This window comes from Pseudonocardia sp. DxW (assembly GCF_058448985.1).
On the sequence record NZ_JBZFLK010000035.1, the window covers coordinates 1 to 45,124 of the forward strand.

Sequence of the window (45,124 nt, forward strand, 5' to 3'; positions counted from 1 at the left end):
CCGGACTGCCCCCAGCTTCACTGCGCCGCTGCGACGACACGGCGGCGAAGGTCTCTCACCTCCACTCGGTTCAACAGCGCCTCGTGGCGCTCCAGGTCGGTGACCCACAGCTGGTTCGGTGCCTCGGCCTGGAAGTGGCGCTCCACCAGGTCAGGGTGTCTTGTGGCGGCCGGGTCGGCCCGGGTGCTGCGGGTCTTCTTCGTCCGCCGCACGCCCTCGATGCCGGCCGTACGCATGAGCCGGGCGACCTGATCCCGGCCCACATCCAGGCCGGCTCGGCCGGCTGCCTTCCAGAGCTTGCGGGCTCCGTAGACGCGGTAGTTGTTCTCCCACAACGTGATCAGCTGTGGTGTGAGCTCCGCGTCCCGGCACGCCCGCGCCGAGCGCGGGCGTGTCTTGGCGGCGTAGTAGGTGCTCGGGGCCACCTGCAGGACCCGGCAGATGGGCTCGCCCCCGAGCGGCTTGCCCTCGACCACGTCGTGGCGGTGGGCATCGATGAACGCCACTACCTGCGATGCCGGCGGTCGAGCTCCGCCCCGAAGAAACTCGCGGCCCGCTTCAGAATCTCGTTGGCCCGGCGCAGCTCGCGGATCTCCTGCTCGAGCTCACGAACCCGAGCGGCCTCGTCGGTGGTGACGCCGGGGGCGTGGCCGTCGTCGATATCGGCCTGGTGCACCCACGAGCGCACCGACTCGACCCCGTAGCCGAGCTGTTCGGCGGCCCGCTTCACGGTCCCGTGATCGTGGCCCAGCTCCGCTCGCAGGGTGCGGACCATCCGCACCGCGGCAGCCTTCTCCTCCTCGGAGTAGCGACGCGTTGTCGGCTTGCCCGGCGACTGCTCTCTCGGCATGGCTCCATCCTCGTTTCCAAGGTCAAGAGCCTTCACCGAACCCAGGGCGAGTCAATCGCCTCGATCACCTGCCGGTGATCACGCCACCGCCCACCCCGACGCGGGGTCCGATCAGGCAGCCGCGGCTCCAGCCACGCCCACGCCTCATCCGACAACACCCGACGCTCAGCCATGGCCCCCATCCTGGCCGACAACCCGACCAAGATCCGTCAGACACTCCCTAGGGCCGCTGGCGAACCAGGAGGCCAGACCACTACTCTTCAGACCACCGCCCACAGCACTATCGTCAAGAAGGGGACGAACGGTCGGCATGAGCCAAGGCAAGATCGAACCTGTCCGCCGTCTGAAGGTCGCCGACTCCGTTGCCGAGCAACTCGAATTGATGATCGGCCGAGGGGATTTCGCACCGGGGGACAAATAACCGCCGGAGCGCGTACTCGCGGAGCAGTTCGGAATCGGCCGCAGTTCGATGCGGGAAGCGATCCGGATCGTCGAGGCCAACGGGATGCTCCGAACCGACCACGGGATCGGCGTCTTCGTCGTCAGCAAGACACGCCGGACGCCCGACCTGTCACAACTGTTGATACTTGGCGAGCACACAGTGCCGGAACTTTTCGAGGCACGCATCACCCTCGAACGCGATGCGGCGGGCTTCGCCGCTCAACGCGTCGTTCCGGATGACGCGACTGTGCTGCATGACATTATCACGGCGATGGCGGATCCCGACCTGAGCGATGAAGGCTTCGTTGCCCTCGACGCTGACCTGCATAGAACGATCACAAAGATCACCAGAAACCCGATCCTGTTAACTCTCCACTCGTCGATCGAACCCCTGTTCGTGGACTACTCTCTCCAGGTCATCGGACTGCCGGGGCGTCGAGAGACCGCGGACATCGGCCACCGCGCGATCGTCGACGCGGTGACTGGAAAGCGAGTCCGCGAGGCACGCACAGCGGCCGTGAAACACATTCGCGATGTCGAGCGGGATATTATCGCGAATCTCACGGACGTGTGCTCACCACGTCACTCGGCTACGTCGAATCTCCGGTCAACAGCTGCGTAGCTTCGAGTGCATTGTTGTCAGCGGTGAGGTTTTGTAAGGGCATCCGCCCGAAGGGATGTCGCCGTTGGATATCTGTGACTCCCGAATCATAAACAGCGCATCGTTGACGGTCAACTCCGGAAGCCTGGGCACCTGGTCCACTCGAACGCTGCGAGCGCGTCGCAGGTCGCGTTCTCGACGTTACACGAGACGGGGCTGGCCTCCTTCCCATCCCACGGAAGCCGAATATCGCGACGGCGACGCCGCTCCAGCGCACAAAATGGATCGTTCATGGGCGCCGCAGGCCTACCGGGTCGCACGAGCGCACCCGTTGCGGGCGGAGCGCGCACCCGTTGACCTCGGAGCCGCCGTGAACGGTGAGCTCGCCGTTCTGGTCGAACCTCTTCAGGCCTGAGCAGCAGTTCCTACTTGAGCATGAAGCCCGCGTCCACCGGGACGGTCGTCCCGGTGATCCACTTTCCGGCGTCGGAGCACAGGAACGCGATCACCTCGGACACGTCGGCCTCGGCCAGGGCGTCCACCGGCATCGGGTTGAACCGCATGGCGTTGCCCAGCTCCTCGTGCTCGGTCAGCCACTGCGGGAAGAAGTCGTTGTTCGACATCGGCGATGCGACGCCGGTGGGGTGGATGGTGTTCACCCGGATCGACTCCGGCGCGAGCTCCTTGGCCAGCGTGCGCATCAGTCCGACGATGCCGTGCTTGGCCGCCGTGTAGTGCGTGCAACCGGCCACCCCGCGCAGGCCCGCGATCGACGACGTGATCACGATCGAGCCGCCGTTGCCGCCCGCCCTGATGTGCGGGACCACCGCCCGGCAGGCTTTGAACACGCCCGTCAGGTTGATGTCGATCATGTCGTCCCAGGCCTCGTCGGTGAGCTCCCAGGTGTTCTCCGACAGACTGAGGATCCCGGCGTTGGCCAGCAGGATGTCGATCCGGCCGAACTCGCTCATCGCCGCGTCGGCCAGTCGGGCCATGTGCGCGGTGCGTCGCACGTCGCCCTCGAGGGCGACGCAGCGGCGGCCCAGCTTCTCCACCTGTGCAACGGTCTCGTCCAGGTCGCCGGGACGCCCCGTGTCGAACGGGACCGAGCCCACCTGCTCGGTGATGTCACAGGTCACGATGTCGACGCCCTCACGGGCGAGGCGGAGCGCGTGCGCGCGTCCCTGCCCGCGGCCGCCGCCGGTGATCACCGCGACCTTGCCGTCCAGCTGGCCCATCTCAGTTCTCCTTTCGGTACGCCGCCGCGCGGCGATTGTGTTCGGTGATCGCGTCGGTGAGAGGCCGGTAGGGCTCGTCCCACGGGTCCTTGAGGCCCCAGCCGCGACCGCCGGTGTTCTCCACGTAACCGCACCAGTGCCAGCCGGCGAACCAGGGCTCGTCGAGCAGCGCCTCCATCGCGGCGCCGTAGTCCGCGCCGCGGGCGGCGTGGTCGGGCAGGCCCTCGCGGTGCGGGTTGAGCTCGGTCGGGGTCCAGTTCCCGACGTCGGCGACGATCACCGGTTTGTCCCCGCACTGAGCGCGCCAGCGGGCCAGGTCGTCGTGCATCCTGCGACGGGACTCGTCGGTGGGTTCGGTGAAGTACTGCACCGACAGCGTGTCGACGTGCGGGGCCATCGCGCGCAGCACCGGTTCCGGGATCCCCTTGTTGCCGTTGAACCGGTCGCCGAGGATCAGATGGTGTGGGTCGTAGCGACGGATCGCCGTCGCGATCGTCTCGTAGTAGCGGCTGGCGACGTCGTAGAGCTTGCGCTCCCGTGCGGCCGTGTCCAGGCCGACGAGCTCGGCGAAGTCCCGCCCGGACGCGTGCGGCAACCAGGCCGGGATGTCGACCAGGAAGTAACCGAGCAGGTCCGGCGAGACGGCGTGTTCGGCGGCGATCGCGCGCCCCAGGTGGTCGCACCAGTCGGCGAAGTCGTCGTCGAGCGGGCGGAACGCCGGGTGGCCGTTCCAGTCCTCGATCTCGGCCACCCGCACCTGGGCGACGTAGGGCATCCCGGCGCCGCGCAGCTCCGCGGCCGACCACTGCTCGGAGTGCTTGAGGTCGATCGGGTCGCCGAACCAGTCCAGCGCCTCGCCCCAGCCGCCCGCGACGTACTCGCTCGTCCAACCCAGCGTGTTGAACCCCCACCCGCGCAGGTCCGCGACGACGCCGTCCCGGATCCAGCTCTGCCGCGACCCGTAGCGCTCGCGCCACACGTCGACGTTGCGCGGGAACTTCAGTGCCGTCTCGTCGGTGTGATTGAGGCCCAGGGACAGGAACGGATTCCCGTCCGGATCGACGAGCCGACCGTCGCGGATCGCGTAGGTCACGCCATCTCCCCGGCGAAGAAGCGCAGGTAGTGCCCGGCCAGCTCCTCCGGCGACTCCTCGGCGAGCTGGTGGCCCCACGGCAGGATCACCGCGCGCACGTCGTCGGCGACCTCTCGCATCTGCCGCTCGTTGTCGGCACCGATGAAGTGCTCGCTGCCCACGGCCAGCACCGGCATCGGGAGCCGGGTCTTCGCGGACTCCCTGTTCTGGTCGCCGTCGGTGAGCGTGGCCCGGTAGATCTCGCACATGCACTTGACGCCGCCGGGCGAGGAGTAGCAACGCACGTACTCGTCGAGCGCATCGGGGGTGATCGCCGACGGATCGTGCGTCTCGTGCTTCATGAAGTAGGAGAAGTACTCCCGCTCGTGACCGTTGATCAGCATCTCGGGGAACTCGGGGACCGAGTAGAAGTTGATGTGCCAGAGCCAGACGTAGCTGCGCACGTTGTCCGGGGTCAGGAACGAGTAGTCCTCCAGCCCGAATCCGGGCAGGATCATCTCCTGGTAGACCAGTTGCTGCACGCGGTCGGGGTGGCGGGCGGCGAGCTGGTAGGCGGCCGCGGCGCCCCAGTCCTCGCCGACCACCCGGAAGCGCTCGTGGCCGAGCTCGGTCATCAGTGCGGCGAAGTCCTCGGCGACGTTCGCCATGTCATAGCCGCCGTCGGCGTGCTCGGAGTCCCCGAGCCCGCGCATGTCCGGCACCACGACCCGGTAGTGCGGGGTGAGCAGCGGGATCACGTGCCGCCAGTGATAGGAGGTCTTGGGCACCCCGTGCAGCAGCAGGACGGGCTCGCCCTCGCCCGCGGTCAGGTAGTGCAGACGGACGCCGTTGACCGTGGCCCGGCCGTGCCGGACCCGTTCACCGTGGTGGTCGACGATCTCCATGGGTTCGCTCCTTCGTAGGTGGTGGTGATTGCTCCGGGGCCGTCACGACCGGGCCCGGCGGACGACCGCCGAGCGCAGGAACGCGATCGGCACCGAGGTCGGTGCGCCGCCGGCCCTCGGCGGCCGGCCTCGGTCGTGGCGGGGGCCGACGTCCGCCACGTGTCCGCGCATCGGGACCACCCGGCCCTCGAGCACGGCGGCCGGTACTGCGGTGGCGTAGTCGGCCCCGGCCTCGATCAGCAGCACCCGCCGGCCGGGGTCCTCACTGGGCCGGGCCGCCACGATGCAGCCGGCCGTCCCGCCGCCGACCACGACGACGTCGACGGTCTCGCTCATCTCCCTAGCTCCTTTGCGGCGGGCAGTGCACGGGTGGGGCCGGCTCCGCACGGGGCCTGCCGTCGTCCCGCCCTTCTCACCGAGGTGCGGGGGTGCAGGCGGGGCCCGGCCGGGCCCCGCCGAGCGGCTCAGGCCACGATCAGCGGCCGCAGGGTGCGGTGGGCGACCTGCAGGCCGGTGTGGACCCGGTCCTCAGTGCCGCCCCAGACCGGGTCCTCGTGCTCGACCGAGAGCACGCCGTCGAAGCCGCCCTCATAGAGGGTGTCGACGACCCGGCGCCAGTCCACGTCGCCGAGGCCGGGCACCCGGTAACGCCACCAGCCGACGTCGAACGGGTCCTCGCGATCGACGGCCTTGCCCGGCCAGCCGTAGCGGTGGCGCCGCTCCGGGAAGAGCTGGATGTCCTTGGCCTGCGCGTGCGGGATGCGGTCGACGTAGGGCCGTAGCGCCTCGACCGGATCGATGCCCATCCATATCAGGTGGCTCGGGTCGTAGTTGAGGTAGAGCCCGAGCGAGAACATCCACTCCCACAGCTCCGGGGAGTAGGCGAGGTTGCCCGGGTAGCCGTCCGGGTGCCAGCCCTCCATCACGCAGTTCTCGACGATCAGCTTGATCCCGTGTTCGCCGGCCCGCTCCACCAGTGGCGGGAAGATCTCCTCGGCGTCGCGCAGGTTCTCCGCGACCGTTCTTCCCGGGTGTCGCCCGACGAACGTGCCGACGGTCGGACAGCCGAGCAGCGCGGCGGCGTCGATGCAGGCGGCGACGTGGTCGTTGACGGCCTTCCGCTCGCCCGGATCGGGGTGCAGATTGTTGTCGTAGAACGCCAGCGAGCTCAGCGTCAGGCCGTGGCGGTCGAACAGCGCACGTGTGCTGTCGGCCTCCCGCTCGCCGAACGAGCTGACATCGAGGTGGCTGGCGGTGAACGGGCGGTCGCCGACGGCCGGCCAGGCCGCCACCTCCAATGCCTCGTAGCCCTGTCCGGCAGCCCAGGCCGCGATCTGCTCCAGCGGCTGGTCGGGAAGGCAGGCAGTGAGCATTCCGAGCTTCACGAGGGCACCTCCACCCAGGTCGAGGACTCCGACGAGCGGATCACCGCGTCGGTCAGTGCCGCGGCGCGCAGGCCATCGGCGAACGTGGGCAACCCGTCCGGTGCGCCGCCGTGGACCGCGGCGTAGGTGTCGGCCACGAACGCGTTGAAGCAGTCCTGGTAGCCCTGCGGGTGCCCGGGCGGGAGCAGCGAGTAACGCGCCGCGGCCTCCGACGACGCCGACGAGCCACGGTGCAGCGTCCGGTCGCCGTCGATGCCACCGATCCGCACCGCCTCCGGGGCCTCCTGGTCGAAGCGGTACGCCGCCCGCTCGCCGTCGAGGGAGATCCGCAGGGCGTTGCGCCGGCCGAGCGCGGTCTGGCTGACCACGACCGAACCGGTGGCACCGGTGTCGGTCTCGAACTGCACGGTGCTGGCGGTACCCCCACCCGCGGTCGCGGCCAGCAGGCGGGTGATCCGGTGCCCGCTGGTGAACTCGACCAGGTCGCACCAGTGCACTCCGACGTCGGCGAACGCACGGTGTGCGCCGCCCTCGGCCGCGTCGCCACGCCAGCCGGCCGGTGCTCCGGCGGCCTGCCAGTCCTGCAGGTAGGCCCCGTGCAGCAGGTGCAGCGGCCCGGCCTCGCCTGCGTCGACCCGGGCCCGGATCTCCCGGGCCGCGGGGTAGAAGCGGTAGACGAACGGCACCGTCGCGACCAGCCCGCGGGCCGCGGCGGCCAGTTCCCGCGCGCCGTCCAGCGTCGTCGCGAGGGGTTTCTCGCAGATCACGGACTTGCCCGCGGCCAGCGCCCGGCGGGCCAGAGCGACGTGCGTCGAGTTCGGGGTGCACACGTGCACGACGTCGACGTCGTCGGCGTCGATCAGGGCGTCGCCGCTCACGGCCGCGGTGCGGGCACCGAGCCGGACGGCGGCCTCCTCCGATCGGTCGGGGCGCGAGGCCGCGACGCGGGTCACCTCGCCCCCGGCCGCCCGGACGGCGTGCGCGTGCACGCCGCCGATGAACCCGGCGCCGATGATCCCGGCTCGAAGCCTGCCCGCCATCGGTTGCTCCCGTCTCAACTCGTCGTCACGGTCAGCCCGGCCCGGTCCAGCGCGCCGTCGAGCCAGGCGCGACTGATCCGGGCCGCCTCGGCCGGGTCGCCGTCGTAGGAGTCCAGCTCGACGACCAGCCAGTCGTCGTAGCCGGACTCGGCGACGGCGGCGAGCACGCCGTCCAGGTCGAGCGCGCCGCGGCCGAGCGGCAGGAACGTGGCGCCGTCGGCCCCGAGGTCCTTGAGGTGCACGTGCCGGATCCGGTCCGCGTGGCGGCGGATGAGCGCGGCGGGGTCGCCACCACCGGCGGCCAGGTGGGCGGTGTCCGGGCAGAAGCCGATCGAGGATCGGGAGAACACGGCCTCGACCTGCTCCGGAGACTGGCCGATCGTCCCCAGATGGGGGTGGTAGCAGGCGGACAGGCCGTGCTCCGCCGCGATCCCGGCCACCGTGTCGAGGGCGTGGGCGAGCCGGTCGTGATCGCCGTCGGCGATCCCGTGCGCACGCGGTGCGCCACCACCGACCACCAGCTGGCCGGCCCCGAACCGGGCGGCGTCCTCGGCGGCCCGGCGCACCCGGTGCAGCTCGTCGGGCAGGATCTCCGGATAGACGAAGTTTGCGCCGGTGTAGACCCCGACCAGCGACAGCCCGGTCTCGTCCAGCAGCCGGGACAGCGAAGCGGGGTCGCCGTCGGCGAACTCGCGCACGTTCCCGTCGAACATCTCGACACCCCGGTAGCCGGCGGCGGAGATCTCGCGCAGCGCCCGGTGCATGTCGCCGGGGACCCGGTAGACGAGATCCTTCACGCTGGTCACCCCAGCGGCGGCGCCGGTGACTCCGCCCCAGGTGATCGAGTGATAGCCCAGGCGCACGGCCCACCTCCTCCGGTGCGGCCTCAATGCCCGCACTTCCGATCAGTGTGACGACACTAAAGTTTGATCTGCACGGAAGTCAATGGACTAATCTCGGAAGTCCGGCCGAGGCGGAACGAGGAGGCCACCGAGTGGGACTGTCCGTGCAGGGTGTCGCGCCGGACCAGCTCGACACGCTGGTCACCGTGCTCGACCTGGTTCGTTCCGGCGGCGCGCGCACGCGCCCGGAACTGGCCCGTCGCACCGGACTCGGGCGCACGGTCATATCGCAGCGGCTCGGTCAGCTGGAGGCAGCCGGCCTGGTGACCGAAGGTGACCTCGGCATGTCCACCGGCGGCCGGGCGCCACGCGAGCTGCGCTTCCAGGCCGATGCAGGGGTGCTGCTGGTGGCCTCGCTCGGGGCGACCGGGTTCGATGCGGGCGTGGCCGACCTGAGCGGGCGCCTGATCGACCACTGGGGTCGAGACTGGGACATCGCCGCCGGACCGGAGGCCAGTCTGAGCCGGGTCGAGGGACTGTTCGACGAGCTGCTCGCCGACCGGGACACCCCGGTCTGGGGCATCGGTCTCGGGGTGCCCGGACCGGTCGAGTTCGCCTCCGGCCGCCCGGTGGCGCCACCGATCATGCCGGGCTGGGACGGCTACCCCGTCCGCGAGCGGCTGGCCGCCCGTTATAATGCGCCCGCGTTCGTCGACAACGAGGTCAACGCGATGGCGTTGGGTGAGTACCGGGCCGGCCGCGGAGCCGGCTCCCCCGACCTGGTGCTCATCAAGATCGGTACCGGAATCGGGGCCGGACTGATCTCCGGTGGACGACTGCACCGCGGCGCGCAGGGCGCGGCGGGCGACATCGGACACGTCGGACTGACCGGATCGGTGCCCGACGCAGAGCAGGTGTGGTGTCGCTGCGGCAATGTCGGCTGCCTGGAGGCGCTGGTCGGCGGCGCAGCGCTGGCCCGCGACGCAACGGCGGCCGTCCGAGCGGGCCGGGGAGAGTACCTGGCCGAACGGCTGGCCCAGGCGGGCGAGATCACCTCGAACGACGTTGTGCTCGCCGCCGAGTTCGGCGACCCGGTCGCGGTGGAACTGCTGACCCGGGCCGGTCGCCTGGTCGGCGACACGGTGGCCGCGATGGTCAACTTCTTCAACCCGTCGATGATCCTGCTCGGCGGCCGGGTCGGAGCCTCCGGTGACCTGCTGCTGGCCAGCGTCCGGCAGTCGGTCTACCGGCGGTCGCTGCCGCTGGCCACACGTGACCTGCAGATCGTGCGGACGTCGCTGGGTGAACGGTCGGGTCCGACCGGCGCGGGCCTCATGGTCGTCGACGAGCTGTTCGGCCGGGACCTGCTCGCTCGGTGGATCCCGCACGGCAGTCCCGCCGGGATGCCGGGGCTGCATCCGCATCCGGTGGCCGGCGCCTGACCGGACGACTATCGCTGGCATAGCCAGCTGCGCATCGTCGGGCGGCGCTCTGCCGCGCAGACTCGGGATACGCCGCGCCAGCGGGTTGTCAACGGATTCTGAAAATTGACCCCGCTGAACCCGGGGCGCCCCAAGGCGTCCGGCCAGTAGGTGTCACTTCACTGGGAGCAGACCAGGTCGTACCGGCCCGGAGGGAAGGTCTCGGTGAGGTCGTGGCGCTGCCAGTCGACCCGCACACCGGCCCGCCCGGCGCAGGACCTCGCCGGAGACGTCCACGGCGGTCACCCGCCAGCCGAGTCCGGCCAGCCCGATCGCGTCACCGCCGGATCCACACCCGAGGTCGAGTGCCGATCCCGGGAGCCGGGATACCTCCTCGACGAGCAGCGGGTTCGGGGGAGGGACCTGGTCGGGAACGCCGAGGCTGCCGTGGAAGGCGTCCCAGTAGGTCTGTGGGGTGTCCTCCGGGGCGGGCTACGGCATTCCGGTCTCCGTACGAGGCGTCATGACGGGAACGCTGCCGGGTCGTCCCCGGAGCAGCCAGAAAACGGGCTCTTCGCCCCTGAGCGTGGTGCGTCGCTGTAGAACACGATCTTCAACCTGGGCCTGAACATGGGCCTGGGGCCTCACGATCCGTGGTGTTCAGGACACGAGATCGGGAGGCCCCAGGTGGAACGAGAGCGTAGTGCTGCCGCGGCGATGCTGAGCATGGCGGGCTTCGTCGTGCTCGCCGTGTCGGAGCACGACGGCGAGCTTGAACAGGCGATCGAGACCACGGCGGATCTGGTCGGTTGCCCGACCTGCGCCGCGGTCGCGGTGTTGCATGATCGGCGGCCGGTGTGGGTGCGGGACCTGCCCTCGGCCGGACGACCGGTCACCCTGGTGTGGATCAAGCGAGTGTGGCGGTGCCCGCACGGGCTGTGCCCGACCAGGACGTGGACCGAGACCAGCACGGCGATCGCGGCGCGGGCCCCGTTGACCGCCCGTGCGCGAGCCGAGATCTGCCGACGCGTGGGTGAGGACGGCGCGTCGGTCGCGTCGGTGGCCCGGAAGTTCGGGATCGGAGGGCGCACCGCGATGGCCGCAGTCCGCGAGCACGGCGAACCCCGGGTGGACGACCCGGGCCGGCTCGCCGGCATCGACGCGGTCGGGGTGGACGAGACCGCATTCCAGGCCGCCGCTGCAACGCGGGCGACCAGCTCCGTGACCGGCATCGTGGACCTGACCCGCGGGCGCGGGCCGGCTCGGCTACTCGACATCGTCAACGGGCGCAGCGCATCCGCGCTGCTGAGCTGGGTCGACACGCAGGCCCCGTCCTGGCGGACCGGGATCACGACCGCGGCCCTGGACCCCTATCGGGGCTACGCCAGTGCGCTGCGCACCGCGCTGCCCGACGCGGTGCGGGTCCTCGACGCGTGCCACGTCGTGCGTCTCGGGTTCGCCGCCGTCGACGACGTCCGCCGCCGCATCCAGCAAGAACAACTCGGGCACCGCGGCCGCACCGGGGACCCGCTCTACGGCATCCGCCGGCTGCTGCGCCGCCGCCACGACCACCACAGCGAGAAGTCCTGGGCGCGGCTGCTGGCCGTGCTCGACGCCGGTGACACCGCCGATGAGCAACTCGCCCGGACCTGGGTCGCAGCCCAGAACCTGCAGCTGATCTACCACGCCGGTGACCGTGCTCGCGCCGACGCAGCCCTCTACCGGTGGCTGGCCTACTGCGCGGACGCCGACATCCCCGAACTCACCCGCCTGGCTCACACGATCGACTCCTGGCGGGTCGAGTTCCTCGCCTACTTCGACACCGGCGGCATCTCGAACGGGCCCACCGAGACCGTCAACCTGCTGATCAAGAAGATCAAGCGAGTCGGGCACGGATTCCGCAACTTCGACAACTACCGGCTCCGCCTACTGCTGCACTGCGGAGTCGACTGGGGCACCATCCACGCCACGCCGATCAGAGGGCGACTACCACGCTCAGCGGCGTAGAGCCAGAAAACGTGCCGATCCGGCACGTTCGCATGTGATTGGCCGGGACCGGGGCTGCGGTGGATCCGCCCACCCGGGTTCGGGCTGCCCGACGCCGCGACCCGGCTGCGGCAGCGGCCGCACCAGTGGTCCGATGGGCTGGCGCGGGCGTACGAGGGGCGCTGCAGCCCGACTCGGGCATCGTGCTGCCGTCCGGCGACGATGCCGGGCCGTCGCGGCGTGCGATCCGCCCGCGGCTGCCGCGCCGGGGCAGAGTGCTGCCGGTGTTCGAGCCCACCACCGGCCTCGACGTGATGTCGGCTGCCGCCGTCGCGGGAACTGGTCCGGGCCGCGGCGGACGACTGCGCGGGGACCGACGCTCAGCGGGGCCGGTAGCGCAGCAGCACCAGGTCGCCGATCGGGCGGGCCTCGACCAGCGTCATCGGACGCTCCGGGCTCTGCGGGAACCTGCCGTCGTGCACGAACCGGGGCGCGCGGGCGTCACCGACGAAGAACGGCGCGACGACGACGTGCAACTCGTCCACCCGGCCCGCGGTGAGGAACGCCGTGTGCACGGCGCCGCCGCCCTCGACCAGCAGCCGCTCCACCCCGCGGGCGGCGAGATCGGCGAGCACCGACGACGGGGTCGGCGGTTCGCCCGCACCGACGACCTCGGCCACGCCGTCGAGCCGGGCGCGTGCCCCGTCGACGGCCCGGTCGGCGGTGTAGACCAGGGGAGGGTCCGACCGCTCGCAGGTGAACACGGCGGCCGTGGGATCGAGGTCCCCGCTCGTGGAGAGGATCACCCGGCGCGGCGACGGCGGACGGCCGGCGGCGATCCGCTCGTCGCGCCGCCGGTCGGAGCGGACCCGCAGCCGGGGATCGTCGGCGCGCACCGTCCCGGCCCCGATCAGGATCGCGTCCACCCCGGCACGGACCTCGTCGACCCGGTCCAGGTCGTCGGCGTCGGAGAGCACCAGCGTGCCCGGCCCGGCGTCGTCGATGTAGCCGTCCAGCGAGACCGCCACCGAGGCCAGGACGTAGGGCCCGGACGGGCGCCCGGAGCGGTCGGCCGTCGCGGTATTCGTCACGTCCGGCGAGGTTACGCGACCGCCGCGTGGTGGCCCGCCGGGCGGCGAACCGCACCGGAAGCGCTCGCCCGTACCGGGCGGGCGTCCGCCGCGGATGATGTAGTCCGTCTCGACCTCGTCCACGATCCGAAGGGCTCCACATGACCTCGAGCGCCCGCCGTGCGTACCGGCAGGTCGGGATGCTGGCCGTGGCCATGGCGGTCCTCCTCGGGTGCGCGGCCGAACCCGGCGGGCCGCCGGGGGCCGTTGCACCGCCGGATCCGGCACCGCCGCTCCGGTTCCTGCAGATGAACCTGTGCAACAGCGGGATCGCCGGGTGCTTCACCGGGCGGGCGGTGGAGGAGGGAGCCGCCGTGATCCGGGCCGAGGTGCCGGACGTGATCACGCTCAACGAGATCTGCGTGGACGACGTCGCGGTGCTCGAACGGGCGCTCGCCGAGGCCGCCCCCGGTGCGTCGACCTCCTCGCACTTCCAGCCGGCGCGCGACCGGGGGACCGGTGGGCCCTACCCCTGCCGTGACGGCGGGCAGTTCGGCATCGGCGTGGTGTCGCAGACGCCGTCGGCGGTCGCGAGCGCCGGCATCCATCCGGCACAGGATCCGCTCGACCCCGAGGAACGGGCGTGGCTGTGCCTGGACACCGGCGCCGGGAGCGCGCTCACCGCCTGCACCACCCACCTGGCCTACACCGACCGCTCGGTCGCCGTCGCCCAGTGCCGGTACCTCTTCGACGACGTCGTCGGGGAGCTGCGGGCCCGCGACGGCGCCGGTCCCACGGTGGTCGGCGCGGACCTCAATCTCGGTCCGGGCGACGACCCGGACTTCCTGGGGTGCCTGCCGGACGGCTTCACCGACGTCGGCGACGACGGTCGGCAGCACGTCGTCGCCTCGCCCGATCTGGTCGCCGCGGACTTCCGGCAGGTCGACATGCGCGGCACCACCGACCACCCCGCGATGCTCGTCACGCTGGACCCGGTCACCCCCTGACCCGACGGTTCTGCCCGCGCCGTTGCAACACGATCTGATGACAGGCGCGTCGCACGCCGACATGCCGGACTTCTCGTCGAAAATGAACCGAAGAGCCGTCTCCGGCCGAAAACAGGACGAACAGTCGGAGAACAACCGCACGCGCGCGACATCTCGCTGTCGGCCGGGCGGGAGCGGTCTCCGCACAGCAGTCGGCACGCCGGGAGAACCGTTGCTCAGCAACACCGTCCGAGACCTCGTCACGGGGGCGCGACCCGGTGCACGTCGTGGTCCCGGCCGGGATCGACGCGCGCAATGCCGCCGGAGGCCGGCGGAGTGAGGGTGCACGGATGGACGCGCCTGTCACCACTGCTCCGCGTGTCCGGTGGTATCGCCCTGCTGGTGGTGCTGGTCGTGCAGGTCGGCGCGGGCCCGGTGCTGGAGCGGCTGCGCGGGATCGAGGTCTCCACGGTGCTCGCCGCGCTCGTGCTCGGTGCACTGGGGATCGTCTGCACGGCGTGGCGCTGGTGCGCGGTGGCCCGGGCGCTGGGCCTGCGCCTGAGCGGGACCGGGGCGGTCGGCGACTGCTACCGGGCGAGCTTCCTCAACTCGGTGCTGCCCTCGGGTGTGCTCGGTGACGTGCACCGCGCGGTCAGCCACGGACGGCGCGCCGGGGACGTCACCGGCGGCGTGCACGCGGTCGTCCTCGAGCGGGTGGCCTGCCAGGTGGTGCTCTACGCGGCCGCGGTCGTCGTCCTGATCGCCCAGCCCGACCTGCTGCGTGCGGCCGGCGACCGGATCCCCGGCGGCGCCGGCTGGGTGGTCGGCGGAGTGCTCGTGCTGGTGGCCGTGGTCTGCCGGCTGCTGTGGACACGATTGCGCCGGCTGCTCGCCGACGTCCGCGCCGTGCTGCGGGCCGGGCCGGGCGCGGTGCTGCTGCTGGCCTCGGCCGGGCAGCTCGGCTGCTACCTGGTGATGTTCGTCCTCGCCGCGCGGGCGGCGGGATCGGTTGCCGGGACCGCCGAACTGCTGCCGCTGCTGGTGCTGGCGATGGTGGCGATGACCGTGCCGCTGAACGTCGGCGGCTGGGGCCCGCGCGAGGCGGCCGCCGTCGCCGGGTTCGCGGCGGTCGGACTCCCGGCCGCCGAGGGCATGGCGACCGCCGTGATCTACGGGATCCTCGGCCTGGTCGCCTGCGCACCGGGAGCGGTGGTGGTGCTGATGCGGCGCCGGGCCGACGCCGCCCCGGTCACCGCGCCGGGCGCGCGTTCAGCCGGTGCCGAGGGCGTGCAGGTGCCCGGCGAAGCGGGCGACCAGGGTGGCCAGGACGTCGCGGCCCTTGTCGGCGGTCGCCAGGGACGGCCGGCCGACGACCCCGGAGGTGGAGTACCACTGCAGCCCGCGGCTGAGCAGGTACGGCCGCTCGTCGGCGTCGTGGTCGGCGGTGGCGAAGTCCGGCCGGACCTGCTCCGGATGGGTGTGCAGCAGGATCGAGGTCTCCAGCTCGCCGGCGTGCATGTCGGCGGCCGACGAGGTGACCAGCCCGGCCTCGGCGCGGGCCGCGCCCCAGTCGTCGCCGCCGGGGAACAGTGCCATCGGCATCGGCCCGACCGACGCCTGCTGCACGACGTTGCGCAGGACGTGGTTGCCGCCGTGCCCGTTGACCAGCACCAGCGCGGGGACCCCGGAGGCGTGCAGCGAGGCGGCGATGTCGGTGACGACCGCGGCGAGGGTGGTGGCCGAGATGCTCACGGTGCCGGCCCACGCGGCGTGCTCGTGCGAGCAGGAGATCGTCACCGGGGGGAGCAGTCGGACCGGGTACGCGTCCGCGATCCGGGCGGCGAGCGATGTCGCGACGAGGGTGTCGGTGGTGAGGGGCAGGTGCGGGCCGTGCTGCTCCAGGCTCCCCACCGGGAGGACGGCGGCCGGGACGGCACGGTCGCGGAGGTCGACCGTGGTGTCGGCCGGAACGGAACACATGTGGGCGAGGCTCTCACGGGTCCGCCCCGGTGCGGAGGAGGAACTGTGGAGGATCCGAGTCGAGGCGGCCCGGCCGAGGTCGCCGAGTCGGAGCTGACGACCCGGCACGGACGGTTCCGGGCGATCGCCTTCCGGGAGCACGCCGGTGGGCCGGAGCATCTCGCCCTGGTGCACGGCGACCCGGCGGCGGCCGGCGCGGCGCTGGTGCGGGTGCACTCCGAGTGCCTGACCGGCGACGTGTTCGGTGCGACGCGGTGCGAGTGCGGTGACCAGCTGTCCTCGGCGCTGGACGCCGTCGTCGACGCGGGCTGCGGGGTGATCGTCTACCTGCGTGGTCACGAGGGGCGCGGGATCGGGCTGCTCGCCAAGATCCGCACCCACGTGCTGCAGGACGGGGACGGCCTCGACACGGTCGACTCGGCCGTCGCGCTGGGGCTGCCGGTCGACGTCCGGGACTTCGGTGCCGCGGCGGCCGTGCTCCGGCACATCGGCGTCGACCGGGTGCGGCTGCTGTCCAACAGCCCGGCGAAGGTGGAGGCACTCACCGGGTACGGGATCGTGGTCACCGAGCTGGTGCCGCTGCTGGAGCCGGTCACCGAGCACAACGAGCGCTACCTGACCGCCAAGCGCGACCGGCTCGGCCACCACCTGCCGCAGCTGGACCCGGCCCGCTTTCCATAGCGTCGCGATGCTATAGAGTCCGGCGGATGGCGAGGCGGAAGGACCCGGCGGTGCGCACACTGCTGCTGGAGCGTGCGGCCCGGATGCTCCGGGACCGCGAGCCGATCACGTTGCGGTCGCTGGTCGAGGGGACCGGCGTCTCGACGATGGCGGTCTACACCTACTTCGGCGGGATCGACGGGGTGTGGCGGGCGCTGCGCCAGGAGGGCTTCACCCGGCTGGCGGCCCGCCTGGAGGCGCTCGTCGTCCCGGCCGACCCGGTCGAGGACCTGGTGGCGGGGGTGGCCGCCTACGCCGTCAACGCCCTGGAGCATCCCGACCTGTACCGGGTCATGTTCGACGCGACCGTCGAGCTCGAGGACATCGACGCCGCCGAGGCGACCCTCGGCTACCTGGTGCGTGCCGCGCACCGCTGCCGCGACGCGGGCCGGATCGGAGCGGACGTCGATCCGGCCCGGCTCGGCACCGACGTCTGGACGGTCTGCCACGGGATCGTGTCGCTGATCGTGAGCCGGGTGGCCTCGCGTCGGACGCTCGCCTCGGGCGTCCACCTGCTCACCGCGGTGATCGTCGCCGCCGGCGACGATCCCGCGCTGTGCCGGCGCTCGGTCGAGGCGGGCTGGATCGCGCTGCGTCCGCCTCAGGGCAGCACGGCCACCGCGTCCACCTCGACCAGGTAGCCGGGCGCCGCGAGTGTGGTGACCCCGATCCAGGTGCTCGGCTGCTGGAACTCGACGCCCAGTGTCGCGGCGGCTCGCTCGCGTCCGGCGAGGAACCGGCCGGCCCGCTCCTCGGTGAGGTCGACCAGGTAGACGGTGACCTTGGCCAGGTCGGCCGGGGTCGCGCCGACCGCGTCGAGCGCGGCGGCGATGTTGAGGTAGCACTGCTCGGCCTGGGCGGCCAGATCGTCCTTCCCGACCAGGTTGCCCTCGGCGTCCCAGGAGACCTGTCCGGCCAGGTAGACGGTGCGGGTGCCCTGGGTGACGGCCACCTGGTGGTGGACGTCGACCCGGTTGACCCGCTCGGGATGGACCAGCGCGACGCTCATTCTTCCGGTTCCTCTCGTCGTGGAGGTCAAAAACATAACACAGCAATGCTATGTCATCGGCTCCAGCCGGAGCCGGTGCCGCTCACCGGCGCAGGACGATCCCCGCGTGGTAGATCACGCCGTCGTACTGCACGCCGAACGCCCAGAAACCGGAGTCGTCGCGGTAGACGATCCGGTCCCCGCGGGTCCACCAGGCGCCGGTGTAGGCGTCCACCCGGCCGCCGCGCGTCTCGGTGTACCGGCCGCCGGGGAGCAGGTGCTGGTCGAGCGCCCGCCCCCGGTCGGTCCAGGCGCCGACCCACGCGTCCGGGTCCGGCACCCCGGCGGCGGGGGTGGGCTCCCCGTCCCGGACGAGGATGTCCCCGTCGACGACGACGGCCAGCAGATCGGCCGGCCGGACGACGAGCATGTTCCGCATCTGCGACGCGCTCACCCGGCCGCGGACCACGACGAACGTGGCCGGGTTCCCCGGGACGAGGTCGTAGGCACCGCGCTCGCCGGCCGGCCGGGCGCGCAGCGCGTTGCCGTCCAGCAGCGGCACGATCGACGTGCCCCGGGCGTCGATCACGCGGTCGTGCCCCTCGTCGCCGGGAGCCGCTGGTCCCGCGTGCGTGATCACGCCGTCGCGGGTGGCCAGCTCGCCCGGTACGGCGTGCGACGGCGTCGGGTACACGGTCGCGCCGGTGAACCGGAGGGACGGTGCGGTGCTGGGCATTCGGGCCTCCCGTGGGCGTGGCCGCCGGGACCCGGCGGCCACCGTCCAGGGTCGTGCGGAGCACCGCCGCCGGGGAGGCCGGGGAGATCCTGGGTGCGGCACACCCCGGCACGGGACGCGGTCCCCGCCGCCGCGTCCGCGCACCGGCGATGGCGTGCGTCACACCACCTTGAGTGTGCCGCTGCGGCACGACCTGTACTGGCGTCCACGATCACAGCGGACGACGACGGGATGACGATGGTCGACGTGCAGCACAGAGCCGGCCGGTCGGCGCGGGGCGCCGCCCGGAACGGGCCGGGACCGGGTGCCGGGGCCGCGCGGCGGGCACGTGCGCGGGCCGGGCGACCGCCCGCGGTGAGCGTCGTCGTCCCGGTCCGGAACGAGGCGCGGAACCTCGAGATCGTCCTGCCCGCGCTCGCCGCGGTGCGCCCCGCGGTGCACGAGATCATCGTCGTGGACGGGCACTCGGCGGACGGCTCGCTCGACGTCGCCCGCCGGGTGCTGCCGTCGGTGCGCACCGTCACGCAGACCCGGCGCGGCAAGGGCAACGCGCTGGCTTGCGGCTTCGCCGAGGTGACCGGCGACGTCGTGGTCATGTTCGACGCCGACGGGTCGGCCGATCCGGCCGAGATCCCGGCGTTCGTCGACGCGCTCGTCGCGGGTGCCGATCTCGCCAAGGGCAGCCGGTTCACCACGGGCGGCGGCAGCGACGACATCACCGTGCTGCGCCGGGCCGGCAACCACGGCCTCAACGTCGTAGCCAACGCGTTGTTCGGCACGTCCTTCACCGATCTCTGCTACGGCTACAACGCGTTCTGGGCCGATCTGCTGCCGGTGCTGGACCTGCCCGCGACCGACGCGCCGGCCCCGCCGGCGGGTGTGCCGTGGGGTGACGGCTTCGAGATCGAGACGGTGCTCAACTGCCGGTTCGCGGCCGCCGGGCTGGCGATCACCGAGGTCTCCTCGGTGGAGCGGCGGCGGATCTTCGGCGACACCAACCTGCGCACCTTCGCCGACGGCGCCCGGGTGCTCCGCACCCTGCTCGCCGAGCGCCGGCGCAGCTCCCGGACCCTCGCCCCGGTGCTGCCGCTGCCGGTGCCCGCCGTGCCGCCTGCGCCCGCGGTGCCGCCGGTGCCCGCCGTGCCGCCTGCGGTCCCGCTCGCCCGGCATCCGGAGCCGCGGCCGGCCCCGGACGAGCCGGTCCCGCACCCGTCGACCGATCCGTGTCCCGGAGGGACTGCCCGTGCACGCGCCTGATCCCCACCGGCCCTACCCGGCCCCGCCGTCGCCGGAGCCCGGTGCGGCGAACCGCACGGCCCGGCCCGGGCCCGCCGTGGCCGATCCCGCCCGCCCGTTCGGCGCGCACCTGCGGACGAGCTGGTGGAAGCCGCTCGTCCTGCTCGGGACGCTGCCGGTGGTGCTGGTGCTCACCCAGTGGCTGGCGTTCCTGTTCGTCGGCGTCCTCGTGGGCAGCGACGATCCGCTGTCCACCGAGTTCACCCCGGAGAAGGCGCTCGCCGCCAACCTGGCCATCGGGGTGACCGGCCTGGTGGCCGTGCTGATGCTGGTGTGGCTGACCGGGGTGCCCTGGCGCGCCCTGTTCAGCCACCGGCGGGCGTTCGACGGCCTGCGGCTGGCCCGCTACTCGATCGGCGCGGCGCTGCTGGTGGGCGCGGCGATGGCCGTCGTCGCGGTCGTCGCACCGGAGTCCGCCGGCTGGACCGGCTTCGCGGTCACCGGCACCACCCTCGCCCTCCTCGCGGTCACCCTGCTCACCACCCCGTTCCAGGCGGCCGGCGAGGAGCTGATGTTCCGTAGCGTCCTGCTGCCGGCGGCGGCGAGCCGGCTGCGCGCGGTCCGGCCGGCCCTGGTCCTCGGGCTGGTGGTCTCGTCACTGGGCTTCGCCGCGGTGCACGGCTCGACCGACCCCTGGCTGGCCGGCTACTTCACCGTGGTCGGGCTCAGCACCGGATTGATGGCGATCATCAGCGGCGGGATGGAGGCGCCGATCGCGTTCCACGTCGTCAACAACGTCATCGCCGGCGTCCTCACCAACGTGATGTCCGGCGGCGGGACCAGCACCATCGACCGGGCCACCGACACCGGCGGCCCGTCGCTGCTGATCCTCGCCGTCGCCAACGTCGCGATGGTCGCCGTCGTGTGGTTCCACGAGCGGCGGGCCCGCCCGGCGCGGCTCGCCGGCTGACCGGCACCCCGCTCAGCGCGGGTCGCGGATGCCGTCGACGATGCGGGTCCAGTCGTCCGCGCCGTGCCCGTCGTCGACGGCGCGCCGGTAGTGCGCCTGCACCGCGCGGGGGAGTGCGAGATCGATGCCCGCCTCCGCGCTCGCGGCCACCACGTGGTCGGCGGTCGCGCCCATCATGGTCGCGGTGCTGAGATCGCCCGGGTGCCGGTCGTCGTCGATGTGGGTCCACGGCGGCTCACCGGCGGCGACGATCTCCGGCGTGTCCGCCAGCATCGCGAGCAGCCCGGGCATCACCTCCGAGGCGGACAGGCCGGCCGTGCCGAGCAGCGCCGTCGCGTGCGCGAGGGCGGACAGGCCGGTCAGGAAGACGTCGAGATGGGCCAGGTACATCAGCTGCGCGAGCGCCGGATCGGTGCCGAGCAGGCGCGGCTCTCCGATCGTGGTGAGCACCTGGCGGTGGCGCTCGAACGCGTCGACGTCACCGCTGTAGAACACCGACGCGGCCGGTGTCCCGACCATCGGCGCGGGCACCATCACCCCGCCGACGACGAGCCGCGCGCCGTGCCCGGCGAGCCACCGGGCGGCGTCGCGGGTCCCGGCGGGGGACTCCGAGCTGAGATTGACGACGGTGCGCCCGGGCAGGTCCGCGACGGCGTCGCCGAGGATGTTGTACATCGCCCGGTAGTCGGTGAGGCTGAGGATCACCAGCGGGCCCGCCCGCAGCGCGTCGGACGGGGTCGGCGCGAGCACGGCACCGGCGGCGACGACCGGCTCGGCCCGGGCGGCGGTCCGGTTCCACACGGTCACCGGGTGGCCCGCCGCGAGCAGCGCCCCGGCCATCGCCCGGCCCATCGGGCCGAGCCCGATCACGGTCACCGGGGTCATGCCGCGCTCCGCTCCGCGCGCAGGCCCTCGACGATCCGGCCGAGGTCGTCGGCGCCGTGGCCGGCGTCGATCTGCTGCCGGACGAGTGCCCGCAGCAGGCCCGCGGACCGCACCATGGCCGCGCCGTGCAGGAACCCGGTGAGCATCGTGTACATGGCCGCGAGCAGCGCCAGATCGAGCAGCGACGCCCGGCCGGCGTCGTCGCCGTGGTAGCTGCTCGCCGCCCAGCGGTCGAGCAGGTCCCGGTGGGCGTCGAACACCGCCCGCGGGCCGCTGTAGAGGATCTGCGCACCGGGCCCGCCGATCATCGGCGGGGTTGCCATGATCGCCCCGTCCAGGTACCGGATGCCCCGCTCCGCGCTCCAGGACGCCAGCTCGCGCGCCTCGGCCGGGGTGGTCGTGGTGAGGTTGACGACGGTGCGCCCGCGCAGCGCGCCGGCCGCCGGATCGAGGATCGCGTGCACCGACGCGTGATCGAGCAGGCAGACGATCACCGGCCCGCCGGCGGCCACCGCCTCCGGCACGGTCGCCGCGCCGGTCGCGCCCCGGGCGAGCAGGCCGGCCGCTCGTCCCGGGGTGCGGTTCCACACCGTCACCGGACGGCCGTCGTCGAGCAGGGCGCCGGCGAGTGCCCGGCCCATCGCGCCCGTCCCGAGCACGGCGACGGGGAGTCGCGTGTCCGTCATGGAGGTCCCCTCCTTGAGTTCGTCGGATCTGTTCCTCCATGCTGGGCGGGTACCGCGGATGCCGGAAGTACCCACTATTTTCTGCGGTACTTACCTTTTGGTGAGTGAGGAGCGGGGCGTGACGGGTTCGGACAGGTGCGGTCCCTACATCTGCGGCATCGACGCGGCGCTCGACGTCGTCAGCGGGAAGTGGAAGGGGCTCATCCTGTGGGAGCTCGACGAGCACGGCGTCCGGCGGTTCGGTGAGCTGCGCCGGGCGCTGCCCGGGGTGAGCGAGAAGATGCTGACCCAGCACCTGCGCCAGCTGGAGGAGGACGACCTGGTGCACCGCCGGGTGCACGCGGAGGTCCCGCCGCGGGTCGAGTACTCGCTGACCGAGCACGGCCGGGCGCTCAACACCGCCCTCGGGCCGCTCGGCGAGTGGGGCCGGGACCGGATCGCCCGGGAGCGGCGGGCGATGGTGGACCATCCGGACGCCCCGTCGATGCCCCGGCCCTGACCGGGCGGGGTCGCCGCCCCGACCTCTCCGACGACCCGAGGACGTGCACAGTGACCGACTACGGCCACGACCTGTGGTTCGGCAGCTTCATCACCCCGGCAGCCCGGCCGCCGGAGGGCCCGGTCGAGACGGCGCTGCTGGCCGAGCGCGCCGGGCTCGATCTCGTCAGCTTCCAGGACCATCCCTACCAGGCCGCGTTCCAGGACACCTGGACCCTGATGTCCTGGGTCGCGGCGCGCACCGAACGCATCCGGATCAGCGGCAACGTGCTCTGCCTGCCGCTGCGTCCGCCGGCGGTGCTGGCCCGGGCCGCCGCGACGCTGGACCGGCTCAGCGGCGGGCGCGTCGAGATGGGGCTGGGCGCCGGCGCGTTCTGGGACGGCATCGTCGCGATGGGCGGCACCCGGCTCGAACCCGGCCAGGCCGTGCGGGCGCTGGAGGAGGCGATCCGGGTGCTCCGCGGGGTGTGGTCGACCGACGAGCCCGGCCGGCTGACCGTCGAGGGGGAGTTCCATCCGGTCGCCGGCGTCCGGCGCGGGCCGGCGCCCGCACACCCGATCCCGATCCACGTCGGGACGTACAAGCCGCGGATGCTCCGGCTGACCGGCCGGGTCGCCGACGGCTGGCTGCCGTCGCTGGGCTACCTGTCCGACGGGCCGCCGTCGCTGCGGGCGATGAACGAGCAGATCGACGACGCCGCGTCCGCCGCCGGGCGCGATCCGGCCGCGATCAGCCGGATCCTCAACCTCGACGGCGCCTTCGGCAGTGGCGACGGGCTGTTCCGCGGGACGCCCGACGCCTGGGCCGAGCAGGTCGCGGACCTGGCCCTGCAGTACGGCGTGTCCGGGTTCGTCCTCGCCTCCGACGATCCCGCCGACCTGGACCGCTTCGGGCGCGAGGTCGCCCCGCTGGCCCGCGAGCTCGTCGCGTCCGAGCGCACGGGATGAGGCCGGCCCGCCCTGCGGGCCAGGGGGCGGACGACCGCCGAGATGCGCGTCAGGGCGAATTGTCGTTCTTCCCCGGACACTGGTGCGCATCTCGACGGGGGACCGGCGGGCGTCAGGGGTGCGGGCCGCCGCCGAAGCCGGTCCAGCGCAGCTCGGGCGGCAGGTGCCCCATGTCGTTGTAGAGCACCAGGGTCGGCGCCGTGCCCGGCCGGTACTCGATCACGGTGAGCGAGGCGTTGCCCGGATTGAGGCCGAGCCAGCGGTCCGGCGGCGCGTCCAGCGCGTGCCGCACCAGCCAGGCGATCGGATAGGAGTGGGTGACGAGGACCTCGTGCGTGTCGGCGGCGCCGTCGCTGGTGCCGGTGGCCCGGGCGAACCGGCCGGTCAGGGCGGCCGCGCGGATCGCGCCGTCGGCGGCCTCGGCGGCGTCGTAGCCGTCGAAGAAGCCGGCCCACTCCGGGGGCGGCTCGGGCGGCACGTGCGGCACGTGGTCGACGAGCTCGGGCGCCTCGTGCAGCGCGGCGCCGGGCAGGTGCGCGGCGAGGATCTGCGCGCACCGGGCGGCCCGGGGCAGCGGCGAGTGCCGCACGGTGTCGATCGGCAGCCCGGCCAGGCGGGCGCCGAGCAGCTCGGACTGCCGCCGTCCGGTGTCGGTGAGGGTGCCGAACGCGTCGGCGGCGCCGTGCCGGACCAGGTGCAGGCGGCGGGTGCGCGGCGCGGTCATCGCCGGTCCTCGGTCGCCGGGAGGACCGCGTGCGCGTCGCGCAGCCGGTCCGCCGCGGACCGGGGGGAGCGGTCGCCGGAGATGTCGTCGGCCCAGCCGAGGAGCCGGTCGCGGTGCGGATCGGCGTCGTCGACGGTGCTGCCGGCATGGCCGAGGACGATCCGGCCGGTGGTCCCGTCGATGGTGAGCACGGTGCCCTCGCCGACGGTGCCGGCCCGGGTCGTGACCGTCCCGGCGGCCGGGTCGACGGCGATGTCGGCGGCGCCGACGACCGCGGGCCTGCCGAGTGCCCTGGCGACGACCGCGGCGTGGCAGGCCGGGCCGCCGCGGGTGGTCAGGATGCCGGCGGCGGCCGCGAGGCCGTGCATGTCGTCCGGCGACGTCTCCGGCCGGACCAGGACGACCGGGCCGTCCGCGGCCAGCCGGACCGCCGATCCGGCGGTGGTCGCGATCCGCCCGGAGACGACGCCGGGCCCCGCCCCGGTCCCCTGACCGGCGAGGACGCCGGGATCGGCGAGGATCGGCGTCCGGGCGTGGTCGAGATCGTGGCCGGTGGTCCGGCGGACCGCCTCGCGCCGGTCGATCAGCCCCGCGTCGGCGAGGTCCACCGCGATCCGCAGCGCGGCCCGCCCGGCGACCGGGGCGGGCCGGAGCTGGAGGAACCACAGGCGGCCGGACTCGTGGGTGAACTCGACGTAGCAGGGCCGCCGCAGCCGGCGTTCGGCCCGGGCGAGGGCGGCGGTCAGCTCCGGCCACAGCGCGGGCTCGCGCCCGGCCAGCTCGCCCAGCGGGTGGGTCCGGACCCGGCCGGAGACGACGTCGGGACCCCGGTGGCCGAACATCACGTCGCCGAACGGGACCGGCTCGCCGGTGTTCGGGTCCCGGCTGAAGGCGACGCCGGACCCGCTGTGCCCGTCGCGCGCGCCGTCCACCATGACCTGCACGATCGCCGCGGTGCCCCGGTGGTGCGGGATGTCGTGCAGGGTGCGGTAGGTGCGGGCCCGGGGTGCGTCCCAGGAGGTGAACACCTCCCGCAGCGCCCCGTCGAGCGCCCCGGGCAGGTCGACGCCGAGGACGGTCCGCATCATCCCGGGCATCGACACCGCCGCACCGGAGCGGACCGCGACCGTCGACGCCCGCGGTGCGAGATCGCGCAGGGCGGCCGTCACCTCCTCGACCAGCCCTCCGGGGAGCCGGCCGGTGGCCAGCACACCGCGGCAGACCCCGGTCGTGACGACGACGGCCGGCGGCACCGGCAGCCCGAGCCGGTGCAGCTCGGCCAGTCCGCGGGCCTTCCCGCCGATGCGTGCGGCCGGCTCGTCGAGCTGCGCGGACACGGCGTGCACCCGGGTCACCGCGGGATCCCGAGGGTGGCGAGCAGGTCCTCGTGCAGCTCGGCCCACACGGCGTGGAACGAGGTGACGCTGTCGGTGGCCTCCCGGAGGTCACCGGCCCGGACCCGGCGCAGGGCCAGCGCCAGTCGCGGCCGGTACCGACCGAACCGGTCGAGCGCCGCGGTCAGCTCCGCGCAGACGGCGGCGGCCCGCCGGTCGAGATCGGTGAACCGGTCGAGCACCCGCGCGTCGTGGGCCGGATCGGTGTGGTCGTTCACGACGGTGCGGCCGCCCGGACCCGGGCGCAGCTGCCACGCCGCGCAGAGGTCGAGCAGCTCGGGATTGAGCTCCAGGAACCGGTCGAGACCTGCGATGACGGCCGGGCGGGTGCCCGCCGCGGCCAGCTCGGCGGCGGTCCGCTCCGCGTCGGCGGCCCGGCCGCGGGCGCTCAGCCCCCAGGCGGCGAACTCGCCGCTGGTGCGGACCACGAGCCCGGCGGCGCCGAGGTCGATCAGCTCCGACTCGATCCCGGCGGACGGCAGCCCGGTCGCGACCGCGATCCGTTCGACGCCGGTGTGCCCGGTGCAGCGCAGCGTGTGCAGGACCAGCAGATCCGGCGGGGTCGTCGTCGGCACGGCGTCAGCTCCGAATGTCGAGAATTTTCAAATGTCGTCAACATCTGGATGACAGTTGTAGCATGTCCGCGGCGAGAGGAGGGGTCGATGCCGCGACTGACGCGGGCCGAGCAGCAGGAACGCACCCGCGGCGCGGTGCTGGCCGCCGCCCGGGCGGAGTTCGCCGAGCACGGGTTCACCGCCGCGAAAGTGGACCGGGTCGCCGACCGGGCCGAGCTGACCCGGGGGGCGGTGTACTCGAACTTCGCCGGGAAGCGCGCGCTGTACCTGGCGGTGCTGGTCGACGTCGTCGAGCGGGCCCGCGAGCAGGCCGGCCCGCCCGCGACGCCGCCGGCGTCCACCGGCGCGGCGCTGGCCGAGTTCGCCCGCGTCTGGCTGGAGCGGCTCCCGTTCGTCGGCGACGCGCCCGGCAGCGGTCACCTGCAGCTGCGGTCGCTGTCCGGCGTCGTCGAGGACGGGCCCGCCCGGGACGCGCTGGCCGCGCTCGTCCGGTTCGAGGCGCTGCTGCTGGGGCTCGCGCTGGAGGCGCGGCGCCCCGGTGCCGGCCGGCGGGTGCGGACGGCCGGGCTCGCACTGACCCTGCTCGCCGGGGCCGCGGCCGTCGCGGAGAACGCACCCGGCGTCGGCGATCCGTTCGACCTGGTCCGGGCCGCGGAGCACCTCGCCGGGATCGCGATCGTCGACGACGACCGCCCGCCGTACCTGGACCACGTCGCGCCCACCGAGACCGTCGACCAGCCGTGGGCGGCGCCGCGCGGGCTGGTCGACGAGATCAGCGGCCGCCCCGCCGAGCCGGGCCGGGACGGGGTGCTGGTCGCGCTCGGCGTGCACCGCCTGGCGGCCGCCGAGGACACGCTGCGGTCGGCCCGGCTGCGGGACGAGGTGACGGTCGCGATCGTCACCGACGACCCGGCCGAGCTGGGCCGGCTGGCCCGGCTGCGGATCGTCGACATCGCCGGCTGCCTGCGCCGGGTGTTCGCCCCCGCCGACCTGCCCCGGCTGCGCGTCGTGCTGGACGACGGGGCCGTCGCGGCCGCGCTCGGGGTGGACGCGCCGGGGATGCGCACCGAGGTCGCCGTGCGGGTGCGCGGGGGGCGGGTCGTCGCCCGGGCCGAGGGGTTCGGGGCCGGGCACGCGGTGGCCGCCTCGACCGCACTTCCGCGAGCCTGACGGCGCCGCCCCACGGGTGGGACCCGCCGGGCCGAGGAGCGGGAGCTGTACGACCGGCTGGAGTCCGACCACCGGGCGGACCGCTCCGCGGGGCTGGCCGCCGAGGTCGCCGCCGTGTCGGTGCTGCCCGCCGACGCCGGACTGATCGGGCACCCGCCGTCGTCCCACGCCTCGCTGTCCCGCTTCAAGCTATAGCGCGGCAGGGGGCTTGCCACAAGCCCCCGATCATGCCGCAAGCTCTCCCGCCGATGCCGCTCCGCCGAGCGGCACGGGCACACGGGGGGACGATGACCGACACCGGCAGCATCACGACCGGTCGCTGGGTACGCGATCTGCGGGAGCTCGACGGGAGCATGATCGCGCTGGTCGGGGGCAAGGCCGCGCACCTGGGGGAGCTGTCCCGGATCGAGGGCGTCGAGGTTCCGGCCGGCTTCTGCGTGACGACGGAGGCGTTCTGGGCGTTCACCGCGCAGGTTCCCGGGTTCGACGAGCTGCTCGACCGGCTCGCCCAGGACGACCCGGCCGGTACCGCCGCGCGGATCCGGGCCGCGATGGAGTCGACCCCGGTCCCCGGCGACCTGGCCGCGGAGATCGCCGTGCGGGTCGACGGGGCCGGCCGGGCGGTCCGGTCCAGCGCGACCGCCGAGGACCTGCCGACGGCGTCGTTCGCCGGCCAGCAGGACTCCTACCTCAACGTCGTGGGTCCGGCCGCGGTCGTCGGGCACGTCCGGTCCTGCTGGGCATCGCTGTTCACCGAGCGGGCCGTGGCGTACCGGGCGCAGCACGGCATCGACCACCGTGCGGCGCGGATGGCGGTCGTCGTGCAGGAGATGGTCGACCCGCACGCCTCGGGCGTGCTGTTCACGGCCGACCCGGTGACGTCGAACCGGAGGGTGGTGGCCGTCGAGGCGTGCCTCGGCCTCGGCGAGGCGCTGGTCTCCGGCCAGGTGGACGCCGACCACCACACGGTGCGCGACGGCGTCGTCGGGACGAGCGTCGGGGCCAAGAAGTCGGCCGTCCGCGCAGCACCGGGCGGCGGGACGTGGACCCGGGAGATCGGGCCGGAGCTGCGCCATCGGCCGGCGCTGACCGACGCGCAGGTGCTGGAGCTGGCGCGGCTCGGCAGGCGGATCGAGGCGCACCTGGGCGGTCCGCAGGACATCGAGTGGTGCCTGGCCGACGGCCGGTTCCGGATCGTGCAGAGCAGGCCGATCACCACACTGTTCCCGGTCCCGGTGACCACCGACGACCGGTTCCACGTCTACGTGTCGGTCGGGCACCAGCAGATGATGACCGACGCGATGACGCCGCTGGGCCTGTCCGTCTGGCAGCTGACCACGCCGAAGCAGATGGCCGAGGCGGGCGGACGGCTGTTCGTCGACGTCGCCGACCAGCTGGCGTCGCCGGCGACCCGGGAGCTGATCCTGGACGGCCTGGGCAACTCGGACCCGCTGATCCGGGACGCGCTGCAGACCGTCCTCGACCGTGGCGAGATTGTCCCGGCCGAGCCTGCGGTGGCCGCGGCCCCGCCACCGGGGGTCGCCGAGCCGGACCCGATCGACGCCGATCCGGCGCTCGTCGAGGAGCTCGTCGCGCACTGGCGTGCCTCGCTGGCCGGCGTCGAACGGGACATCGCGGAGCTCCGGGGGCCGGAGCTGTTCGACTTCCTGGTGGCGGATCTCGGGGAGCTGAAGCGGCTGCTGGTCGAGCCGCGCAGCCACCAGGTGATCATGGCCGGGATGCAGGCCACCTGGTGGCTCAACGACCGGATGCGCGAGTGGCTGGGGGAGGAGAACGCAGCCGACACGCTGGCCCGGTCCGCACCCGGCAACGTCACCTCGGAGATGGGGCTCGCGCTGCTGGACGTCGCCGACGCGATCCGCCCGCATCCGGCGGTGGTCGCCTTCCTGCGGAACGCCCCCGGCGACGGCTTCCTCGACGAGCTGCCGGAGCTGCCCGGCGGCCGGCAGGCGCGGGACGCGATCCGCGGCTATCTCGACCGGTACGGCGCGCGCTGCGTCGGTGAGATCGACATCGCCCGGCCGCGGTGGGCCGAACGCCCGACCGAGCTCGTGTCGGTGCTGCTCGGCAACATCGACAACGCCGGACCCGGCGCCGGCCGCGACCGCTTCGAGCAGGGCAGGCAGGAGGCGGCGGCGAAGGAACGGGACCTGCTGGACCGGTTGCGGCAGCTCCCGGACGGCCGCCGGAAGGCGGACCGGACCGCGGCGATGATCGACCGTCTCCGGACCTTCGCCGGGTACCGCGAGTACCCCAAGTTCGGGATGGTCGGCCGGTACTCCGCCTACCGGTGGGCGCTGCTGCGGGAGGCCGACCGGCTGGTGCGGGCCGGCGTGCTCGACGACCGGGAGGACTGCTTCTTCCTGCGGCTCCACGAGTTCCACGAGGTCGCACGCACCGGCCGGGTCGATCGCGAGCTGGTCCGCCGTCGCCGCTGCGAGCTCGCGGTGTTCCGGGCGCTCACGCCGCCCCGCGTGCTCACCTCGGACGGCGAGACCGTCGCCGGGGCCTACCGGCGCGCCGACCTGCCCGACGGCGCGCTGGCCGGGCTGCCGGCGTCCACCGGGCTCGTCGAGGGGCGCGCCCGGGTCGTGCCCGACCTGGCCGGGGCCGAGTTGCGTACCGGCGACATCCTGGTCACCGCCTTCACCGATCCCAGCTGGTCACCGGCGTTCGTCACGGTCGCCGGGCTGGTGACGGAGGTGGGCGGGCTGATGACGCACGGTGCGGTGATCGCCCGCGAGTACGGGCTGCCCGCGGTCGTCGGGGTGGCGGGCGCGACCGGGCTGATCCGGGACGGGCAGCGGATCCGGGTCGACGGCACGAGCGGGTACGTGGAACTCCTGACACGGTGGACCGATCTTCCGCCGACGGTCGTTGCAACGTAACTTGCGAGGCATGCCTACCATAACTCGCCGCGGGTTCGCCGGCGTCGCAGTCAGCGGCGCGCTGTTCCTCGGGATCGCCGCCTGCGGGACCGAATCCTCGGACGGCGCCGACGCCGGGGGCGGCGCCGTGCAGATCACGCACGCGCTCGGCACCACCTCGGTACCGGACGACGTGCAGCGGATCGTCGCGCTCGGACCGACCGGCTTCGACGTCGCGCTGGCCCTCGACGCCCCGGTCGTCGGCGCGTCGTCGAGCGGCAGCGAGTCCGGCCTGTCGCCGTGGACCGCCGAGGCCGAGGGCGTCGCCGACGTCGAGGTGCTCCCGGTCCAGGGCGAGGCCACCGAGGTGAACCTCGAGCAGGTCGCCGCCCTGCAGCCCGACCTGATCTTCGCCCCGGGCTACTTCGCCCTCGCCGACTCCTACCCGCAGCTGAGCGCGATCGCCCCGACGATCGGCTACCAGACCGGGCCGGCCCAGGACACCTGGCAGGAGATGACCACCCAGCTCGCCACCGCGCTCGGCCGTCCGGACGACGCGCAGCGGGTGATCGACGAGGTCGAGACGACGCTGCAGGAGACCCGCACGCAGTTCCCCGAGCTGGAGGGCACCAGCTACACCTTCGGCTTCGTCCAGCCCGGTTCGGTCACCGCGCTGCGCGACCCGGAGGACGCGATGGCATCGGTGCCGGCCGCCATCGGCATGACGCTCTCGCCGCAGATCCTGGCCCTTCCGCAGGGCGAGTCCTTCGGCGTGGAGCTCGGACCGGAGGAGATCCCGGCGCTCGACGCCGACGTCCTCGTGCTGTTCGACGGCGGTGACGCCGAGGCCCGGACCGCGCTGGAGCAGAACGCGCTCTTCGAGCGGCTGCCCGTCGTCCAGCGGGACGCGATCGTGAGCTACGACTACGACGAGTTCATCGGTCTCCGCAACCCCTCGCCGCTGTCCATCCCGTGGATCCTGGACCGGATCGCCCCCCGCCTGTCCGAGGCCGCCCAGAAGTAACCCCTCACCACCCGGCCGGCCGATCGCGGCCGGAGCCGCCGCGCGGCTCCGGCCGCGATCCCGTGCGCCCGGTCACCCCGAGTACGACGCCGGTCACACCTCGATGACGCAACGCTGACGCTCCGTGAAATCACTCGATCGGGTGACGTGAGCGTCACGTCATGCGTGTCGACCTGCAACTTCGTTGATTTGTCGGCCCGCTGCGCCGGGTCACCCTCTAGGCGGGACAGGGATCGACGTGTTGAAGTTAGCCTCGCCTTAGGCTTGCTCCGCTGATCTCAGAGAGGATCGTGATGGCGTTCCCCGCCGATCCGGTAGCCCACGTCGACCAGGCAATATCTGATGTGGTCGGGGTCGGGTTCGGGCCGTCCAACCTCGGCGTCGCGATCGCGTTGCGCGAGTTCAACGCGACGGTCGACGCGTCCCGCCGAGTGACCGGTTGCTTCGTGGAACGCCAGGAGGCGTTCGGCTGGCATCGCGGCATGCTCCTCCAGGACGCCACCATGCAGGTGTCCTACCTCAAGGATCTTGTCACTCTGCGTAACCCGGGTAGCGAGTACTCGTTCCTGTCCTACCTGCACGAACGGGGCCGGCTCGCCGATTTCATCAACTACGGCAGCAGCTTCCCGACCCGCCGCGAGTTCCACGACTACCTGGAGTGGGCGGCGTCCCGGGTCGGCCGGGGCGGACCGGAGGTGGCCGTCGACTACGGCACCGAGGTGCTCGAGATCCTCCCCGTGTGCGAGGACGGCGGCGCGGTCGAACTGCTGGACGTGGTGGTCCGCACGGGTGACGACCGGATCCGCAGGCTGCGCACCCGCAACGTCACCCTCGCCTGCGGGATGGCACCGGCGCTGCCGGCCGGGATCGTCCCGAGCGACCGGATCTGGCACAACCGGGACCTGCTGTTCCGTACCGGCGAGCTGGCCGGTTCGGCGCCCGCCCGGTTCGTCGTCGTCGGTGCCGGGCAGAGTGCCGCGGAGACGGTGGAGCACCTGCACCGGACGTTCCCGACGGCCGAGGTGCACGCGGTGTTCGCGCGCTACGGCTACAGCCCGGCCGACGACACCTCGTTCGCGAACCGGATCTTCGATCCGGCCGCGGTCGACGACTTCTTCACCGCGCCGGACGAGGTGAAGGAACGGATCCTCGGCTACCACGCGAACACCAACTACTCGGTCGTCGATCCGGAGCTGATCGAGGGCCTGTACCGGACCCACTACCACGAGCGGGTCGCCGGAACGGAGCGACTGCGGTTCCGCAACGTGTCCCGGGTGGCCGACGTGGTCGAGCTCGCCGATCAAGTGGAGATCGCGGTCGAGTCGCTGATCGACGGGTCCCGCGAGGTGATCACCGCCGACGCCGTCGTCTACGCCACCGGGTACCGGGCGACCGATCCGCTGGAGATGCTCGGCGGTGGCCTGTCCGCGGCCTGCATCCGGGACTCCGCGGGCCGGCCGGACGTGCGGCGCGACTACCGGATCGGCATCACCGAGCTCGCCGACGGCACGCCCGTCCGGGCCGGGATCTACCTGCAGGGGCCGACCGAGCACACGCACGGCATCACCTCGACGCTGTTGTCCAACATTGCGGTCCGATCCGGCGAGATCGTCGGTTCGTTCGCCACACCGGAGACCGTCCGCGACCGGACCCCGGCGCCGCGGGCCGGCCGCACCGATCCGCTGCCCGCGGGTCGCAGCGGTCGCTGATCGCCGCCCCCGCACCCCAGTAAACGAGGAGACACCCATGTCCGCGAACCCGTTCGACGACGAGGCCGGAACGTTCCACGCCCTGGTCAACGACGAGGGTCAGTACTCCCTGTGGCCGGAGTTCGCGGCCGTGCCGGACGGCTGGCGGATCGCGCACGGTCCTGCGGACCGGGCGTCCTGCCTGGCCCACATCGAGCAGAACTGGACCGATCTGCGGCCCCGCAGCCTGGTCGAACGCACCGGCTGACCATCCCCCACGATCCCGGCCCGAACGGAAGGACCCCCATGCCCGGCGTTGCCGATGCCGCCCCCCAGGTCTACCGCACGCTGCTCAGCGGCAAGATCCACCGAGCCACGGTCACCCAGGCCGATCTGCACTACGTCGGTTCGCTGACCGTCGACGAGGACCTCATGGACGCGGCCGGTCTGGTCGAGGGCGAGAAGGTCCAGGTTCTCGACATCGACAACGGCAACCGCCTGGAGACCTACGTCATCACCGGCGACCGGGGCAGCGGGGTGATCGGGGTGAACGGCGCCGCCGCGCATCTGGTGCATCCCGGCGATCTCACGATCATCGTCGCCTACCAGCAGGTCCCGGAGAGCGTCGTGCCCGATCACGTGCCGCGGGTCGTGCACGTCGACGCCGCCAACCGGATCGTCGAGCTGGACACCGATCCGGCCGCCCCCGTCCCCGGATCCGTCGACCAGCTCGCCGGCCGCTGATCCCGCCGGCCGACACAGCACACGCAGCAGACACGCCAGACACAGCAGGACCGCAGGAGGACCACCCGATGACCCCCGTGTCGATCGACGCGCTCCGAGAGCTGATCGCCGATCTCGTGGACGAGGACCCGCAGGACGTCGGCGAGCACGACGACCTGTTCGAGCTCGGTCTGCAGTCGATCGCGTTGATGCGGCTGATCTCCCGCTGGCGCGACGACGGGCACGAGATCGGGTTCGGCGACCTCGCGTCCCGGCCGACCGTCGCCGCCTGGGCCGAGCTGATCTCGCGGGCCGCGGCCCCCGCCGCCGCCCCGGAGGCCGCGACCGGGGAGCCGGCCGCCGCGGAACCCGGCGGCGCCGAGTTCCCGCTGGCACTGCTCCAGCACGCGTACTGGGCCGGTCGCGACCCGGCCCAGCCGCTGGGCGGGGTCGCGCCCCACCTCTATCTCGAGTTCGACGGCCCCGGCCTGGACCCGGACCGGCTGGCGGCGGCGCTGCGCAGGCTGGTCGACCGGCACCCGATGCTGCGTGCCCGGATCACCGACAACGGCCGTCAGGAGATCCTGCCCGCCGACGGCCGGGACACCCTCGTCGTGCACGACTTGCGCGATCTCGACGACGCCGCGCGCGACGCCCGGCTCGCCGGGACCCGGGACGCGATGTCGCACGAGATGCTGGCGATCGAGCGCGGCGAGGTGCTGCGGGTGGCGCTCAGTCTGCTCCCCGGCGGGGCCCGGCTGCACGTCGACGTCGACATGGTCGCCGCCGACGCGGTGAGCTACCGGGTGCTGCTCGCCGATCTCGCCCGGTTCCACGACGAGGGCGCCGACGCCCCGGAGACCAGCCCGCCCGGTGTGACCTACCGCGAGTACCTCGAGGCCCGCCCGGCCGCCCGCCGGGCCGCGACCGCGGCGGCCCGCGGGTACTGGGCGGACCGGCTCCCGGAGCTCCCCGGCGCACCCGAGCTGCCCGCCGCCGATCCGGTGGCCGCCCGCCCGCGGGCCCAGCGCCTCGCCTTCACCCTGGACGGCGCCGAACGGGACGCCGTGTTCGCCGCCTGCCGCCGGCACGGGCTCACCGCGGCGGCCGTCGTCGCCACCGCCTACGCCGAGGTGATCGGCGCCTGGAGCGCGCAGCCGCGGTTCCTGGTGAACGTGCCGCTGTTCGACCGCGACCCGGTGCATCCCGACATCGACCTCGTGGTCGGCGACTTCACCGGCTCGGTACTGCTGGAGATCGACCTGTCCGAGCCGGCGAGCTTCGCGGACCGGGCCCGCGCCGTGCAGCGCAGGCTGCACGCCGACGCTGAGCACGCCGCCTACTCCGGTGTGGAGGTGCTGCGCGACCTGGGCCGCCGGGCCGGCGAGCAGGTGCTCGCCCCGGTCGTGTTCACCAGCGGCCTGAACCTGGGCGAGCTGTTCGACGAGCGCGCCCGGACGCTGTTCGGCGACCCGGTGTGGATGATCTCGCAGGGCCCGCAGGTGCTGCTCGACGCCCAGATCACCGAGGTCGGCGGACAGATCCTGGTCAACTGGGACGTCCGGGCCGATCTGCTGCCCGACGGCGTCGGCGAGGCGATGTTCGCCGCCTTCACCGGACTGGTGCGCGGGCTGGCCGACGAGCGGACCTGGGCCGAGCCGGTCCCGGCGCTGCTGCCCGCCGGTCAGCGCGCGGTGCGCGACCGGGCCAACAGCACCGCCGAGCTGCCCCCGGCGCGGACCCTGCACGGGCGGTTCTTCGCCGAGGCCGCGGCCCGCGGCGACGCGCCCGCCGTGCTGTCCGGTTCCGGTGCGCTCGGGCACGCCGAGCTGGCGGACCGCGCGCTGCGGGTCGCCGCGGGACTGCGCGAGCGCGGCGTCGCCCCCGGCGACCCGGTCGCGGTGACCCTGCCCCGCGGGCCGGAACAGGTCGTCGCGGTGCTGGGGGTGCTCGCCGCGGGCGGCAGCTACGTGCCGCTCGGCGTGGAGCAGCCGCCGGCGCGGGTGCAGCGGATCACCGCCGTCTCCGGGCACCGGTGGGCGATCACCGCCGATCCGGGGGACGGCCGGGTGACCCCGGCCGAGCTGCTGGCCCACGACCCGCTCGACGGGCCCGTCGAGCCCGACCCGGAACAGGCCGCCTACCTGCTGTTCACCTCCGGCTCGACCGGCGAGCCCAAGGGCGTCGAGGTGCCGCACCGGGCCGCCGCCGCCACCATCGACGACCTGGTCCGCCGCTACCGGCTCGGCCCGGCCGACCGCACGCTCGCGGTGTCCGCACTCGACTTCGACCTGTCGGTGTTCGACGTGTTCGCGATGCTGGGGGCGGGCGGCGCGGTCGCCGTGCTCGCCGAGGGCGAGCAGCGCGATCCGGACCGGTGGGCCGGGGCGGTCCGGGAGCACGGCGTCACCGTCCTGAACTGTGTCCCGGCGCTGCTCGACTCGCTGCTGTCCACCGGGCACGATCTCGGCGGCACGCTGCGCCAGGTGCTGCTCGGCGGCGACCGGGTGGGCACCGATCTGCCCGGCCGGCTGCGCGAGCGGGTCCCCGGCTGCGGCGTCGCCGGGCTCGGCGGGACCACCGAGACCGCGATCCACTCGACCGTCACCGAGGTCGGCGACGTCGTGCCCGGGCACTGGCGGTGCGTCCCCTACGGCACCCCGCTGGACGGGGTCCGGCTGCGCGTCGTCGACCATCTCGGCCGGGACGTGCCCGATCACGTGCCGGGGGAGCTGTGGATCGGCGGTGCCGGGGTGGCGCACGGCTACCGCGGCGACCCGGAACGCACCGCGGACCGCTTCGTCACGCTGGACGGCGTGCGCTGGTACCGGACCGGCGACCTCGCCCGGTACGCCCCGGACGGCACCGTGGAGTTCCTCGGCCGCCGCGACGACCAGGTCAAGATCAACGGCTTCCGGATCGAGCTCGGCGAGATCGAGGCCGCCGCCGTGCGGCTGGACGGCGTCGACCTGGCCGTCGCGGTCGTCGTCGGCGACTCCCTGCCGGCACTGGCCGTGCACGGCACCGCCGATCCGGACGCCGTCGCGGCCGCGCTGCCCCGCGACCTGCCGCCGCACATGGTGCCGCGCGCCGTCGTCGCACTGGACCGGGTGCCGCTCACCGCGAACGGCAAGATCGACCGCCGGGCCGTCCGGGAGACGGTCGCCGAGCGGGTCAGCGTCGGCTCCGGCACGGTCACCGCCGGCACCGCCCTGGAACGGGTGGTCGCCCGGGTCTGGGGCGAGGTGCTCGAGCACGACGGCCCGGTCGGCGTCGAGACGCCGCTGTTCGCGCTGGGCGGCGACTCGGTGCTGGTCACCGTGATCGTGTCCCGGCTGCGCGAGCTGCTCGACACCGACGCCGTGTCCGCCCGCACGGTGTTCGCGCACCCGACGGTGCGCGAGCTGTGCCGCGCGCTGCGCGAGCAGGAACCGGACCGGATCGACGCCGTCGCCGAGGTCGTGGACGAGATCGAGTCCCTGGCCGAGGACGACGTCGACCGCGCACTGGCCGACCACTGAGCACTCCCGACCGCACCCACCCGTCCCGCGAGGGGACACCGGAGGTCCGCACGATGACCAGTCTCGACGAGCGCAAGCGCGCACTGATCGCCCGGCGCCTGGCCGAGGCGGGCCTGCGCCGCGACGAACCCGGCGACGGGGCGCGCCGTGCTGGTCGGACCGAGTTCCCGCTGTCGTTCGCGCAGCGCCGGATGTGGCTGCACCACCAGATCGTGCCCGGCAGCACCGCGTTCAACCTGTGCATCGAGCTGACCTTCGACGGCGAGCTCGACCGGCAGGCGCTGCGGATCGCGTTCGACGCGCTGGTGGCCCGGCACGAGGTGCTGCGCACGACCTACCACGCCGGCGACGACGGCGAGCCGTTCCAGCGGGTGCACAGCGCGCTCGGCTTCCCGTGGGAGGTCGTCGACCTCACCGGTGGGGAGCCCGCCGCGGTGCGGGACCGGGTGCGGGCGCTGGCCCGCGACCGGGCGTCGCAGCCCTACGACCTGGCCGCGGACTCCGCGCTGCGGGTGGTCGTCGTCGTGGAGGGCCCGGAGCGCACCACGGTGCTGCTGCAGGTGCACCACATCGCCTGGGACGGGCTCACCTTCGCCGCGATCTCCCGGGACCTCGAGACCTTCTACCGGCAGGCGTCGACCGGTCCGGTGACCCCGCCGGTCCCGCCCCGCCAGGTGGCCGATCTCGCCGACGCCGAGCAGCGGGCCTGGACGGCCGACGACCGGCCCGCCGACGCCGGGTTCTGGCGGGAGCGGCTGGCCGAGCCGGTGCCGCCGCTGTTCGACCGGCTGCCCGCCGAGGACGTCGCGGCGGGCGTCGAGCAGGGCGCCCGGGTGGACCGCCGGTTCTCCGCGGCGGCCGCCCGGGCGGTCCGGGAGCTGGCCGCCGGGCTGCGGACGACGCCGTACACCGTGCTGCTCGCCTGCTACACCGCCGTGCTGAGCCGGATCGGCAACACCGGTGACGTGGCCGTCGGGACGGCCGTGGTGAACCGGGAGGACGGCGGCAGCACCGAGCTGGTCGGCAACTTCGGCAACCTGGTGGTGCTGCGCTCCGCGGTGCACCGCGACGACACGGTGCGGACCCTCACCGCGCGGGTCGCGGAGGTCGCCGCCGAGGGCTTCGCGCACCAGAACCACCCCTACGACCGGCTGGTCGAGCAGCTGAACCCGTCGGCGTCCGGCCGGGACCGCTCGCTGTTCGAGGCGCAGCTGCTGTTCCTCACCCAGAAGCTGCACGGGCCGCGGCTGCCCGGGACCACGACCAGCTGGCTGCGCACCGACAACGGCACCGCCCAGCACCCGCTGGCGCTGGAGGTGTTCCTCACCGACGAGGGCTTCGACGTGGAGGCCACCTACGCCGCGGCGAGCCTGACGGCCCCGGTCGTCGGCACGCTGCTGGCCGAGCTGGAGGCGCTGATCGAGGCCGCCGCGGCCGATCCGGACCGGCGGCTGGCCGAGGTCTTCGCGGCCCGTCCCGCGCAGCGGACGGCGACCGCGATCGACGGGGAGCCCCGGTGGAGCCCCGCTCGGGCGCTCGGCCCGGCCGGCCGGGACGGGGAGGTCGCGCTGGTCGGGGCACCGGCGCCCGGCCGGGAGCCGGTGCAGCTGACCGTCGCCGAGCTGGACGGTCTCGCCGACCGGGTCGCCGCCGGCCTGCGCGCCCGCGGCGTCGGAGCGGAGGACCGGGTCGCCGTGCTGCTGCCGCGCACCACCGATCTGGTGGTCGCCGTGCTCGGCGTGCTGCGTTCCGGCGCGGTGCTGGTCCCGGTCGATCCGGGCTACCCGGCGGCGCGGATCCGGTACGTGCTCGACGACGCCGCGCCCGCCCTGGTGATCACCGGTGCGCCGGGTGCGGTCCCCGGCACGGCCGAGGTGACCGACCTGGCCGGGCTGACCGGCGCGGAGCCGGACCGTCCGCTGCCGCGGCCGCACCCCGGCCAGGCCGCCTACCTGATCCACACCTCCGGATCGACCGGTGCCCCGAAGGGCGTGCTCGGCACGCACCGGGGCCTGGCCCGCCGGCTGGACTGGGCGGCCGATGCCTGGCCGGTCGAGCCCGGCGACGTCCGCCCGGCGAAGAGCTCGATCGCGTTCATCGACGGCCTCACCGAGCTGCTCGCGGCACTGGCCGGCGGGGCCCGCGTGCTGCTCGCCGACGACGCCACCGCGGCCGACCCCGGCGCGCTGGCCCGGCTGCTGCGCGACCAGCCGGTCGCCCAGGTCACCGCGGTGCCGACCCTGGTGTCGGCGCTCGCCGAGACCCCGGGACCGGTCGCGGTGCGCCGCTGGATCTGCTCCGGCGAGCCGCTGTCCGCCGCGGTCGTCGTGGCCGCCAGGGCGTGGGCGCCGGGCTCGGTCGTGGTGAACTCCTACGGCTCGTCCGAGGTCGCCGGGGACGTGCTCGCGGGTGAGATCGCCGGCGCCGAGCCGGTCACCGCGGGGCACGTCGTGCCCGGCAGCTCGGCCGTCCTGCTGGACCGGTTCCTCGCCCCCGTCCCGGAGGGGGTGACCGGCGAGCTGTACGTCGGCGGCGAGCAGGTGGCCCGCGGCTACGCCGGGCGCCCCGCCGAGACCGCCGCCCGGTTCGTCGCCGACCCGGCCCGGCCCGGCGCGCGGCTCTACCGCACCGGAGACCTGGCCCGCCGCACCCCGGACGGCCGGTTCGAGCTGCTCGGCCGGGCCGACGACCAGGTCACCGTCCGCGGCGTCCGGGTCGAGCCCGGCGAGGTGGAGGCGGTGCTCGTCGCGCAGCCCGGTGTCCGGTCGGCGGTGGTCGTCGCCCGGGATCTCGCCGACGGCCCGTCGCTGGTCGCCTACCTGGTCACCGGCCCGGACGCGGCCGCACCGCAGGACCTGCGCGCGGCCGTCGCGCAGCTGCTGCCCGGCCAGTTCGTGCCGGCCGCGGTGGTCGTCCTCCCGGAGCTGCCGCGCACCCCCGGCGGCAAGATCGACAAGCGGGCGCTGCCCGCACCCGGTCCCGCGCAGGCGCCGTCCCGGCCGCCGCGCGACGACCGCGAGCGCGCCCTGTGCGGGCTGTTCGCCGAGCTGCTCGACCGCCCCGCAGTCGGGGTGGACGACGACTTCTTCGGGCTCGGCGGGCACTCGCTGTCCGCGCTGCGCCTGGCCAACCGGATCCAGCAGCGGCTCGGCGCCCCGGTCACGGTGCCCGATGTGTTCGCGCACCCGACCGTCGCCGGGCTCGCGACGGTGCTGTCCGGCCGGAGCCGGGCGGCGGGCGGACCGGTGCGCCGCCCGGCCGGGGCGGCGCCGGTCGTCTCACCCGCGCAGCGGCAGATGTGGACGCTGTACCGGATGCAGGGCCCCGGCGCGGCCTACAACGTGCCCCGCGGGTGGACGGTCGAGGGCCCGTTCGACGTCGAGGCGTTCCGGTCCGCGCTGGCCGACGTGGTCGGCAGGCACGAGGCGCTGCGCACCACCTACGGCGAGGACGCCGACGGCGCGGTGACCGCGCGCGTCCACCCGCCCGGTGCGCTCGAACCGCACGTCGGATCCACCTCCGGCACCGGCGGCGACGCCACGCCCGGCGCCGGGATCGACGCCCTCGCCCGGCACCGCTTCGATCTGGAGCGGGAGCTGCCGATCCGCGCCGAGGTGCTGCGGACCGGGCCGGACCGGCACCGGATCGGGCTGGTCTGCCACCACATCGCCGTCGACGAGTGGTCGATGCGGGTGCTGCTCGCCGATCTCGGCACCGCCTACCGGGCCCGCCGCGCCGGTACCGAGCCGGAGCTGCCCGAACCGGAGCTGCGCTGGTTCGACGTCGCGGCCTGGCAGGACGGGCTGGTCGGCCCGCCCGGCGCGCCCACCGCCGAGGCGACCCGCCTGCTGGACTTCTGGGCGGACACCCTCGCCGGGGCGCCGCCGGTGACGACGCTGCCCGCCGACCGGCCGCGCCCGGAGCTCCCGAGCGGCCGCGGCGCCGAGACCCGGATCGAGCTCGGTCCGGAGCTGGCCGGGGCGCTGACCGCGGCCGCCGAACGGCACCGGATCAGCATGTTCATGCTGCTGCACGCCGCGCTCGCGGTGCTGCTGGACGCGCACGCCGACGCCGACCGCGATCCCGGCGACGGGTCGCCGGACACCGTCGTGATCGGTACCCCGTCCTCCGCGCGCAGGCACGCCGGCGCGGAGGACGTCGTCGGGTTCGCGCTGAGCACCCTCGCGCTGCGGCTGGACCTGCACGGCGACCCGACCCTGGCACAGGTGCTGGAGCGGGCCCGGACCGCCGACCTGGCCGCGCTGGAGCACGCCGACGTCGCCTTCGACCGCGTCGTCGAGCGGATCGCACCGGAGCGGTCCGCGGCGTCGCCGCTGTTCCAGGTGGAGCTGCTCTACCTGCGCACCGACCCGGACCGCAGCGAGCTGGAGCTCGACGGCGCCCGCACCCTGGTCCGGCCCACCGGCACCGGCTCGGCCAAGTTCGACGCCACCTTCGCGTTCCACGAGTCCGGCACCGACGACGGCGCCGTGCGCCTCGGTGCGATCGTGGAGTACGCCACCGACCTGTTCGACGCCGCGACGATCGACGCGGTCCTGGACCGGCTGGTCCGGGTGCTGGAGCTGGTCGCCTCGTCGCCCGGCGTGCGGCTGTCCCAGCTGCGGCTGGGCGAGCCCGGTCCGGAGCTCCCGGAGCCGCTCACCGGCACCGGCACCCTCCCGGCGCTGTTCGCGGCGACCGTGGCGGCCCGCCCGGACCACCCGGCGCTGGTCGCCGGGACCGACCGGCTCACCTGGGCCGAGCTCGACGACCGCGCCGGGCGGCTGGCCGCGACGCTGGTCGCCGACGGTGTCCGTCCCGGCGACCGGGTGGCCGTCGGTGTGCCGCGCAGCGCGGACATGGTCGTCGCGGTGCTGGGCGCGCTGCGCGCCGGCGCCACCTACGTACCGCTCGACGTCGACGCCCCGGCACACCGGCTCGCCATGATCGTCGGCGACGCCGCGCCACACTGCCTGCTGGCCACCGCCGCCACCCCGGACACGGTGACCGGGCTGGGGGTGCCGGTGGTGGCGGTGGACCGGTCCGCGCCGGTGCCCCCGCTGCGCACCCCGGTGGACGTGCCGCCGGCGCAGCCCGCCTACGTCGTCTACACCTCCGGATCGACCGGGCGCCCCAAGGGCGTCGAGGTCCCGCACGCCGCGGTGCTGTCGCTGCTCGCGGCCACCGTCGGCCCTGCCGGCAGGATGGACGTCACCGGCGACGACGTGTTCTCGCTGTTCCACTCGGTCGCGTTCGACGTGTCGGTGTTCGAGCTGTGGGCCGCGGTCGCGACCGGCGCGACGGTGGTCGTCGTCGACGGCGACACCGCCCGCGCCCCGGAGCGGATGTGGGAGCTGATCCGGTCCGAGCGGATCAGCGTGCTCAGCCAGACCCCGTCGGCGTTCGGGCCGCTGGCCGTCGCCGAGCCCGCCGATCCGGCCGCCGCCGCCGGCCTGCGCTACGTCGTGTTCGCCGGGGAGGCGCTGGAGCCGCGGCTGCTGCGCGACTGGTGTGACCGGCACGCGCCGGGCACGCCGGTGCTGGCCAACCTCTACGGCATCACCGAGACGACCGTGCACACCACCTACCGGGAGATCGGCGCCGCCGATCTCGATCGCCCGTCGAGCCCGGTCGGCGGCCCGCTCGCCGGGCTCGCGGTGCGGCTGCTCGACCGGCGGCTGCGCCCGGTACCGGCCGGCGTCGTCGGCGAGATCCACGTGGCCGGGGCGCAGCTCGCGCAGGGCTACGCCGACCGGCCCGACCTGACCGCGGCCCGGTTCGTCGCGGACCCGTACGGGCCGCCCGGCACCCGGCTCTACCGCTCCGGTGATCTCGCCCGGTTCGACCGGGCCGGCGAGCTGGCGTTCGCCGGTCGCGCCGACGAGCAGGTCAAGATCCGCGGCTACCGGGTGGAGCTGGGCGAGATCGACACCGCGCTGCGCGCGCTGCCCGGGATCGCCCAGGCGGTCACCCGGGTGCACACCGGCGCCGATCCGGCGGACCGCAGGCTCGTCGGGTACGTGGTGCCCGGCGGCGCCGGGCCGGACACCGAACCGGCCGCGCTGCGTGAGGCACTCGGGGCGACGCTGCCCGGTTACATGGTGCCGGCCGCGATCGTCGTGCTGGACCGGCTGCCGCTGACCGTCAACGGCAAGCTCGACCGGCGCGCGCTGCCGGAGCCGGACTTCGGGGGCGGCGCCGCCGTCGCGGGCCGGGCTCCCGACGGTCCGGCCGAGCAGCTGCTGTGCGAGGTGTTCGCGCAGGTCCTGGGCTCGGGAACGGTCGGGCCGGACGACGACTTCTTCGCGCTCGGCGGCGACAGCATCCTCGCGACCCGGGTGGTGCGCGCCGTCCGCGACGCCGGGCTCGACGTGCTGACCGCGCACCTCTTCGCGCACCGGACGCCCGCCGGGATCGCCCGGGTCTCCGGTCCGGTCACCGCCGTACCGGCGGACGGGGCCGCGGACGGCACCGGTGGTCCGCTGCGCGACCTGCTCGGCCTCGGCCCCGCCGACGTCGCCGCGCTCGGCGACCGGGTCGGCGGCACCGCGACCGACGTGTGGCCGCTGTCGCCGCTGCAGGAGGGCCTGTACTTCCAGTCGGTCTACGACACCGGCGCGACCGGCGTCTACATCCTGCAGACCGTGTTCACCCTGGACCGGGTGCTCGACCGGGACCGGCTGACCGACGCGCTGACCCGGCTGACCGCGGGCACACCGCTGCTGCGCGTCGGGTTCACCGTCGACGACCGGGGCCGCCCGGTCCAGGTGGTCCGCGACGAGGTGGAGCACCCGGCGATCCGCGAGCACACCGCCGCTTCCGCAGAGGAGGCCCGCACCCTGGTCGAGGCCGAGCGGGCCCGTCCGATCGGGCTGGATGCGCCGCCACTGTTCCGGCTGCTGCTGGTGCACCTGCCCAGCGGCCGCGACCAGCTGGTGCTGACCAACCACTTCCAGCTGTTCGACGGCGCGTCCGCGATGCGGGTGGCCGACCGGCTCCTCACCCTGTACGACGGCGGCGAGCCCCCGGCCGCCCCCGGCTACGACGACTTCCTGCGCTGGACGTCCGAACAGGACGAGAAGGAATCCAGCGCGGCGTGGGCCGCGGCGTACGCGGACCTGGCCGGTCCGACCCTGGTCGCCGGGGACGGGCAGCCCGCCTTCACCGAGCCGTCGCGCCGGATCGGGACCCGCCTCGGCCGCGCGCTGTCGGACCGGGTCCGGGCGGTCGCCGCCGGGCACGGGGTCACCGTCAACACCGTCCTGATCGGTGCGCTCGGGGTGGTGCTCGGGCACGCCACCGGCGGGGACGACGTGGTGATCGGCACCCCGATGGCCCTCGCCCCGGACGAGCTCCCGGGCGTCGAGCACGCCGTCGGGCTGTTCCTCAACACGGTCCCGGTGCGGGTCCGGCTCGCCCCGGCCGACACCGGCGCCGACGTGCTGCGCCGGCTGGCCCGCGAGCGCGCCGGGCTGATCGGGCACGAGTACCTCGGCCTCGGCCGGATCCAGCAGGCCACCGAGCGGCCGCGGTTGTTCGACACGCTGTTCACCCTGCGCAACGCCTGGGACGCGTTCGCCGAGGCCGCCGGGCGGCACGGCATGGCCGACGTCGAGACCCTCGACGACTCGCACTTCCCGCTGTCGTTCGCGGTCAACCCGTTCGACGACATGGAGCTGACCGTCGACCACCGCCCGGAGGCGATCGACACCGGCACCGCCCGGTCCCTGATGGAGCGCTTCGTGCAGGTGCTCGACGCGTTCACCGCCGCACCGGACCGGCCGCTCGCCGCGATCGACCTGGGCACCCCGGCGCCGGCCGACGCCACTGCGACCCCGGTCCCGGACGTGACGGTGGCGGAGTTGTTGTCGGAGCGGGCGGCGTTGTGTCCGGATCGGGTTGCGTTGGTGTCGGGGGAGTCGCGGCTGACTTT

The 45,124-nt window shown here is 74.0% G+C and carries 35 protein-coding genes, 3 pseudogenes and 1 other annotated feature; of the genes and pseudogenes, 20 read left to right on the top strand and 18 right to left on the bottom strand.

Features of this window, described 5'->3' with window-relative positions; genetic code table 11:
- Positions 1-92: 92 nt before the first annotated feature.
- Positions 93-850: pseudogene (locus ACVJO7_RS31550) on the bottom strand (IS3 family transposase); the annotation flags it as partial.
- Positions 417-551: a sequence feature (AL1L pseudoknot), on the bottom strand. (Overlaps the previous pseudogene by 135 nt.)
- A 433-nt stretch (positions 851-1,283) precedes the next feature.
- Between ACVJO7_RS31550 and ACVJO7_RS31555 the strand changes: the two are divergent.
- Positions 1,284-1,379, top strand: a pseudogene (locus ACVJO7_RS31555) (FadR/GntR family transcriptional regulator); the annotation flags it as partial.
- A complete protein-coding gene (locus ACVJO7_RS31560; protein WP_491676002.1) occupies positions 1,356-1,913 on the top strand; it encodes a FadR/GntR family transcriptional regulator in 558 nt (185 codons plus the stop codon). The pseudogene ACVJO7_RS31555 and the gene ACVJO7_RS31560, both read left to right, overlap by 24 nt.
- A gap of 404 nt (positions 1,914-2,317) precedes the next feature.
- Here ACVJO7_RS31560 and ACVJO7_RS31565 read toward each other — a convergent pair whose 3' ends face one another.
- The 7 genes from ACVJO7_RS31565 to ACVJO7_RS31595 all read right to left on the bottom strand — a co-directional run bounded on the left by ACVJO7_RS31565 (position 2,318) and on the right by ACVJO7_RS31595 (position 8,395).
- Positions 2,318-3,130, bottom strand: a complete 813-nt coding sequence (locus ACVJO7_RS31565; RefSeq protein ID WP_491675974.1) for a mycofactocin-coupled SDR family oxidoreductase — start codon at positions 3,128-3,130, stop codon at positions 2,318-2,320.
- A gap of 1 nt (position 3,131) precedes the next feature.
- Positions 3,132-4,223: an agarase gene (locus tag ACVJO7_RS31570; RefSeq protein WP_491675975.1), complete on the bottom strand. Its 1,092-nt coding sequence runs from the start codon at positions 4,221-4,223 to the stop codon at positions 3,132-3,134.
- Positions 4,220-5,107, bottom strand: a complete 888-nt coding sequence (locus ACVJO7_RS31575) for an alpha/beta fold hydrolase (protein ID WP_491675976.1) — start codon at positions 5,105-5,107, stop codon at positions 4,220-4,222. Before ACVJO7_RS31575 ends, ACVJO7_RS31570 begins: the two co-directional genes overlap by 4 nt.
- Positions 5,108-5,149: 42 nt before the next feature.
- Complete coding sequence (locus ACVJO7_RS31580) at positions 5,150-5,443, bottom strand: lycopene cyclase family protein (RefSeq protein WP_491675977.1); 294 nt, start codon at positions 5,441-5,443, stop codon at positions 5,150-5,152.
- A 128-nt stretch (positions 5,444-5,571) separates the two neighbouring features.
- Entirely contained in the window at positions 5,572-6,492 is a 921-nt protein-coding gene (locus ACVJO7_RS31585; protein ID WP_491675978.1) for a sugar phosphate isomerase/epimerase family protein, read from the bottom strand.
- Positions 6,489-7,532 carry a Gfo/Idh/MocA family protein gene (locus ACVJO7_RS31590; protein ID WP_491675979.1) on the bottom strand — a complete coding sequence of 348 codons (1,044 nt, stop codon included), beginning with the start codon at positions 7,530-7,532 and terminating at the stop codon, positions 6,489-6,491. The genes ACVJO7_RS31585 and ACVJO7_RS31590 overlap by 4 nt, the downstream gene beginning before the upstream one ends.
- A gap of 14 nt (positions 7,533-7,546) precedes the next feature.
- Positions 7,547-8,395 carry a sugar phosphate isomerase/epimerase family protein gene (locus tag ACVJO7_RS31595; protein WP_491675980.1) on the bottom strand — a complete coding sequence of 283 codons (849 nt, stop codon included), beginning with the start codon at positions 8,393-8,395 and terminating at the stop codon, positions 7,547-7,549.
- A gap of 131 nt (positions 8,396-8,526) precedes the next feature.
- On the opposite strand from ACVJO7_RS31595, the gene ACVJO7_RS31600 reads away from it, so the two are divergent.
- Positions 8,527-9,816 (top strand): ROK family transcriptional regulator, encoded by a 1,290-nt coding sequence (locus ACVJO7_RS31600; RefSeq protein WP_491675981.1) that lies wholly within the window; start codon positions 8,527-8,529, stop codon positions 9,814-9,816.
- 153 nt (positions 9,817-9,969) lie between these two features.
- Here the strand turns inward: ACVJO7_RS31600 and ACVJO7_RS31605 are convergent, their stop codons facing one another.
- Positions 9,970-10,200 carry a class I SAM-dependent methyltransferase gene (locus ACVJO7_RS31605; RefSeq protein ID WP_491676003.1) on the bottom strand — a complete coding sequence of 77 codons (231 nt, stop codon included), beginning with the start codon at positions 10,198-10,200 and terminating at the stop codon, positions 9,970-9,972.
- A gap of 282 nt (positions 10,201-10,482) precedes the next feature.
- Here ACVJO7_RS31605 and ACVJO7_RS31610 point away from each other — a divergent pair, with 282 nt between their 5' ends.
- Complete coding sequence (locus tag ACVJO7_RS31610; RefSeq protein WP_491675982.1) at positions 10,483-11,802, top strand: ISL3 family transposase; 1,320 nt, start codon at positions 10,483-10,485, stop codon at positions 11,800-11,802.
- Between the two features lie 359 nt (positions 11,803-12,161).
- Here the strand turns inward: ACVJO7_RS31610 and ACVJO7_RS31615 are convergent, their stop codons facing one another.
- The gene (locus ACVJO7_RS31615; protein ID WP_491675983.1) at positions 12,162-12,872 is read right to left on the bottom strand and encodes a RibD family protein; all 711 of its coding nucleotides are present in this window, start codon (positions 12,870-12,872) and stop codon (positions 12,162-12,164) included.
- A 140-nt stretch (positions 12,873-13,012) separates the two neighbouring features.
- Between ACVJO7_RS31615 and ACVJO7_RS31620 the strand changes: the two genes are divergently transcribed.
- Positions 13,013-13,858, top strand: coding sequence for an endonuclease/exonuclease/phosphatase family protein (locus ACVJO7_RS31620; RefSeq protein ID WP_491675984.1), 846 nt, complete (start codon positions 13,013-13,015; stop codon positions 13,856-13,858).
- A 294-nt stretch (positions 13,859-14,152) separates the two neighbouring features.
- A pseudogene (locus tag ACVJO7_RS31625) lies at positions 14,153-15,016 on the top strand (lysylphosphatidylglycerol synthase domain-containing protein); the annotation flags it as partial.
- A gap of 90 nt (positions 15,017-15,106) precedes the next feature.
- Here ACVJO7_RS31625 and ACVJO7_RS31630 read toward each other — a convergent pair.
- Positions 15,107-15,817, bottom strand: a complete 711-nt coding sequence (locus ACVJO7_RS31630) for a creatininase family protein (RefSeq protein WP_491676004.1) — start codon at positions 15,815-15,817, stop codon at positions 15,107-15,109.
- Between the two features lie 45 nt (positions 15,818-15,862).
- Here ACVJO7_RS31630 and ACVJO7_RS31635 point away from each other — a divergent pair, with 45 nt between their 5' ends.
- Together ACVJO7_RS31635 and ACVJO7_RS31640 are read left to right on the top strand one after the other, a co-directional pair.
- Positions 15,863-16,498 (top strand): GTP cyclohydrolase II, encoded by a 636-nt coding sequence (locus ACVJO7_RS31635; protein ID WP_491676005.1) that lies wholly within the window; start codon positions 15,863-15,865, stop codon positions 16,496-16,498.
- A 26-nt stretch (positions 16,499-16,524) separates the two neighbouring features.
- On the top strand, positions 16,525-17,178 hold the full coding sequence (locus tag ACVJO7_RS31640) for a TetR/AcrR family transcriptional regulator (protein WP_491675985.1): 654 nt from the start codon (positions 16,525-16,527) through the stop codon (positions 17,176-17,178).
- On the opposite strand, the gene ACVJO7_RS31645 is transcribed toward ACVJO7_RS31640, so the two are convergent.
- Positions 17,139-17,546, bottom strand: a complete 408-nt coding sequence (locus tag ACVJO7_RS31645; RefSeq protein ID WP_491675986.1) for a RidA family protein — start codon at positions 17,544-17,546, stop codon at positions 17,139-17,141. The genes ACVJO7_RS31640 and ACVJO7_RS31645 overlap by 40 nt on opposite strands.
- An 82-nt stretch (positions 17,547-17,628) precedes the next feature.
- Complete coding sequence (locus ACVJO7_RS31650) at positions 17,629-18,261, bottom strand: Atu4866 domain-containing protein (protein ID WP_491675987.1); 633 nt, start codon at positions 18,259-18,261, stop codon at positions 17,629-17,631.
- Positions 18,262-18,615: 354 nt separating this feature from the next.
- Between ACVJO7_RS31650 and ACVJO7_RS31655 the strand changes: the two genes are divergently transcribed.
- Both ACVJO7_RS31655 and ACVJO7_RS31660 read left to right on the top strand, forming a co-directional pair.
- Positions 18,616-19,518 (top strand): glycosyltransferase family 2 protein, encoded by a 903-nt coding sequence (locus ACVJO7_RS31655; protein WP_491675988.1) that lies wholly within the window; start codon positions 18,616-18,618, stop codon positions 19,516-19,518.
- Positions 19,505-20,467 (top strand): CPBP family intramembrane glutamic endopeptidase, encoded by a 963-nt coding sequence (locus ACVJO7_RS31660; protein ID WP_491675989.1) that lies wholly within the window; start codon positions 19,505-19,507, stop codon positions 20,465-20,467. Before ACVJO7_RS31655 ends, ACVJO7_RS31660 begins: the two co-directional genes overlap by 14 nt.
- A gap of 12 nt (positions 20,468-20,479) precedes the next feature.
- Here ACVJO7_RS31660 and ACVJO7_RS31665 read toward each other — a convergent pair whose 3' ends face one another.
- Together ACVJO7_RS31665 and ACVJO7_RS31670 are read right to left on the bottom strand one after the other, a co-directional pair.
- Positions 20,480-21,352 carry an NAD(P)-dependent oxidoreductase gene (locus ACVJO7_RS31665; RefSeq protein ID WP_491675990.1) on the bottom strand — a complete coding sequence of 291 codons (873 nt, stop codon included), beginning with the start codon at positions 21,350-21,352 and terminating at the stop codon, positions 20,480-20,482.
- Positions 21,349-22,038 (bottom strand): NAD(P)-dependent oxidoreductase, encoded by a 690-nt coding sequence (locus ACVJO7_RS31670; protein ID WP_491675991.1) that lies wholly within the window; start codon positions 22,036-22,038, stop codon positions 21,349-21,351. The genes ACVJO7_RS31665 and ACVJO7_RS31670 overlap by 4 nt, the downstream gene beginning before the upstream one ends.
- Positions 22,039-22,156: 118 nt before the next feature.
- On the opposite strand from ACVJO7_RS31670, the gene ACVJO7_RS31675 reads away from it, so the two are divergent.
- Both ACVJO7_RS31675 and ACVJO7_RS31680 read left to right on the top strand, forming a co-directional pair.
- On the top strand, positions 22,157-22,537 hold the full coding sequence (locus ACVJO7_RS31675) for a winged helix-turn-helix transcriptional regulator (RefSeq protein ID WP_344019991.1): 381 nt from the start codon (positions 22,157-22,159) through the stop codon (positions 22,535-22,537).
- A 50-nt stretch (positions 22,538-22,587) separates the two neighbouring features.
- On the top strand, positions 22,588-23,484 hold the full coding sequence (locus ACVJO7_RS31680; RefSeq protein ID WP_491675992.1) for an LLM class flavin-dependent oxidoreductase: 897 nt from the start codon (positions 22,588-22,590) through the stop codon (positions 23,482-23,484).
- Between the two features lie 112 nt (positions 23,485-23,596).
- Here ACVJO7_RS31680 and ACVJO7_RS31685 read toward each other — a convergent pair whose 3' ends face one another.
- From ACVJO7_RS31685 to ACVJO7_RS31695, 3 genes are read right to left on the bottom strand one after another with little or no spacing between them, the layout of a single operon-like run.
- Positions 23,597-24,208 carry a histidine phosphatase family protein gene (locus ACVJO7_RS31685; protein WP_491675993.1) on the bottom strand — a complete coding sequence of 204 codons (612 nt, stop codon included), beginning with the start codon at positions 24,206-24,208 and terminating at the stop codon, positions 23,597-23,599.
- Positions 24,205-25,563, bottom strand: a complete 1,359-nt coding sequence (locus tag ACVJO7_RS31690; protein ID WP_491675994.1) for a PEP/pyruvate-binding domain-containing protein — start codon at positions 25,561-25,563, stop codon at positions 24,205-24,207. Before ACVJO7_RS31690 ends, ACVJO7_RS31685 begins: the two co-directional genes overlap by 4 nt.
- Complete coding sequence (locus ACVJO7_RS31695) at positions 25,560-26,177, bottom strand: transcriptional regulator (protein ID WP_491675995.1); 618 nt, start codon at positions 26,175-26,177, stop codon at positions 25,560-25,562. The genes ACVJO7_RS31690 and ACVJO7_RS31695 overlap by 4 nt, the downstream gene beginning before the upstream one ends.
- An 87-nt stretch (positions 26,178-26,264) precedes the next feature.
- On the opposite strand from ACVJO7_RS31695, the gene ACVJO7_RS31700 reads away from it, so the two are divergent.
- The 8 genes from ACVJO7_RS31700 to ACVJO7_RS31735 form a co-directional block, all read left to right on the top strand.
- On the top strand, positions 26,265-27,347 hold the full coding sequence (locus tag ACVJO7_RS31700) for a TetR family transcriptional regulator (RefSeq protein ID WP_491675996.1): 1,083 nt from the start codon (positions 26,265-26,267) through the stop codon (positions 27,345-27,347).
- 287 nt (positions 27,348-27,634) lie between these two features.
- Positions 27,635-30,256, top strand: a complete 2,622-nt coding sequence (gene rph, locus ACVJO7_RS31705) for a rifamycin-inactivating phosphotransferase (RefSeq protein ID WP_491675997.1) — start codon at positions 27,635-27,637, stop codon at positions 30,254-30,256.
- A 10-nt stretch (positions 30,257-30,266) separates the two neighbouring features.
- Positions 30,267-31,259: an ABC transporter substrate-binding protein gene (locus ACVJO7_RS31710; RefSeq protein ID WP_491675998.1), complete on the top strand. Its 993-nt coding sequence runs from the start codon at positions 30,267-30,269 to the stop codon at positions 31,257-31,259.
- A gap of 293 nt (positions 31,260-31,552) precedes the next feature.
- Positions 31,553-32,968 carry a lysine N(6)-hydroxylase/L-ornithine N(5)-oxygenase family protein gene (locus tag ACVJO7_RS31715; RefSeq protein ID WP_491675999.1) on the top strand — a complete coding sequence of 472 codons (1,416 nt, stop codon included), beginning with the start codon at positions 31,553-31,555 and terminating at the stop codon, positions 32,966-32,968.
- A gap of 37 nt (positions 32,969-33,005) precedes the next feature.
- Positions 33,006-33,215 (top strand): MbtH family protein, encoded by a 210-nt coding sequence (locus tag ACVJO7_RS31720; protein WP_344019951.1) that lies wholly within the window; start codon positions 33,006-33,008, stop codon positions 33,213-33,215.
- 38 nt (positions 33,216-33,253) lie between these two features.
- A complete protein-coding gene (gene panD / locus ACVJO7_RS31725; RefSeq protein ID WP_344019949.1) occupies positions 33,254-33,691 on the top strand; it encodes an aspartate 1-decarboxylase in 438 nt (145 codons plus the stop codon).
- Between the two features lie 68 nt (positions 33,692-33,759).
- A complete protein-coding gene (locus ACVJO7_RS31730; protein ID WP_491676000.1) occupies positions 33,760-37,191 on the top strand; it encodes a non-ribosomal peptide synthetase in 3,432 nt (1,143 codons plus the stop codon).
- 53 nt (positions 37,192-37,244) lie between these two features.
- On the top strand, positions 37,245-45,124 hold a 7,880-nt coding region (locus ACVJO7_RS31735; RefSeq protein ID WP_491676001.1), incomplete at its 3' end, for an amino acid adenylation domain-containing protein.

Bases quoted from the DNA above. Each gene is read 5' to 3' on its own strand.
- panD (WP_344019949.1), top strand. From the start codon at position 33,254: ATGCCCGGCGTTGCCGATGCCGCCCCCCAGGTCTACCGCACGCTGCTC.
- ACVJO7_RS31630 (WP_491676004.1), bottom strand. From the start codon at position 15,817: ATGTGTTCCGTTCCGGCCGACACCACGGTCGACCTCCGCGACCGTGCC.
- ACVJO7_RS31580 (WP_491675977.1), bottom strand. From the start codon at position 5,443: ATGAGCGAGACCGTCGACGTCGTCGTGGTCGGCGGCGGGACGGCCGGC.
- ACVJO7_RS31560 (WP_491676002.1), top strand. From the start codon at position 1,356: ATGCTCCGAACCGACCACGGGATCGGCGTCTTCGTCGTCAGCAAGACA.
- ACVJO7_RS31575 (WP_491675976.1), bottom strand. From the start codon at position 5,107: ATGGAGATCGTCGACCACCACGGTGAACGGGTCCGGCACGGCCGGGCC.
- ACVJO7_RS31590 (WP_491675979.1), bottom strand. From the start codon at position 7,532: ATGGCGGGCAGGCTTCGAGCCGGGATCATCGGCGCCGGGTTCATCGGC.
- ACVJO7_RS31730 (WP_491676000.1), top strand. From the start codon at position 33,760: ATGACCCCCGTGTCGATCGACGCGCTCCGAGAGCTGATCGCCGATCTC.
- ACVJO7_RS31665 (WP_491675990.1), bottom strand. From the start codon at position 21,352: ATGACCCCGGTGACCGTGATCGGGCTCGGCCCGATGGGCCGGGCGATG.
- ACVJO7_RS31685 (WP_491675993.1), bottom strand. From the start codon at position 24,208: ATGACCGCGCCGCGCACCCGCCGCCTGCACCTGGTCCGGCACGGCGCC.
- ACVJO7_RS31720 (WP_344019951.1), top strand. From the start codon at position 33,006: ATGTCCGCGAACCCGTTCGACGACGAGGCCGGAACGTTCCACGCCCTG.
- ACVJO7_RS31640 (WP_491675985.1), top strand. From the start codon at position 16,525: ATGGCGAGGCGGAAGGACCCGGCGGTGCGCACACTGCTGCTGGAGCGT.
- ACVJO7_RS31645 (WP_491675986.1), bottom strand. From the start codon at position 17,546: ATGAGCGTCGCGCTGGTCCATCCCGAGCGGGTCAACCGGGTCGACGTC.
- ACVJO7_RS31650 (WP_491675987.1), bottom strand. From the start codon at position 18,261: ATGCCCAGCACCGCACCGTCCCTCCGGTTCACCGGCGCGACCGTGTAC.
- ACVJO7_RS31700 (WP_491675996.1), top strand. From the start codon at position 26,265: ATGCCGCGACTGACGCGGGCCGAGCAGCAGGAACGCACCCGCGGCGCG.
- ACVJO7_RS31710 (WP_491675998.1), top strand. From the start codon at position 30,267: ATGCCTACCATAACTCGCCGCGGGTTCGCCGGCGTCGCAGTCAGCGGC.
- ACVJO7_RS31670 (WP_491675991.1), bottom strand. From the start codon at position 22,038: ATGACGGACACGCGACTCCCCGTCGCCGTGCTCGGGACGGGCGCGATG.
- ACVJO7_RS31620 (WP_491675984.1), top strand. From the start codon at position 13,013: ATGACCTCGAGCGCCCGCCGTGCGTACCGGCAGGTCGGGATGCTGGCC.
- ACVJO7_RS31565 (WP_491675974.1), bottom strand. From the start codon at position 3,130: ATGGGCCAGCTGGACGGCAAGGTCGCGGTGATCACCGGCGGCGGCCGC.
- rph (WP_491675997.1), top strand. From the start codon at position 27,635: ATGACCGACACCGGCAGCATCACGACCGGTCGCTGGGTACGCGATCTG.
- ACVJO7_RS31715 (WP_491675999.1), top strand. From the start codon at position 31,553: ATGGCGTTCCCCGCCGATCCGGTAGCCCACGTCGACCAGGCAATATCT.